This window comes from Bradyrhizobium nivariense (assembly GCF_029846695.2).
In the GTDB taxonomy this organism is placed as follows: Bacteria; Pseudomonadota; Alphaproteobacteria; order Rhizobiales; family Xanthobacteraceae; genus Bradyrhizobium.
Genome location: NZ_JARWCR020000073.1, coordinates 1 through 47,322 on the forward strand (window position 1 = coordinate 1; position 47,322 = coordinate 47,322).

54 protein-coding genes and 8 pseudogenes are annotated in these 47,322 nt (G+C 60.7%); 37 read left to right on the forward strand and 25 right to left on the reverse strand.

From position 1 onward, the window contains the following. Window positions 1-151 precede the first annotated feature (151 nt). The 10 genes from QCM77_RS37360 (at window position 152) to QCM77_RS37405 (ending at window position 8,194) form a co-directional block, all read left to right on the forward strand. Complete coding sequence (locus QCM77_RS37360; protein WP_279669192.1) at window positions 152-361, forward strand: response regulator; 210 nt, start codon at window positions 152-154, stop codon at window positions 359-361. 26 nt (window positions 362-387) lie between these two features. After that, window positions 388-591, forward strand: a complete 204-nt coding sequence (locus QCM77_RS37365; RefSeq protein ID WP_279669191.1) for a hypothetical protein — start codon at window positions 388-390, stop codon at window positions 589-591. Between the two features lie 797 nt (window positions 592-1,388). Further along, on the forward strand, window positions 1,389-1,607 hold the full coding sequence (locus QCM77_RS37370; RefSeq protein WP_057855775.1) for a hypothetical protein: 219 nt from the start codon (window positions 1,389-1,391) through the stop codon (window positions 1,605-1,607). Window positions 1,608-1,952: 345 nt separating this feature from the next. Further along, entirely contained in the window at window positions 1,953-2,960 is a 1,008-nt protein-coding gene (locus tag QCM77_RS37375) for a class I SAM-dependent methyltransferase (RefSeq protein WP_280096256.1), read from the forward strand. A gap of 342 nt (window positions 2,961-3,302) precedes the next feature. After that, complete coding sequence (locus QCM77_RS37380) at window positions 3,303-3,989, forward strand: glycosyltransferase family 2 protein (RefSeq protein ID WP_279669189.1); 687 nt, start codon at window positions 3,303-3,305, stop codon at window positions 3,987-3,989. Then, on the forward strand, window positions 3,986-4,318 hold the full coding sequence (locus QCM77_RS37385; RefSeq protein WP_279669188.1) for a DUF2304 family protein: 333 nt from the start codon (window positions 3,986-3,988) through the stop codon (window positions 4,316-4,318). The genes QCM77_RS37380 and QCM77_RS37385 overlap by 4 nt, the downstream gene beginning before the upstream one ends. 147 nt (window positions 4,319-4,465) lie before the next feature. Continuing rightward, the gene (locus QCM77_RS37390; protein WP_279669187.1) at window positions 4,466-5,920 is read left to right on the forward strand and encodes a DUF2142 domain-containing protein; all 1,455 of its coding nucleotides are present in this window, start codon (window positions 4,466-4,468) and stop codon (window positions 5,918-5,920) included. A 796-nt stretch (window positions 5,921-6,716) separates the two neighbouring features. Beyond that, entirely contained in the window at window positions 6,717-6,923 is a 207-nt protein-coding gene (locus tag QCM77_RS37395) for a hypothetical protein (RefSeq protein ID WP_279669186.1), read from the forward strand. A 142-nt stretch (window positions 6,924-7,065) separates the two neighbouring features. Next, a complete protein-coding gene (locus tag QCM77_RS37400) occupies window positions 7,066-7,308 on the forward strand; it encodes a hypothetical protein (protein ID WP_280096257.1) in 243 nt (80 codons plus the stop codon). A gap of 637 nt (window positions 7,309-7,945) precedes the next feature. Continuing rightward, complete coding sequence (locus QCM77_RS37405; protein WP_279669428.1) at window positions 7,946-8,194, forward strand: WGR domain-containing protein; 249 nt, start codon at window positions 7,946-7,948, stop codon at window positions 8,192-8,194. Window positions 8,195-8,415: 221 nt separating this feature from the next. On the opposite strand, the gene QCM77_RS37410 is transcribed toward QCM77_RS37405, so the two are convergent. Next, window positions 8,416-9,588: a Fic family protein gene (locus tag QCM77_RS37410; protein WP_279669429.1), complete on the reverse strand. Its 1,173-nt coding sequence runs from the start codon at window positions 9,586-9,588 to the stop codon at window positions 8,416-8,418. A gap of 322 nt (window positions 9,589-9,910) precedes the next feature. Between QCM77_RS37410 and QCM77_RS37415 the strand changes: the two genes are divergently transcribed. Then, window positions 9,911-11,215 carry a DUF2130 domain-containing protein gene (locus QCM77_RS37415; RefSeq protein WP_279669430.1) on the forward strand — a complete coding sequence of 435 codons (1,305 nt, stop codon included), beginning with the start codon at window positions 9,911-9,913 and terminating at the stop codon, window positions 11,213-11,215. A 252-nt stretch (window positions 11,216-11,467) separates the two neighbouring features. On the opposite strand, the pseudogene QCM77_RS37420 reads toward QCM77_RS37415, so the two are convergent. Both QCM77_RS37420 and QCM77_RS37425 read right to left on the reverse strand, forming a co-directional pair. Next, window positions 11,468-11,808: pseudogene (locus QCM77_RS37420) on the reverse strand (transposase); the annotation flags it as partial. Window positions 11,809-11,947: 139 nt separating this feature from the next. Further along, window positions 11,948-12,124, reverse strand: a complete 177-nt coding sequence (locus tag QCM77_RS37425) for a DUF2934 domain-containing protein (protein ID WP_279667956.1) — start codon at window positions 12,122-12,124, stop codon at window positions 11,948-11,950. Between the two features lie 356 nt (window positions 12,125-12,480). Here QCM77_RS37425 and QCM77_RS37430 point away from each other — a divergent pair, with 356 nt between their 5' ends. Beyond that, complete coding sequence (locus QCM77_RS37430) at window positions 12,481-12,705, forward strand: hypothetical protein (protein ID WP_462676067.1); 225 nt, start codon at window positions 12,481-12,483, stop codon at window positions 12,703-12,705. Between the two features lie 553 nt (window positions 12,706-13,258). Next, window positions 13,259-13,462, forward strand: coding sequence for a hypothetical protein (locus QCM77_RS37435; protein WP_279667957.1), 204 nt, complete (start codon window positions 13,259-13,261; stop codon window positions 13,460-13,462). Between the two features lie 278 nt (window positions 13,463-13,740). Here QCM77_RS37435 and QCM77_RS37440 read toward each other — a convergent pair whose 3' ends face one another. After that, entirely contained in the window at window positions 13,741-14,217 is a 477-nt protein-coding gene (locus tag QCM77_RS37440; RefSeq protein WP_279667958.1) for a DUF3833 family protein, read from the reverse strand. Window positions 14,218-14,246: 29 nt separating this feature from the next. Next, entirely contained in the window at window positions 14,247-14,456 is a 210-nt protein-coding gene (locus tag QCM77_RS37445; RefSeq protein WP_279667959.1) for a hypothetical protein, read from the reverse strand. Window positions 14,457-14,844: 388 nt separating this feature from the next. On the opposite strand from QCM77_RS37445, the gene QCM77_RS37450 reads away from it, so the two are divergent. The 3 genes from QCM77_RS37450 (at window position 14,845) to QCM77_RS37460 (ending at window position 15,961) form a co-directional block, all read left to right on the forward strand. Further along, window positions 14,845-15,084: a hypothetical protein gene (locus QCM77_RS37450; RefSeq protein ID WP_279691424.1), complete on the forward strand. Its 240-nt coding sequence runs from the start codon at window positions 14,845-14,847 to the stop codon at window positions 15,082-15,084. Between the two features lie 4 nt (window positions 15,085-15,088). Then, the gene (locus QCM77_RS37455) at window positions 15,089-15,475 is read left to right on the forward strand and encodes a VOC family protein (RefSeq protein WP_279667961.1); all 387 of its coding nucleotides are present in this window, start codon (window positions 15,089-15,091) and stop codon (window positions 15,473-15,475) included. Window positions 15,476-15,721: 246 nt separating this feature from the next. Continuing rightward, window positions 15,722-15,961 carry a DUF2171 domain-containing protein gene (locus QCM77_RS37460; RefSeq protein ID WP_279667991.1) on the forward strand — a complete coding sequence of 80 codons (240 nt, stop codon included), beginning with the start codon at window positions 15,722-15,724 and terminating at the stop codon, window positions 15,959-15,961. A gap of 518 nt (window positions 15,962-16,479) precedes the next feature. On the opposite strand, the gene QCM77_RS37465 is transcribed toward QCM77_RS37460, so the two are convergent. From QCM77_RS37465 to QCM77_RS37485, 5 genes and pseudogenes are all read right to left on the reverse strand, one after another. Further along, the gene (locus QCM77_RS37465; RefSeq protein ID WP_279667962.1) at window positions 16,480-17,364 is read right to left on the reverse strand and encodes a hypothetical protein; all 885 of its coding nucleotides are present in this window, start codon (window positions 17,362-17,364) and stop codon (window positions 16,480-16,482) included. Window positions 17,365-17,765: 401 nt separating this feature from the next. Beyond that, a pseudogene (locus tag QCM77_RS37470) lies at window positions 17,766-18,717 on the reverse strand (cation diffusion facilitator family transporter). A 68-nt stretch (window positions 18,718-18,785) separates the two neighbouring features. Further along, window positions 18,786-19,862, reverse strand: coding sequence for a flavodoxin family protein (locus tag QCM77_RS37475; RefSeq protein ID WP_279667963.1), 1,077 nt, complete (start codon window positions 19,860-19,862; stop codon window positions 18,786-18,788). 160 nt (window positions 19,863-20,022) lie between these two features. Beyond that, entirely contained in the window at window positions 20,023-20,226 is a 204-nt protein-coding gene (locus QCM77_RS37480; RefSeq protein ID WP_279667964.1) for a hypothetical protein, read from the reverse strand. A 25-nt stretch (window positions 20,227-20,251) separates the two neighbouring features. Further along, window positions 20,252-20,455 carry a PCC domain-containing protein gene (locus QCM77_RS37485; protein ID WP_279667992.1) on the reverse strand — a complete coding sequence of 68 codons (204 nt, stop codon included), beginning with the start codon at window positions 20,453-20,455 and terminating at the stop codon, window positions 20,252-20,254. On the opposite strand from QCM77_RS37485, the gene QCM77_RS37490 reads away from it, so the two are divergent. Further along, entirely contained in the window at window positions 20,372-20,566 is a 195-nt protein-coding gene (locus QCM77_RS37490; RefSeq protein ID WP_280096264.1) for a hypothetical protein, read from the forward strand. The two genes, QCM77_RS37485 and QCM77_RS37490, sit on opposite strands and share 84 nt — an antisense overlap. A 227-nt stretch (window positions 20,567-20,793) precedes the next feature. On the opposite strand, the pseudogene budC reads toward QCM77_RS37490, so the two are convergent. Next, a pseudogene (gene budC / locus QCM77_RS37495) lies at window positions 20,794-21,560 on the reverse strand (meso-2,3-butanediol dehydrogenase). Between the two features lie 142 nt (window positions 21,561-21,702). Between budC and QCM77_RS37500 the strand changes: the two are divergent. Together QCM77_RS37500 and QCM77_RS37505 are read left to right on the forward strand one after the other, a co-directional pair. Continuing rightward, on the forward strand, window positions 21,703-22,263 hold the full coding sequence (locus tag QCM77_RS37500) for a type 1 glutamine amidotransferase domain-containing protein (protein ID WP_038944944.1): 561 nt from the start codon (window positions 21,703-21,705) through the stop codon (window positions 22,261-22,263). A gap of 5 nt (window positions 22,264-22,268) precedes the next feature. Continuing rightward, window positions 22,269-22,721 carry a PPC domain-containing DNA-binding protein gene (locus QCM77_RS37505; protein WP_279667967.1) on the forward strand — a complete coding sequence of 151 codons (453 nt, stop codon included), beginning with the start codon at window positions 22,269-22,271 and terminating at the stop codon, window positions 22,719-22,721. A 42-nt stretch (window positions 22,722-22,763) separates the two neighbouring features. Here QCM77_RS37505 and QCM77_RS37510 read toward each other — a convergent pair whose 3' ends face one another. The 3 genes from QCM77_RS37510 to QCM77_RS37520 form a co-directional block, all read right to left on the reverse strand. Next, on the reverse strand, window positions 22,764-22,913 hold the full coding sequence (locus QCM77_RS37510) for a hypothetical protein (protein ID WP_279667968.1): 150 nt from the start codon (window positions 22,911-22,913) through the stop codon (window positions 22,764-22,766). A 20-nt stretch (window positions 22,914-22,933) separates the two neighbouring features. Next, window positions 22,934-23,236: a hypothetical protein gene (locus tag QCM77_RS37515; RefSeq protein ID WP_028154436.1), complete on the reverse strand. Its 303-nt coding sequence runs from the start codon at window positions 23,234-23,236 to the stop codon at window positions 22,934-22,936. A gap of 189 nt (window positions 23,237-23,425) precedes the next feature. After that, complete coding sequence (locus tag QCM77_RS37520; RefSeq protein ID WP_279667969.1) at window positions 23,426-23,662, reverse strand: hypothetical protein; 237 nt, start codon at window positions 23,660-23,662, stop codon at window positions 23,426-23,428. A gap of 363 nt (window positions 23,663-24,025) precedes the next feature. Here QCM77_RS37520 and QCM77_RS37525 point away from each other — a divergent pair, with 363 nt between their 5' ends. From QCM77_RS37525 to QCM77_RS37545, 5 genes and pseudogenes are all read left to right on the forward strand, one after another. Next, window positions 24,026-24,487 carry an Hsp20 family protein gene (locus tag QCM77_RS37525; RefSeq protein WP_279667970.1) on the forward strand — a complete coding sequence of 154 codons (462 nt, stop codon included), beginning with the start codon at window positions 24,026-24,028 and terminating at the stop codon, window positions 24,485-24,487. Window positions 24,488-24,570: 83 nt separating this feature from the next. Continuing rightward, window positions 24,571-25,060, forward strand: a pseudogene (locus QCM77_RS37530) (Hsp20/alpha crystallin family protein). A gap of 72 nt (window positions 25,061-25,132) precedes the next feature. Continuing rightward, complete coding sequence (locus QCM77_RS37535; protein ID WP_279667971.1) at window positions 25,133-25,459, forward strand: hypothetical protein; 327 nt, start codon at window positions 25,133-25,135, stop codon at window positions 25,457-25,459. Between the two features lie 370 nt (window positions 25,460-25,829). Beyond that, the gene (locus QCM77_RS37540) at window positions 25,830-26,186 is read left to right on the forward strand and encodes a PRC-barrel domain-containing protein (protein ID WP_279667993.1); all 357 of its coding nucleotides are present in this window, start codon (window positions 25,830-25,832) and stop codon (window positions 26,184-26,186) included. Window positions 26,187-26,219: 33 nt separating this feature from the next. After that, the gene (locus QCM77_RS37545) at window positions 26,220-26,639 is read left to right on the forward strand and encodes a response regulator (protein ID WP_279667972.1); all 420 of its coding nucleotides are present in this window, start codon (window positions 26,220-26,222) and stop codon (window positions 26,637-26,639) included. A 110-nt stretch (window positions 26,640-26,749) separates the two neighbouring features. On the opposite strand, the gene QCM77_RS37550 is transcribed toward QCM77_RS37545, so the two are convergent. The 4 genes from QCM77_RS37550 to QCM77_RS37565 form a co-directional block, all read right to left on the reverse strand. After that, window positions 26,750-27,928 carry an extracellular catalytic domain type 1 short-chain-length polyhydroxyalkanoate depolymerase gene (locus QCM77_RS37550; protein WP_279667973.1) on the reverse strand — a complete coding sequence of 393 codons (1,179 nt, stop codon included), beginning with the start codon at window positions 27,926-27,928 and terminating at the stop codon, window positions 26,750-26,752. 5 nt (window positions 27,929-27,933) lie between these two features. Beyond that, on the reverse strand, window positions 27,934-28,353 hold the full coding sequence (locus QCM77_RS37555) for a ribbon-helix-helix domain-containing protein (protein WP_279667994.1): 420 nt from the start codon (window positions 28,351-28,353) through the stop codon (window positions 27,934-27,936). A 90-nt stretch (window positions 28,354-28,443) separates the two neighbouring features. Further along, entirely contained in the window at window positions 28,444-29,559 is a 1,116-nt protein-coding gene (locus tag QCM77_RS37560) for a glycosyltransferase family 4 protein (RefSeq protein WP_280096258.1), read from the reverse strand. A 141-nt stretch (window positions 29,560-29,700) separates the two neighbouring features. Then, entirely contained in the window at window positions 29,701-29,910 is a 210-nt protein-coding gene (locus QCM77_RS37565; RefSeq protein WP_279667975.1) for a hypothetical protein, read from the reverse strand. Between the two features lie 127 nt (window positions 29,911-30,037). On the opposite strand from QCM77_RS37565, the pseudogene QCM77_RS37570 reads away from it, so the two are divergent. Next, a pseudogene (locus QCM77_RS37570) lies at window positions 30,038-30,449 on the forward strand (ATP dependent DNA ligase); the annotation flags it as partial. A 628-nt stretch (window positions 30,450-31,077) separates the two neighbouring features. Here the strand turns inward: QCM77_RS37570 and QCM77_RS37575 are convergent. Beyond that, window positions 31,078-31,395, reverse strand: coding sequence for a hypothetical protein (locus tag QCM77_RS37575; RefSeq protein ID WP_279667976.1), 318 nt, complete (start codon window positions 31,393-31,395; stop codon window positions 31,078-31,080). A gap of 24 nt (window positions 31,396-31,419) precedes the next feature. Then, window positions 31,420-32,526 (reverse strand): DUF1236 domain-containing protein, encoded by a 1,107-nt coding sequence (locus tag QCM77_RS37580; protein ID WP_279691419.1) that lies wholly within the window; start codon window positions 32,524-32,526, stop codon window positions 31,420-31,422. 234 nt (window positions 32,527-32,760) lie between these two features. Between QCM77_RS37580 and QCM77_RS37585 the strand changes: the two genes are divergently transcribed. Together QCM77_RS37585 and QCM77_RS37590 are read left to right on the forward strand one after the other, a co-directional pair. Continuing rightward, the gene (locus QCM77_RS37585; RefSeq protein WP_071910996.1) at window positions 32,761-32,988 is read left to right on the forward strand and encodes a hypothetical protein; all 228 of its coding nucleotides are present in this window, start codon (window positions 32,761-32,763) and stop codon (window positions 32,986-32,988) included. Window positions 32,989-33,476: 488 nt separating this feature from the next. Beyond that, window positions 33,477-33,677 (forward strand): hypothetical protein, encoded by a 201-nt coding sequence (locus tag QCM77_RS37590; protein ID WP_279667978.1) that lies wholly within the window; start codon window positions 33,477-33,479, stop codon window positions 33,675-33,677. On the opposite strand, the gene QCM77_RS37595 is transcribed toward QCM77_RS37590, so the two are convergent. Continuing rightward, a complete protein-coding gene (locus tag QCM77_RS37595; RefSeq protein WP_462804381.1) occupies window positions 33,674-34,759 on the reverse strand; it encodes an NAD(P)/FAD-dependent oxidoreductase in 1,086 nt (361 codons plus the stop codon). The two genes, QCM77_RS37590 and QCM77_RS37595, sit on opposite strands and share 4 nt — an antisense overlap. A 188-nt stretch (window positions 34,760-34,947) precedes the next feature. Further along, window positions 34,948-36,453, reverse strand: coding sequence for an FAD-dependent oxidoreductase (locus tag QCM77_RS37600; protein ID WP_279667980.1), 1,506 nt, complete (start codon window positions 36,451-36,453; stop codon window positions 34,948-34,950). Between the two features lie 207 nt (window positions 36,454-36,660). Between QCM77_RS37600 and QCM77_RS37605 the strand changes: the two genes are divergently transcribed. Then, window positions 36,661-37,176 carry a YciE/YciF ferroxidase family protein gene (locus tag QCM77_RS37605; protein WP_279667981.1) on the forward strand — a complete coding sequence of 172 codons (516 nt, stop codon included), beginning with the start codon at window positions 36,661-36,663 and terminating at the stop codon, window positions 37,174-37,176. Between the two features lie 74 nt (window positions 37,177-37,250). After that, entirely contained in the window at window positions 37,251-37,766 is a 516-nt protein-coding gene (locus tag QCM77_RS37610) for an inorganic diphosphatase (protein WP_279667982.1), read from the forward strand. Between the two features lie 235 nt (window positions 37,767-38,001). On the opposite strand, the gene QCM77_RS37615 is transcribed toward QCM77_RS37610, so the two are convergent. Both QCM77_RS37615 and QCM77_RS37620 read right to left on the reverse strand, forming a co-directional pair. Beyond that, entirely contained in the window at window positions 38,002-38,610 is a 609-nt protein-coding gene (locus tag QCM77_RS37615) for a cysteine hydrolase family protein (protein ID WP_279667983.1), read from the reverse strand. Window positions 38,611-38,612: 2 nt separating this feature from the next. Continuing rightward, window positions 38,613-39,161: a phosphatase PAP2 family protein gene (locus tag QCM77_RS37620; protein ID WP_279667984.1), complete on the reverse strand. Its 549-nt coding sequence runs from the start codon at window positions 39,159-39,161 to the stop codon at window positions 38,613-38,615. Window positions 39,162-39,632: 471 nt separating this feature from the next. Between QCM77_RS37620 and QCM77_RS37625 the strand changes: the two genes are divergently transcribed. The 3 genes from QCM77_RS37625 to QCM77_RS37635 are packed head-to-tail and all read left to right on the forward strand — an operon-like array spanning window position 39,633 to window position 41,725. Continuing rightward, window positions 39,633-40,922 carry an Nramp family divalent metal transporter gene (locus QCM77_RS37625; protein WP_280096260.1) on the forward strand — a complete coding sequence of 430 codons (1,290 nt, stop codon included), beginning with the start codon at window positions 39,633-39,635 and terminating at the stop codon, window positions 40,920-40,922. Between the two features lie 19 nt (window positions 40,923-40,941). After that, on the forward strand, window positions 40,942-41,274 hold the full coding sequence (locus QCM77_RS37630) for a DUF3147 family protein (protein ID WP_280096261.1): 333 nt from the start codon (window positions 40,942-40,944) through the stop codon (window positions 41,272-41,274). 13 nt (window positions 41,275-41,287) lie between these two features. After that, a complete protein-coding gene (locus tag QCM77_RS37635) occupies window positions 41,288-41,725 on the forward strand; it encodes a DUF3147 family protein (protein ID WP_280096262.1) in 438 nt (145 codons plus the stop codon). Here the strand turns inward: QCM77_RS37635 and QCM77_RS37640 are convergent. Next, window positions 41,722-43,173 carry a carbohydrate porin gene (locus QCM77_RS37640; RefSeq protein ID WP_279667987.1) on the reverse strand — a complete coding sequence of 484 codons (1,452 nt, stop codon included), beginning with the start codon at window positions 43,171-43,173 and terminating at the stop codon, window positions 41,722-41,724. The genes QCM77_RS37635 and QCM77_RS37640 overlap by 4 nt on opposite strands. 185 nt (window positions 43,174-43,358) lie before the next feature. Here QCM77_RS37640 and QCM77_RS37645 point away from each other — a divergent pair. From QCM77_RS37645 to QCM77_RS37665, 5 genes and pseudogenes are all read left to right on the forward strand, one after another. Further along, window positions 43,359-44,246, forward strand: a pseudogene (locus tag QCM77_RS37645) (PAS domain S-box protein); the annotation flags it as partial. A 48-nt stretch (window positions 44,247-44,294) separates the two neighbouring features. Continuing rightward, window positions 44,295-45,105 (forward strand): annotated as a pseudogene (locus tag QCM77_RS37650) (PAS domain-containing protein); the annotation flags it as partial. 35 nt (window positions 45,106-45,140) lie between these two features. Continuing rightward, window positions 45,141-45,650: pseudogene (locus QCM77_RS37655) on the forward strand (sensor histidine kinase); the annotation flags it as partial. Continuing rightward, window positions 45,647-46,129, forward strand: coding sequence for a response regulator (locus QCM77_RS37660; protein WP_279667989.1), 483 nt, complete (start codon window positions 45,647-45,649; stop codon window positions 46,127-46,129). The pseudogene QCM77_RS37655 and the gene QCM77_RS37660, both read left to right, overlap by 4 nt. 452 nt (window positions 46,130-46,581) lie before the next feature. Continuing rightward, window positions 46,582-47,169: a DUF2934 domain-containing protein gene (locus tag QCM77_RS37665; RefSeq protein ID WP_279667990.1), complete on the forward strand. Its 588-nt coding sequence runs from the start codon at window positions 46,582-46,584 to the stop codon at window positions 47,167-47,169. Window positions 47,170-47,322: the final 153 nt, after the last annotated feature.

Genomic DNA, 47,322 nt, shown 5'->3' on the forward strand with positions numbered 1-47,322 from the left:
TTTGGGGGCTTGGGGGCGGGGCCGCGAACCTGCCGGACCAACCCGGGCCGACCGGGCTCTTCCCCTGGCGCATCACGGAAGGTTTCTTCGTGCGCGAATATTGAAGACTCCGGCTGTGGACGGCGTATGATCGGCTACGGGGATTTCAGGGATGGCTGCCTCGACCAACGAGCGTCCGATGTGTCCGGCGTGCAAGCACCGGATGGCGATGGCGCGCATCTCTCCCGGCCCCAGCGGATTCGATGAGCGCACCTTCGAGTGCCCGACTTGCGAGCGTACCGAAGTGGTCCGCTTCGCCGTGGATCCAATGCAGACTAACGCGGTCGGCTGGCTCGCCGGTGAACTGAAGCCGCCAAACTGAAATTCGGTGTGAGTGGGGGTGGCGTGATGGACGAGGACTTCTGCAAAGAACAGACGCAACGCATTCGCGCTTTGGCCGAGCGGGCCGATCCCTTCACCAGGCGCCGCCTGTTGGCGTTGGTCGGCCGATACGCCCCCAGGGTGGCCGGTCTCTTGAAGGCCGCGGAGCGGCCGCTGCCGGTGCGCGCCACGCCGCCGGCGTCGATCCTCTCGGGGTCGGGCGAGGCGTGACCAAGGGGCGCCATCGAAGTCCGGTGCGACGCTTGCGGCGGCGCGGGATCCCTGCCCGTGCGGGAGTCCGAGCCCGGCCGCAGGACCTATCCGGGCCGCTGCGTGAAGTGCGGAGGCAAGGGCCGTATGCCGGCGAAGTCCGAGTGAGGTGCGGCTGTCCGGATGGACCTTCGCGTCAACGTACGCTTTCGTGCCTTCGACAAACCCTTGGATGAGGGTGCCCGGAACGAATTACACCTCCCGGCGCTTGAATCCTGACTCGTTGTACGTGGCTACTATGAATTGAGGAGGCGAGAATGGTCCTGATAGGACTTGGCGCTCTGCTCGTTCTTGGCGGAATCTTGTACATGGCACGCGCTACTATTTGGCGGGGATCGCTTAGTCGGCCCACTGGCGATACATTGGAGCCGACGCGGCGCGGCGTGGGATTCTTGGGGGTCGGAGCGAACTGGCCGGGCATTCTCATGGCAATCGGTGCCATTCTGTTGATGTTGGGGCCGGCCTCTAGCCTCAGCCACCCGCCGAGCTGCCGGCATGGGCCATTTCAATTTGCCACTTTGCTGGTTTCGTGACGGCGGTAAAGCCGTTGTAGTCCAGCCAATCGACCAAAGGCCGGAATTTCGCAAGAGCAGCCCTTGGTCCGCTCAGGGTTAAAGCGTCGTTCTAGTCGCCGCTAGTCACTTCCGGTGCGCCCGGATTGACGGACGATTGGGGACCCGCCCATGGGCATCGCGTGGGGCGTGATCCTTGGGGCGGTCCAATCGCGTACCGCCCTATTTTCACAGGAGAAGCCGATCATGACTGACGATCAGGTCAATCTCGTCGTTCAGCACCTTTGCGAGCAATTGCACTTGGCCCTCCGATTGAAGGGCAGCGAGGCACATCCACCAAACGCCAAGGATATTGGATTTGATCCTGCCTCTGTAAGAACTGTATTGCTGACCGGGTTGCGTTCGGCGGGTGTCACGATCCACCACGAGGCAGCCGGGGCGAGCGAAGAGCCGCCGTGGTCCTAAACGCAAAACGCGGGACAGAAACCCAGCGCCAATGTCTCAGTTGGGTCATTCTCGTCGTTTTTTGCAGTGTGACCAGCGCTTCCGGTCTCCCCCGAGAAGCGGACAATCACCGGACCGATGGGTAGGTCTCAAACGGGCCAGGAGCGGACAAGGGACACTGCCTTCCAGACGTCACGTCTGCACGTCCAAAGCCCGATCGGCCACAGCGCGGACACGGGTTCTGCGGATTCATCAGGTCAATCGCAACACGGAAAGCTTGATTGATCGGTATCCAACTCAGTAGTAAGTTTTGGATGGAGGCGTGGGATCCGCTTCGAGCAAGTCCTCCAACGGGACGGCGCATAGGTGCCTGAAGAGCGCACGCAGCATTCCGAAGACTCGAAAGGGCGATCAGGCCCCGAGGACCTGCGCGGCTCGGCCGCAACCTTTGATCGCGTCGAAAAGGGCGCCGCTGCCATTGCCACCCTGAGCACCAAAGACCACGAGGTCTTGGAATCAAGGGTCCGAGGTCATTCGCACGTGTGTCTGGCTTGCGGCCAGGCGAGCGTCCATCGATTTCTTTATAGGAAGAACGGCTGCGACATCCTGCGTTGTGAGCAATGCGGTCTCGGGCGAGCTGAGACGATGGGCTTCGACCCGGAGAGCTATTATACCAGCGACTATTTTTCCGGGAAGCGTCCCGACGGCTACGCGGATTATATCGGCACGGAAAACATCCTTCGCCGTGAGTTTGCAGGAACCGTGGAATTCATCCGAAAGTTCCGCGCCTCCGGGCGATTGCTTGACGTCGGATGCGCCTACGGTTTTTTTCTGCAGGAAGCAAAGCGCTTCTTCGAAGTGTCAGGGATCGAGCTTGCCGAGGACGCCGCCGAACACTGTCGACTATCAGGTTTGAACGTGTTCACCGGTCAAGCCGACGAGACCCGTCTTGGGCGGCTCGGCACAACCGACGTTATCGTGTTGCTCGACGTTATCGAGCACTTGCCATCCCCCCGCGACACAATCGCACTCCTCATGAATCACCTCGACCATGGTGGGATCATCGTGATTACCACGGGAGATTTTGGCTCGCTGTATTCAAGAGTTGCCGGGGCGCACTGGCGGCTGATGACACCGCCGCAGCACCTATGGTTCTTTACGCAGGCGAGCATGCAGGCCATGGCGACCTCCCTCGGTCTCGAAGTCGAACATCTCGATCATCCATGGAAAGTTGTGCCATTGTCGCTAATCAGTTTTCAGCTCGCACGCATGTCTGGCCTTGGACCCAAACGCCTAGCGATATCAAACTGGCTGGGGCTGCCGGTCAACTTATTCGATGCCATGCGCGTCGTGTTGCGGAGGCCGAGCCGATGAGCGTTCGTGTTTCACTGCGCCAAGTTGTCGCGCTCACGGCCTATGCAGCGACGACGGCTGGCTGCCAGCTGCTGTTCAAACTCGGCGCTGTGGGGGCTATGGTCCGCTCGCCGAGCGGATCGCCCGCTTTCTGCTCAACGAGTAGTTTTTTTCGTTGCGATCATTCTTTACGCCGCGCTGACCGTTCTGTGAGTCTGGATCCTGAGCTTTAACCAGATCTCGCGCGCCTATTCGTTCCTCACGCTTGCATTTGCGCTTGCCAGCGCTTGGCTGCCGAACCGTTGTCGATGCGACTGCATCGTGTTGATTTTTGTGTGGTCTGTTTTCATTGCGGGATAAGCGATGACGTCGCAGGAGCCGCAAGTATGGATTGTCATCGCTGCCTACAATGAGGCACCGGTGATCGCGAGCGTCGTCGCCGACGTCAAGCGCGCTGGATATCGCGCCCTCGTCGTCGATGATGGCTCGACCGATGCGACAGGCGCCGTTGCCGCTGAAGCAGGTTGTATCGTGGTGCGACATTCCCTCAATTTAGGCCAGGGCGCCGCACTTCAAACCGGCATCGAATTCGCGCTTAGCGAGGGGGCTGACGTTATCGTGACATTTGATGCCGATGGGCAGCACCGCGCCGCCGACATCGCCGTACTGATCGATGCGTTGGCCAGGCAAAATGCCGATTTCGCGCTCGGCAGCCGTTTCCTTGGGACTTCGCTCAACCAGCCGCTGTCGCGGCGCATGTTGCTCAAGGCGGCGACCTTGTTCACATGCCTTACAACCGGATTGCGCGTCACCGATACCCACAACGGCCTGCGCGCGATGACGCGCCGGGGTGCGAGCAGCATCAACCTTCGTCAAAATCGGATGGCCCACGCCTCTGAGATTCTTCACCAGATCGCTGCCAGCGAACTCAATTACGTCGAAGCGCCTGTTAGGATCGAGTACAGCCCTTATTCGCTCGCCAAAGGTCAAACGCTAGGGGACACACTCATGATCCTGGTAGACCTGTTCGCGCGGAGGCTCCACCGATGATTGCGCAGCTCATCCTCACTGCATTGTTGCTTGGCATTTTGCTCTATGCATTGACCGAGTACCGGCGTTCGCCGGCAGTCGGGCTCATCGCCGTGCTCGCTGCAGTCGGGGGGCTCTATTTCGTTTGGGTTCCTTCGCACGCGACCCACCTTGCAGAATTCGTCGGCATCGGCCGCGGTGTCGACCTCATTATCTATATCTGGATCGTGATCAGTCTGCTCCTTCTACTCAATCTCCACCTCAAGCTGCGCGCGCACATGGAGCTGATCACCGTACTGGCGAGGGAACTTGCTATCGCGAGCGCCCGCTCGCATCGATCGACATCATGAGGCCACGAGTCGCCAGGCTCCCTTGGCGGTCGGTTGATTCAAGTGGGCTTTCCATGAGCAGACGTCGATACTCTCGGACGACAGATCATCGGCCCTGGTCTGAGGGCGGCCGGGATTTCAAGCGCTATTTCATGATTGGGTGATGAGATGCTGCAAGGCGCCTCCGTGCACAAGCCTGATGCCACACCGAGCGTGCTGTCACGCATCCGGAGCCGATTTGGGGGTTGGCCGGCAATCGTCTTTGCTTTGCTCTCGCTTTCCTTCGGATCGGCCATCATCGTTGTCAATCCACCACTACGCGGCCCGGACGAGATATCGCATTTTCTGCGTATTTATTCGTACACACGAGGCGAGCTTCTGCCCGTCACCGAGATCAATGGCCGCAAGGGAATCTTTGTAGAGCCCGCGCTCTACGATCGGCTACATTTCTTCAAGGACTCAGGGGAGCGGTTCGCCAGGTACAGAGACGCGGGATTCCGCTACGGCCAGGTCATGGCCGAGTATCATAACATCATCGGCGCGAATGATGAGGCCGCACAAACGCCTGTGTTCGCGCCGTTTGCCGGCACAGAGGGCTACAGTCCCCTCGCCTATGCTCCTTATATACTCGCGGCAGCTATCGGACGTCTGCTTAGACTCGATTTACCCGAACTGCTGTTCCTGATGCGCTTCCTCGGCCTGGTCGTTTTCACGGCGGTAACGGCCTACGCCATCGCGGTCACTCCAGCCCTCCCATGGGCGTTCGTATTGATCGCGATGCTGCCAGGATCGCTCTATAACCGCGTTGTTCTTAGCGCGGACGGTGCGGCCCTCAGCTATGCGCTGGTAATCACCGCGCTCTGCTTCAGAGCCGCATTGAATCCCTCTGGCGGGCGCGTCTGGGAGCGCTCGCTATGGATGACGCTATGCGTACTCGCCAAACAGCCGCAGATTGTTTTCGTACTGTTGGAGTTGATGTCCGGCCGGCTCAGGGAGCTCCTTGGCCGGTGGAAGAGCATTGCGATCGTGGTCCTGCCGGGCGTTATCCTGTCGCCGCTGTGGGTGATCGGAGTCTCAGCGGATGTAGCGGCGTGGCGTGTCCGCGAGGGACACGACTATCCAGTAGAGCAGTTTGATCCGTTGTGGAAACTCGCTTACATGTGGGAGCATCCATTTCATTTCCCGCTGGCGACATGGACGGCTCTGCGCGAATGGGCCGCCCCGCTGTGGCCGGAACTCATTGGCATCCTGGGCTGGCAGGACATTGTGCTTCGGCCCTGGACTTATATCGTGCTCACGGCCCTCCTCCTGCTTGTCCCGCTGCAAAAACTGCCGCTGGGTGGAACGCGTGCGCGCGTGGCGATCGTGACAGGCTTTGCCGTCCTCAGCTACTTAGTGTTGGTTTATCTGATTTTTTTCCTCACCTACACGCCTGTCGCTTCGCCCCATGTCTTGGGCGTTCAAGGACGTTACTTCGTCATCGCCCTGCCCATGGCTGCGATCTTCATGGCCTCGCTGATCAACCTCGAATTACCGCGCGGCGTGCCCGCGCTGGTCGCGATTACCGGCTCAATGATTGCGGGAGTGACGTCCGTGGACGCAGTGCTGAAAGCGCACTGGTGATGTGGTCACGGGGCGGACATGTGCAGCACTCGTCCCTTAGGTTCCGGCCGGGTCAGACTCGGACATCGCGCCATAGCTGCCAGACGTCTGCTCTACCCCTATGAACGGACATGAAGCGACTACTGTTGCATGTCCGTTCGGGGCCAGGAGCGGTCATACGAGGTCATTGCATGCGGATTGGATGGTCGCGTCTAGAACTCGCGCTTTCGGCATTCGTCATCCTTGCGCAGAGCGAATTCAATCTCGTCGGCAGCCCTCTGTACGGCGTCGCCCTCAAACGCCATCGCCGTCCCTAACCCGAGCGCGCCTGCTTGGACCGTTCATTCGTCATCACGAGCTGCATTTTGTTATCGGCATTGTTCCTCTTCATGTCTCGGAGGCTCATTACCGCGATGTCATGCGGACCGACCGCGCTAAACGCGCGAGAGCCGCCGGGATGTCCCCAGCGGCTCGCGCGTTGCGTAGCGATGTGGTGCGACGCGCAGCGTCGCGTGGTGGAACGTTGCGATGCGCCGAGGCGCGCCGCGTTGCCTACCGTGATGTCAATAAGTCCTACGCGTCTCATCGACCAACCTAACATGGCTGGTCGCGAGACAACTTCAAGACAGTGCTGCTGCCGTAGTCGCCATCTCTTTTCGATCGCGCCGAAAAAGCCGTGACTGCTGGAACGAGATGTAACAAAACCTGTAACGGTCGGTTTTGGCGCTGGCGACTACGATGCTCGCGCATGGTGCCGTTGAGCCATCATACCTGCCAAAAGCGAGATATGCTTAGCGGAAAGCAGCGGTAGACCTAGATGTCAGAAGACGCCCTTATCGTCATAACAAATGCCATCAAAACCGCTTTCATTGATCATCCTGGTTCTGGGCACGGCACGACGTGGGACCAAGTCACGAAAAGTGACGAAGAAAGTATTCATCTCGCCAAGGCTGTGCTGGTTGCTCTTCGCAAAGCCGGATATTCCGTTACCAAGGTCGAGGACCAGAATGCCCCGAAGCCCTAAAGGCAGACGTAGCAGCGGTCGTTCGAAATTGAGTTACTTTGGTTCTTAAGACGGCTCAATTCGCCTTGCGGCGTACAAGGCCGGGATATCGAGAACGTCTTCCTCGAGCTATGATGGCCAGATAGCGCGAGCCGTAGAATCCGTGGCGGTTGACAGGGTTCCGGTTGCCGAAGGTTCGAACGCCTGCAGTGTCTATCCTGCGCCGGTGGAAAGCTTGCGCAAATCGCTCTTCGATCAGCTTAGCGGCTCGTCGATGAATGTCCCCATCGCGAAAAAATGCCTGGAAGCCATCGACAGGCTTCGGGATGAACATGGCATCGCGGCCAACGACACCCGGCACCCCGATGTCACGTCTGAGCGTCCGTGGCCGCCTGAGGCAGTGTAAGCTCCCAGAGGACGCGACCGCACGGGTCACTATGCGGACCCGCTTGCAGGATGCTGATCGCCAACGATCCTCGGTATTGAACGACAATAGCGTGGCCCTCGAAGCCCTAGCTTTTTTCGTTGGCCAAGCTCAGCGCGAGAGCACGATCTCGGCGCGGCCATGGAGCGGTTCACAGCCTCAGATCCGCGACGGTTTTTGTGCCGTTTTGTGCCAGTTTTGTGCCGTGGAGTTTTTGGGACGGGTTCGGAATTGTCGGCGGAATTCGACTAACCCATTGTCACTCAATGGTTTCTCTCCGTACAATTTTGGGATGGTTCGTAGGGCATGAAAAAGCCCGCCAGAGGCGGGCTAATTCGTTGATTTCATTTTGAAATCTTGGTAGCGGGGATAGGATTTGAACCTATGACCTTCATGTTATGAGCCTGACGAGCACCGGACTGATCCACCCTGTAAATCGGCGCCGAAGCATGCCCCTCCAAGGCCAAGCGAGTGCCGATCGGCATCGAGACCTCACGCCGATCAATATGTTGAGCCCGCCGCAATCATTTGATCGCTGGTATTAAAGTTCTGAATCCTTGGCCCTGATCGATTCAATAATTTAATTGGACGACCGTTTCGGCGGCTGCGACTCTGACGCATGTCTGAACTCACGGTGCAATACCTCGTGCTCGAACGCTGCGATCCGGCCCGTAACATGGCACGGTTCTATGTGCTCACGATCGAGCCGACACTCTTTGGCGATACTGCATTGGTGCGCGAATGGGGGCGTCTCGGCCAGCGCGGCCGGCGGCGCCTCGATCTCTTTGGTGGGCGGGTGCAGGCCGTCGAGGCGCTCGAGGCGTGGCTCGTGCGTAAAGCCCGTCGCGGCTACGTCCGGCGACCTTAAACAGATTCAGTGCACCGCCCCGTGCATCACGAAATGGTCCGACTGAAAAATCACTCGAAGAATACCGCACCTTAGAGCCCCTTCCCGCGGTTCTATTCATGTCCAGGCGGCTTCCGCCAAAGACGAAGAGGCGGATCCTAGCACCGTTGGCTCCACGGGAATTGAGCTTTGGTGTGACGAGCCTCTGTGCGTTTCACAATGCAAGGTATGACGCGTCGCGGTCACTGCCCTCCCCCATAAAGTCGTGGAAACCAACGATCAACCACGCTGGCCGGAAATCCCAGCCGCACCGGGCTACGGGTGGTCTCGGAAATGAGATAACCCTGATTGATGAGGTCGTTGAGCACGGTGCGTGCCTGCCGGGTCGCGTAGCCGGTAATATCGGCCGCGTCGCCGCGGGCAAACTCGCCATCGAGGACCGCCATACGCAAGATGGGCCATGAGCCCTTTCGCAGCCGCTTTGCCGCCGTCTCTTCCTTTGCCCAGATCTCCATGCGTCGCAGCAACTCGGAAGGCTCCAGGAGGCCTTCCATGAAGTCGATTTGGTCGATGCAGGTCGAGAGGAAATAGCGGCAAAATCCCGTAAGGCCTGCCAGAGTGAGATTGCCACGGCCGTCGAGGTCGCCGCGTCGCGGCTCGTCCGCGGCCTGCAGCATGGTCTTGTAGTTTTCGACACTACGCGCAAGGCCACGCGAAACCGACCAGAGCTCTGATCCCACATCCAGTTCGCGCAGCAGCGCGTGCGAGAACAGGCGCGCAACGCGGCCGTTGCCGTCCAGGAAGGGGTGGATCCACGCCAGGCGATGGTGGGACGCGGCGACGCCGATGATTTTACGCAGCCTGGAAAGGTTGGGCGACGTATAGCCTTCGGCGAACCGCTTGATGAGCGCCGGCAGGTCGACCGGGTCAGGCGCGACATGTCGGCCAACGCGGACATGCTCGGATCTCAGCACGCCCGGAGCCATGGTGATTTTGCGGCCGGACTCTGGATTTTCGACCACCAGCATGTCTGCCGGCAGGCGTTCGCAGAAGTTGCGATGCGTCCAGGTGATGAACGCTTCGGACATGACTGGGCTGGGCCCGTCCCCGCGGTCGATCATCCGTTGCACTTCAATGTGCGCGCGCGCCTCGAGCTGGAGGTTGCGCCGCTCCGGCTCTGTTGCGAGCTCGTTGTTCATGGCGCGGTCGATATCGACCGGCAGCGTGTTGTGCCCCTCAATGAGGTTGGAGTAGTAACAGTTCATTGAGCGCACTAGGTCGCCGACGGACGCGCGCAGCACTGGATGCAAGCGGGTGGCAAGGCCGCTGGCCTTCGCCACCAGGTCCGTCGCCAGGTCCTCAAGTTCCTTGTTATCGTCGGGAAGGAGCGGCTCCATCGCTGCAATCGTGGTCATTTTTGCCGCTTCCATTGCCGGTTATTTATTCAGTAAAGATAGGGCATTAAGCCCTAATGCGTCACCCTACTTTGCCGCTTTTTTTGCCGCTTCCCAGGCATCTCCGCAAATACCTTGATCCTGTTTTGTTCTCATCTAGAATACATTCCTAGCTGAACAGCTTCTGCAGCGGGGCTCTGTCGACAGATTAACCATGCGGGTTTCGGTGGAAAACCTGTGGCCAAGTCGATGCTCGGCTAGCCGTATGTGGACATCCAGCGCCGCGACGTCGCAATCGCCCGCAGATGATGCTGAATCCGGCCGTACCAATGAGGGGAAGTTCATGAGTCTCAGAGCAACCGGCGCCGGCGCTTCGCACGAGCCCACCCTGCATTGCCCGAACTGCAACCACGAAATCAAGCTCACGGAATCGCTGGCCGCTCCCCTCCTCGAGGAAACACGACAGCGCTTTAATGAGCAACTGGCCGCCAAGGACGCAGAGGTCGCCAGGAAGACCGAGGCCCTGCGCAAGGAGCAGGACGCGGTCGCGCAGGCGCGCGAGCAGATTGAAGACCAGGTGGCGCAGCGGCTGACGGCCGAGCGCAGCCAACTGGTGGCAGCCGAGGCCAAAAAGGCCCGTGAAGCGGTTGCGGGGGATATGCAGGCCAAGGCGGCAGAGACCGCCGAACTGCGCAAGAACCTTGAAGCCAGCGATGCGAAGCTGGCTGAGGCGCAGCAGGCTCAGGCCGAGGTAATACGCAAGGAACGCGCGCTGGCTGACGAAAAGCGCGAAATGGATCTGACGATTGAAAAACGTGTTCAGGCCTCGGTTGACGACATCCGGGCGAAGGCCAAGCAAGAATCAGATGAAGCTGCGCGCCTGAAGGTCGCCGAGAAGGACCAGACCATCGAATCAATGACGCGCACGATCGAGGAATTGAGGCGCAAAGCGGAGCAAGGCTCGCAACAATCCCAAGGTGAGGTTTTCGAGGTTGAGCTTGAGGAGCTTTTGCGCGGCAAGTTTCCGATGGATGCCATTGAGCCGGTCGCCAAGGGCGAGTTGGGGGCCGATGTTATTCAGCAAGTCAACGGCTCTGTCGGGCAACCCGCCGGCATGATCCTCTGGGAATCCAAGCGGACCAAGGCCTGGAGCGATGGCTGGCTGGCCAAGCTCCGTGAGGACCAGCGGCGCTGTGGCGCCCACGTTGCCCTCATCATCTCGCACGCCCTTCCCAAGCACATCGAGCATTTTGACCTGGTCGACGGCGTTTGGGTGGCGCACCCGCGTTGCGCACTGGCCGTGGCGGTTGCGCTGCGTCAGTCCCTCATCGAGATATCGAGTTCGCGGCTGGTCCAACAGGGACAGCAAACCAAAATGGAGCAGGTCTACGAGTACCTGACAGGCACGAGATTTCGCCAGCGGGTCGATGCTGTCGTCGAGAAGTTCAACGACATGCGTGAGGATCTAGACAAGGAGCGCAAATTCATGGGTCGCCAATGGGCCAAGCGAGAAACCCAAATCGTTGCGGTCATTGAATCCACTGTTGGCATGGTGGGCGACCTGCAGGCGATCGCCGGCAAGGCGATGCCGGAAATAGCCAGCCTCGACACGCCGATGCTTGAAGGGCCAGGAGAAGTCGCGGCCTAATACAACCCGCTCAGATGGGACGAGCGTTTGTCTGCGCGGCATAGAAGCATCGAAAATCGCTTCTTTAAGTCTTCACCGCCCGCCCGAGCACAGTTTCCGGTGGCAAATTCCGCCATCCGTCGGCCATCCACCTAACGCGTGTAAATCGGCGAGCCATTACCCCCCAATCGGCGTCCACCGCCGACCCCGCCCGTGGCACTCAAAGTTATTGGCACTGCGAAGGAAATCCGCAGTTGGCTGGGGTCGTGGTTGGCGCTCCGAGAGACCATACTTCCCTCGAATGCCCTCTACTGCCTGCCGGCGCCGTTCGGGGCTTACAAGTTTCCCGAGGCAACGTCCTTGAGCACCTGTTTCTCAAGCGACAGATCCGCGACCAGGCGTTTGAGGCGGACGTTCTCCCGCTCCAGGTCCTTCATCCGCTTCGCCTGATCGAGCTCGAGGCCGCCGTACTCCTTACGCCAGCGATAGTAACTCTGCTGCGAAATGCCCGCCTCGCGACAGGCAATCGGCGTCGCCTTGCCTTGCGACATCAACACTTCGATCTGGCGCAGCAGCACCACGATCTGCTCCGCCTTGAACCTCTTCTTCGGCATCACCAAAGCTCCTTTCCAAGCTCAGTTTCTCACAAAGCTTGGTCCAAAAAAGCCCGGGCAGGTCAGTCCGCAAACTGTCTCTATTTGTGACCAAACCATAAGTCCGCGACGTCTTTTAGGTGCAAGGCGGGGTCGTGGCTTAGACCGGCAGGTTGTCGGTCATGCCGGGCGGTAGCTCGCCTTGCGTTGATCGCTCGGCAAGGAGCTGCTTCTCGGCTTCATACCAGAACGTATCCATCTTCCCGCACGGTTCGCCCGGACCTTTCCAAAGCTCATAGGCGCGTTTGCGGATCTCTTCTTCGCTTAAGTCTGACATCTCAAACTCCCCTGTTGCATGAGGCCCAAGCCGCCAATGGAACGGGAGTTCCTTGTGGCAGCATCTGTCGTCCTTCGGGCCACAACGCGAACTCGCTTAGAAATCCTTCATAAAATTGGAAACGTCGTTTCCTCCGCACGTTGGTGACAACAACAAGCTACGGAGGAACTTTCATCATGCGGCTATTAGCATTCGCAGCACTCGTGGCGATCTCCAGTGTGACGGGACCAGCCATTGCCCAACAGACGACGCCATCGCAGAGCCTCCAGAACGAGGCGGACAAGGGCATCAAGACACAAAACTCAGGCGCATCGGGATACGTCGGTGAACAGGACAAGCCCGGCTCGGCCTCTCGTATGCCAGGCGACGCCAATCGGGCGGATACATCCGGCGCGGTTTCGACAGCTCCAAGCGCCCAGAATTCAGGGGCGGGGATTAGCGGAGCGCCTGGAGGCAAGAACGGTCCCTCGCAACAGGGCACGATTGGCTCGGCGTCGCAGAACCTCTCCGTGCAGGAACAGGATCCGGCGAACGTAAAGGGACTGCCAGGAAACAAGAGCGGTCCACCCGCAAAGCGATGACTTGCAACGTGCAATGCTATACGCCCCACATCGGCAACGGTGTGGGGGCTCTTTCATCGCTCAGGAACGAAACGCAGGAGCGTGGCTTGGTCGCGACAGGAGTCGCGCCATGAGGATTTCGAGCATTGCACTTGTCTTGGCTATCCTCGCCCCCTGCCCAGCCTTTGCCCAGAGCGGAGGTGGCGGGGGGCGGTAGCGGTGGTGGCGCCGGCAGTTCCGCTGGTGGCGGCGCTGGTGGGGCGGCTTCCTCCGCGGGCGCGGGAGGCTCAGCCGCAACTTCTCCATCCGGCACCGGCGCAGGGGGCGCGGCGAACGGCGGCCACGGTCCAACGTTCAAACCTACGGAAACATCAGACCAGGATATGATGATGACTGAACAATTCGATCCGGCGCCGACAGACAAACATGCATCGGACCCAAACGGGAAATTCGCCGTGACAAGGCGAAAGATGACGAGTTGCAAAAGGGATTGAAGGACAGTTTTCCAGCTTCGGACCCAGTCAGCAGCACACAGGTATTAAAGGCAACGCCGGACGCGTGACAGGAGAAGAAGATGGGATTAGCGGCTTACGACATTGTTGGCGGAGCCGGCGAGTGGCACGTGCGGCACGATGGAAGTAAGAACACCTACGAGACGAAGGAGGCCGCGTTCGAGGCTGCCGTTGTGGCAGCGTCGCTGGCGCTGCGGCAGGGCCACGGCGTGACATTGACGGTACCTGAAAGCGAGAGCACAACCGGCGCGGCAAATGCGGGGTAGGATTGGCCGCATGGGTCGGGCAGCGGCCCTCAGCTCAAAACAGCCAGCGCTCGAGTATCTTGTTTGTCGTCGCGACCTCGATTTGAATATCGAAGCGCTGCTTAGAGAGATTATCGCGTCGTGACTTTGGTCAGCCAAACTGCATAAGGCAATTCGGTCAATACAACTCGGTAGCCTATATCAACGGCACCGAGGACCATTGCGAGAACGCGCACACGCCGGTTTCGCCACCAGAGATCACCAGCGTCTCGACTTGACGCTCGTCCAGAACGTCTCCGTTAGAGCTTCCGATAGGTCACATGGGCGGTCGCAAATGGAATCCCTGCCCGCCCGGCGCTGCCTCGCACAATGCAGGCATGGCCATCGATGGCATAGAACCAGTCGTCGAAGTTCAGCTTGGTGGACTTGCCATCAGCTTGCGGGACATCCCGTGTGTATTTCCAGTGGAAGGCGCAACCGGTCTGTTCGCCCGTTGCTTCGCCTTCCAAATGATTTTCATGCCCCATGTACTGCCCCCTGCCAACCTTACGGATGGTCCAATGCAAGGTGTCGCTGTGGCCGTCATCGAACTGGTAAGTCTCGGTAAAGAGGACCGTGTCGGTGTCTTCTTCCAATTTACCCTGAGCCGTGATGGTCGCCCTGCGCTGCAAGCCGCCGATAAGGCTCTCCATGACGGCCCAGCCCTCCAGGCTGCCAAGGAAGAAAACCTCGGGCAAGAATACCGGAACGGTCCCTTTGAAATCGTCGAGTTTCACTGCTGATGATCCGTGTTGAGGCGCGAAGCCTATCGGCGCGCGGCGATGACCCCGATCATGAACGCGACCGCCAGTGACGGTAGCGGTGCCTCGCGAACCAAATCGCTTAAAATCGCTTTCCATTGACCCGGCGCAGTTCCGTCCTCAAGAGTGTGCCGGACCCCGCGCGCCGCTTCCCGTATAGTGGCGGTTGTCTCGGAGAACGCCGAGGGCGAACTTTCAGACTGATTTTCATTCATGGCGCATTCTCCTCTGGCCGAACAATGGGCGCGTCGAACAATTGTTCCTGGCTTACGTCCGACGGTTCACCCGCGGCGGTGAGGCGGGGCCCGCGAGTTTGGTCCATTCCCTGCTAAGGCGAAGCCATGCTTCCTTGTCGAGCGGGCTGATGGTTCTCTCCGCCTCGCGTTCACAATCCCTGGCTTCCTTGCGGCAATGGTCTACAAATCGCTCGTCGGTCATCACTGCTAACGCGCGGGCGAGCGCTTGGTTGTCAACGCGCAATTGCGATTGAGACAATTGGGTCTTGGTTTGCACGCTATGGAGCTTAGGAACATCTCCGTCCGACGCTTGTTGGGCCGATGATCGTCGCAGAGTGTCGCTTGTTGCAGCGAAAGGAGTACTGCGGTGGCCAGAACAGCGATCTTGAGGAAAGATCTTGAGCTTGTCGCGCTTCAGGAGATCCGCAGCTTTCCAGGTGGGGAGCATGTTGTGTCCGTCGAGATCGAATGCGGCGCAGAAGAGGACCGCGACATGGGCTGGCGACTTCATGTGATCGCCAAGGATGAAGCCGAGCTCGGCCGCATCAACTATGCCGCGAAGAGCACAACTGAGAGATTGAAACGCCGGTATTGCCTCAAGTGGTGACCAGATGATCCATCACGTTTCTCTCGGCAGCAATGACGTCAAGCGCGCAAGAACCTTTTACGATCCGCTCATGTCCCTCATTGGACTGCGGCTCCTTAAGCACTCGGAGCGTTCGCTCCACTACGGCGCCTCCGACATCATCTTCAGCATTGAAACTCCCAAAGACGGGCAGCCGGCAACCGTCGGAAATGGCGTTCACGTAGCTTTTCAGGCGCCCGATCGCGAGACGGTCAGACGCTTTCACTCGTCCGCCCTGGCGAACGGAGGCGTCGACGAAGGGGCTCCCGGTATTCGGGAGAATTACAATGCCAACTACTATGGCGCATTTGTCCGCGACCTTGATGGCAACAAGATCGAGGCGGTGACTTACACCGCACGAGAGAGCTTCTAAAGCCGGACCGACAAACGGCGCGTCGTCAGCGCCCAGCTCACTCTGACCTTCCCGGAGCAAGTGCGAACTGCGATCGATCTGCTGAACAGTTCCTCAATGCGCCCAGCCTTGCGAGTATCCTGGAAAGCCCGGCGCGCTCGTGACATCCGAGAAGCCTCCGTGTCCATCGGCGGTTTGGAGCCCGTCGATATTGCAACCTTCGGGCCGGCACCGCGTTCGTTTCTGGAACATTTTCGGAGGTTTCGTATGCCCGATACATCTCAGGTCAAAGAGCGCATGGACGTTATTTCGTCCGACCGGAAGACCGTGGGAAAGGTTGACCACCTCGATGGGCCCGACAAGATCAAACTCACCAAGCAGAGCTCACCGGACGGGGAGTACCATCATTTCATCCCGGTGTCTTGGATCGACCATGTCGATGAGCATGTGCATCTGAACAAAACGAGTGCCGACGTCACGGCGCATTGGCAGCACGGGCGCGGTTAGGCGGACCAAACCTGAGACAACGAAAAGAAAGAAGCTGCCGAGAAAAACTCGACAGCCACTTTTACTAGATCCGCTGCCGGCCCCGGAGCCTGTTCCTGCACTTGCGCCGGCGCCGCCTGTGCCGGCGCCGGCACCCGCACCAGCGCCTGCCCCGCCGCCCGCCTGCGCGTGGGCCAAACCGATCGACGCACCGGCAAGCAACGTACATATAGCCATCGAGAAAATTGCCTTTCGCATTCTTCAACTCCGTTTGATGTTGATGCTAATCAGCCGAAGTTGCATGCGGTCGTTCCTAGAACTGGCGTGCCGCGTCGATGATGCTGAACGTCACGGCGCCTACCGCAGGAGCCACCTTTTACTGAGATGCTTGCGATCGATTTACTCGGGTAGCATTTCTCGGTCGCTTACCCCATGGCAAATCCGAAATTTTGCTGTGTGGGGTGGCGTTCTGACGAGTGCGACTGAGTTGATCGTTGGTAGCAGGCCCCATTGCCTGCTATCAATACGTAGCAACGGCATTACGGCAGAGGTCGGGGATCCGCGACACGGCTCTTATGCCACCGATTAGAATGGGCCATCCATTCGGCAATCGGCTCGCCATCGCGATGCCGGCCTCCGGCCTCCGCACCGGCCCAAGCCGCGACAGCCCCGAACATCAATGCGGCAGCCGTCGAGAAGGCAATGATAATGCTCGCCGCACGAGCCCTTGAGATCGCGCTCTTGGCATTGGCCAACGTTGTATCTACCCGCCTTTCGGCGTCCGGCGCTGCCAGCCCGGTCAACACCGTGACCTGCTGAACAAGATAGGCGCGATCCTCGGGAAGGACCCCGCTGTGGCTCGAAGCGGTTGCCAGAATTCGCGCGGCTTCGGCGCGCTCACCGGTCAGATCAACGTTCGGCGGCCGCCGAGGGGCACGGAAAAGATGGTCGAGCTCGTAACTTAGGACAGATGGTTCGGTAGCCGACGGCGGCTGCGAAGTTGCGGACGGACGGTTTGCGGCACCCGCTATCAACGCGGCCAGAACGGCTCCGATCAAGACCGCCAGCGCCCAGGCAGCAACGCCGTGCAGTCCGTCGCGCGTCTCGATGTCGTCGGTCGCTGAAGTGTAGGGTGGCCGGACGCGCCCGGCAAAATAGCCGCCGCAGCCAAAACTGATAAGGGATTGGAAGATCAGGTAGACACCCGACAACAGCCATAGCGCAACGGAGGCATCCCTCCAGGTCGGCGCAGCGGAGGCGATGCCTAGGCCGAGCGCTGTTCCAAAGGAGATCAGTATCAGTGACAACGCCGTCGCGACGAAGGCTCCGACAATGACGGACGTCCATTGCAACCCCCACGGCCTGGTCAGGCCGGTGGCTGGGAGAGTCTCGGTTTCGATCCCGGAGAGCGGTTCAATGGTCATGGCGTCTTACCGAAGACCGAGCAGCGACAGGATGAACATGACGATTACGATCAGGCCCACGAGATAGATGATCCCATTCATCTGAAGTCCTCCTCTTCGGGACTTCAATGCTAGGCACGCGATCAGGTTCCTTGCTGGCCCACAATCTGCCGCCTGTAATCAAGGAAAGCCGCGTTTCCCGATAACCGAGTAAGCGCCGGAGGACTGCTGGGTTGCTTCAGCTGTCGCTCCCGTCCAGACGGGGCGCCCCGGATCAGGCTTCATCGGCCCTGGAAAGACACCACGAGCCCGTGCCGTTAATGCTACGCCGAGGCGCTTTTTCGCAGGACGATCGCTGGGAAAGGCAACAGCCAAACCTCAGTCGACTCAGCGCGGCGCGCTTGGTTCCTGGCCAAGGTGTTTCAGGCGCCCGTACCCCAGCGCCTGGCGCGAACGGCGTGATACCGCGCATTCGTTTGCGGCTTGATGAACAGAGCCGCGACGCTCGGATGCTGTCTGCGTATCTCGGTCTCGATCGAGATGACGCACTGCTCGATATCATCGGCGCGCTTGTCGTCCGCGAACTCGACGCTCAGCGCCGCGACGACCTCGGCCGGCGACAGTTGCACCGTCAGCAGCCCGTTGGCCCGGAGCACGCCGGGTGACCGTCGCGCGATGTCGAGGATGGATCGTGACAGATCGGAATGAGCGGGTTCGCCGATGAGCAGGCTCTTGCTTTCCCTGGCGAGCCCGATGGAGGTGATGCCCAACAGAATGCCGATCAGGATCGAGCCGATGCCATCCCAGACCGGCTGAGCAAACAACGCTGCCGCCGCGGTCGCGGCAACCGCAATGACGATGCCGATCAGTGCCGCGCTGTCCTCTGGCAGCACCATGAAGGCGGGCGGATCCTTGCTGCGGACGAAGGCCTCGTACCACCCGAGACGCAAGGTCTCCGACCGGAAGCGCCGCCAGGCGAAGAGCCACGAGATACCCTCGAATACAAAGGACATGCCGAGCACGATGAAGCTGACGATGGGATCTTTGATCGGCGGTGACGTGGAGGACGCCCTGAAAGAGCGAGACGCCCGCCCCGAGCGCGAAGATCAACAGAGCGACAATGAAGCTCCAGAAGTATAGCTCGCGCCCGTAGCCAAGCGGATGGGATTCATCAGGCCGACGGCTCGCGCGATGGTAACCGTAAAGCAGTAGCACCTCATTGGTGGTATCGACCACCGAGTGCACGGCTTCGCTCATCATCGCCGAGCTTCCGGTCCAGACCGCAGCTCCGATCTTGGTGACGGCAACGAGGAGGTTGCCGACGAGCGCAGCATAGACGATGGTCTTCGACGATCCTTCCGCCGTCTTGCTCACCCGACGACATCCTCAATTGACGACCGCGATCAACCCGCGGCGATCGGCAGCGACAGGCATGTCGCTCCTCATTTCGGATCCGGATCCGAGAGTTCGGCCCCTGGGTCCTCAAACCGACCGCTGCGGGCGAGCTTGACAGCACGGCCCAGCGCCTTGGCTGTATTCAACACTTCCTGCTGAAACGCGCGGTCTTCGTCCAGCTCTCGGTGAGAGGTCGCATATTGTTCCATATATCCGATATAGCCGTCCGTCTCACCGAAGCGGCCGGCGGAAATCAGGTGCATGTCCGTTAGCCAGTCGGACAGGGTTCGCCGCACACCCTCGGCGCCGACACTGTCGCCGTGAACGATCAGCCCGAAATGGCGGCCGGCGAGATGACGCGGATACGGCCAGCCCTTCAGCTCGAGCGCCTTTGCTTCGGCGGCCTTCTTGCCGTGCGTCGATGTCGGATCCGGGTTGCCGCCGTCGGCGCAGACCAGGCGATCCATCATCGCCTTGAGGCCGCCCGGCACGTGATACCAGTTCACCGGCGTCACGATCAGGATGCCGTGGGCTGCCACCCAGAGCGGATAGATCTCGTTCATCCAGTCGTGGGTCTGGCCGAGCGAATAGTTGGGATAGCAGCTGCACGGCCAGTGGCAGAGCGGCATGGCGGTAGAGACGCACGACTTGCAGGGATGAATATTCTTGCCGAATTCGGAGGTCAGGCGGGAAAGATCCAGGATGTCGACGGCGAAGCCCATCTCGACGAAGACGGGCTCGGCGAGCTTGACCATGCGCCAGGTCTTGGACATCTCGCCCGGACAGGTGTGCTCGCTGCGCGCCGAACCGTTGATGACGAGAATACGCGGCGTCGCGCCAGCGTCGTCGTGCCGGCGCTGTGCCTCGAAGATGGCGGTACGCGTCGCCAGCCAGTCGACGGCGAGATCGTAGTCCGGATCGGCGAACCCCACACCCGCCCTCCGCGTCACTGGCGATTTGCGCGAATGGCTGTAGGCATCCCAGGCGGCCCCGACGATCGAATCGAGTTCCCGCATAAGCGGAGCGAAGGCAGGATCGACGAACTGGCTCCTGTAACGGTTCTCGAATTCCTCACGCGACAGTTTGACGGGCGGCATTCCCTTTCGAACGTCCGGTTCCGTCATGCTGGCTCCTCGATGGATTGGTCCAAGCCGACCAACCCGAGGCTCGCTAGGCAGTGTGGGGAGGCAGTCTCGCTGTCGACTGTTCCCTCAGGCGCTGGCTATGAAGAATGATAGAGCGGCATATTTGCAGGTTCCTGAACTCCTTATCGCTTGTGCCCAGTCAGCAGCACCCTTTCACCGCATGCGGGTGCGCCCCTTCATCGAGCTGTCTGACGTGATAGCCGGCCGGCAGGAGCTGGCCGCCTTCCTCGTCCGCGACTGGAACATCTGTGACAAGCCCCTCGATCAAGGCGGCCTCCCAGACCTCCTTCTCCGTCGCGAACGGGTTGCCGATTTGTCTTTCGCCTTCAAAGAGCGCGTACATGTTGCCTCCGGCGGCTAGATGCTGATCAGCGCGATACCGAGATCCCGGCCGCTTCTTTCGGTGCAGATGAACCACGGTCTCCGTGATCGTCATCGATCGTTGGCTGCGCTGATCCCGACAGAAGGTGGCCTCCGCGCAGCGTGCCATGCTGCAGGCCGAGCACGGCGTGAAGATGCAGGCTGGCCTTGCCGTCATCACCTTGCGCAACGTCGCCGAGCAGGCTCAACACCTCGCATTGATGGTTGATTTCGATCGGCTTGTGCGTCTTGGCCGCGAAATCGAACCAGCCGACCTTGAAAAGGCGCCGATCGCCGAGACCGAGGCGCCGGTAATATTCTAGCGATCGGCGAACTCGGTGATGGATTTGAAGGCCTCCTCGCCCTGATCCAGAATCAAGACAAAGACCTGCTCGACGCCGTCGTTGATCGTCTTCAATTTCATCCAAAAATCTCGCTGTTGTGATATCCGCTGTGCAATCCTCGGTCCGGTTAAGTGGCCGAGATCGGGATCTCTCACGCTTCGACGACGCGGCGCTCGCAATGTAGGACGACGACCGGCGCTGCGCGGCTATTCTTGCGGCGGTTGTCCATTGGAGGCGGATACACCCCCGTCCACCGCTACGTTGGCGCCAGTCATGAAGCTCGCATCGTCGCTTGCCAGGAAAGCGATCACGGCGGCGACTTCCTCGGGTTCGCAGACGCGGCCCAACGGGATTCGCTCGGCGAACTTTGCGAGCAGCTTCTTGTCGTCCATCATGTCTTCCGTCATGCCCGTACGTGTCAAGCTGGGACAGACCGCGTTCACGCGGATGCCCTTCTTTCCGAGGTCCAGGGCGAGGGCACGCGTCAGATTGACCACGGCGCCCTTCGCCGCGTTGTAGGGGCTCATGCCCCAATCGCCGCTGGTCCCGGAGACCGACGCCGTGTTCACGATCGAACCCTTGGTCTTTTCGAGGTGGGGGAGTGCCGCGCGGCAGCCATAGAACACGCCGTCGATGCCGGTCGACATTACCTTCCGCCATTTCTCGTCAGTGATTGAAGCCGGGTCTCCGCCTTCATGGACGCCGGCGTTGTTCACGATGACGTCAACCGTCCGAAGCGGCCGACGACAGCCGCAACCATTCCATCGACGGCACTCGACTCCGACACGTCGGCAGTTTCAATCATTACCTGGTTGGCAGGCAGGCTCTTGGCCACCTTTTCCAGTAAGGCTTCTTCGCGATCGACCAGCGCCACTTTCGCGCCCTCCGCAACGAACCGGCGTGCTGTCGCCTCTCCGATGCCGGAAGCCGCCCCTGTCACGATGACGACCTTGCCGTGGAACCTGTCGACCATGCGAAACTCTCCTGCTGCTTTCAATCCTCATAACCGTCGTCGCGGCGGTCGGGTCCTAATCGCCGACCGATCTGGCCTTTTCAGGAACGATGTTCGAGAAGATCGATTGTTGGACAAAACCCCAAAACGAAGGATTGGACCCATGGATCTGACCGGCAAAAAGATCGCCATTCTCGCCACAAACGGCTTCGAGCAGGCCGAGCTGGAAGTGCCGCAGGAGCGCTTGAAGAAGGCTGGCGCAACGGTCGATGTCGTTTCGCTCGCCGCAGGCGAGATCAAGGGCTGGGACAAGAAGGATTGGGGACGACCGGTGAAGGTCGACAAGACGCTCGACGAGGCATCGGCCGCCGACTACGACGCGATCGTATTGCCGGGCGGGCAGATCAATCCGGATCTTCTGCGGGTTGAGCCCAAGGCGCTGAAGTTCATCAAGGATATTTTCGATGCCAAGAAGATCGTCGCGGCCGTGTGCCACGCCCCTTGGCTTCTCATCGAGACCGGGATCGCGAAAGGTCGCAAGATGACCTCCTTCAAGTCGATCAAGACGGATGTAGCGAACGCAGGAGCGAAGTGGGAGGACGCTGAGGTCGTCGTCGATCAGGGCGTCATCACTTCCCGCAACCCGGGCGATCTCGAGGCCTTCTGCGCCAAGATCGTGGAAGAGGTCAAGGAAGGTCGACACACCCAGCGCAGCGCGGCCTGACGACGATGGAGAGTGTCAAGATATCGGGCAAGGCGGGTCCTGAAACCCGCGTCGTCATCCTCGACTCCGGCGAGGAAGCGTTCACGACGCTCACCAAGTTCGCGAACGACGCCGCAATCACGGCGGCGTCGCTCACAGCCATCGGCGCCTTCGAAAGGGCAACCGTTGGCTGGTTCAATCTCGAGAAGAAGACCTACAAGAAAATCGAGGTCGCGGAGCAGTGTGAGGTGTTGAGTGCGATTGGCGATATTGCGGTTGGCGACGACGGAAAGGCGAGCCTCCACGTGCATGTGGTCCTGGGTCTGGCCGACGGTACAACCCGGGGCGGGCATCTTCTCGAAGGAAAGGTTAGACCGACGCTCGAGGTTGTCATCGCGGACACGGCAGCTCACCTCAGACGGAAGAAGGAGCCAGATCTGGGCATAGCGCTGATCGATATCGCAAAGGGAAAGACGTGACGGGTCGGTATGGTCGACGTCGCCTAGACAGACTGCGTCGCACTAAGTTTCGTTCTTCCGATATCTCTCGCGCGTGACGTCTTCGGCTACGCGATCCAACGCCCGGTTTCGATAGCGATAGCTAAGGACGCCGTAGATCAGCACCGTGAGTAGTACAAGCGCTCCAAGGAAAAAGACGGCTTCGAGACCCATCTTGCTCTCCTTTCGATGACTTACGCCGCGCGTCGTTTTCTGGTCTTGGCAGCCTTCTTGGCGGACCTCGAACGCTCCGATGCCGGCCGCTTGGCCGAGGCCGCACCGCCCAATCGGCCACCTTTTCGAGATGGCGAATGATCTTCCTCAGTGCCGCGGCCCGATCCGCTCTTCTTCCCGCCGTGGGTCTCCTTGTTCACGGTCGCCCACGCGCGTCGTTCGGCTTCTTTCTCCGGGACGCCACGGTGTTCATAGCCTTCTTCGATATGCTCGGCCTGTCGCTTCTGCTTGTCCGTGTAACTTGACTTATCGCCACGAGGCATGTCGTTGCTCCCGTCGGTTGGAAATATTCGTTTTAAGACTGGGAAGAGCCGCCAGTTCCAATCTTAGGACGTCTCACAACGCGGAAGCGATGCGAGGCCTAAGCATGCAAACCGATGAAGCGGCCCCCGCTGCTCGCTCGCGGATCAGGAGGCGGAGCATCGATTCACTGGGTATGTTTGCGGTGGCACTCAAGGGCAAAATTGGGCCAAGGACGACCGCCTCGAGGAAGCCGGCTGACCTTTTGGAGGGGTAAATGCGACCGGGAACGTTTTGACGGCCAGCGCCTTTAGCGCTGTCTCCTCCTCGGCGAGCCGTCTCTCGATAAATTGGCGTTCGATGTCCGACAGCCTCGTCCCCAGCAGGCGTCGATAGCGGTGGATGTTGTTGCGGTGCGCACGAATGCGGGCAAAGTCTTCGTCGAGCATCGTCGTCACTCCTGACGGTCGTCACGGTCCTTCGGTGCTTAGAAAACTGGGAAAGAGAATTTCCCGACGCAAAAATATTCGGGGCGATACCTGAGTCAAGATTCCGGCGGCGGTCGAATGCCCAAATTCTTGGCCTGCGTTTGCGATGCCGCAATGGCCGACAGCTCTGCACCGCGACCGAGGGCGCACGAATTTTTTTCGATCCGCCCCTTGAAACGACTTCTCGTTTTTCTATTTGATTTTTCGCCGCGAGAGCGGTGTGCCGGGCGCCTTCACGGGTCCGGCGCGGGCGCCGGGCCGGGCACCAGTCTGACTCCAGCCTTGCGCTCCTTGTATCCATCTTGCTCTTTGGAGGACTTGGTTATGAGGACCACCTTTGACTTTGCGCCTCTGTGGCGCTCCACCATCGGCTTCGACCACCTGGCCGACCTCGTCGACAGCACGCTCCGTCAGGCGAGCGAAGACCACTATCCCCCGTACAACATCGAACGCACCAGCGAGGATCACTACCGGATCTCGGTCGCCGTCGCCGGCTTCGGAGCCGACGACATCGCCGTGACGGCTGAGCAGAATGCGCTCACGATCGAGGGCAGGAAGCCCGAGGAAGCGGCTGGCGAATACCTGTACCGGGGCATCGCCGCGCGTCCTTTCCGGCGCGTGTTCAACCTCGCCGACTACGTTCAGGTGAAGGAGGCCTCCTTCCGCGACGGACTGCTGATCATCGATCTCGTCCGCGAGGTGCCGGAAGCCATGAAGCCGCGCCGGATCCAGATCGGAAGCGGCTCCTCTCCCGCCTCGCAGATCGAGCAGAAGAAGGCGGCCTGACGCCTGATCGAGGTTCGACAGCGGAACGCAGCGCGCGCAAGCGTGGCCGCGCTCCCTGGCCCATGCAACGAAGGAGAAAAACCATGGCAGTTCGTGATCTCATTCCCTGGTCCAGAAACCAGGAGCTCGCGCCGGCGCGGCAGCCATGATCCGTTCATGACGCTGCATCGCGAAATGAACCGGCTGTTCGACGACGTCTTCCGCGGCTTCGGCGGCACAAGCCTGTCGCCGCTCATGGAAGGGCAATTTGGCTGGCCCAAGATCGAGCTCAGCGAGACCGACAAGGCGCTGACGATCTCGGCCGAGCTTCCCGGCATGGCGGAGAACGACGTCCAGATCGAAATCGCCAACGGGGTGCTGACCATCAGCGGCGAGAAGAAGAACGAGCGCAAGGACCAAGGCAAATACTTCACCGAACGCTACTACGGCTCGTTCCAGCGGCAGATCGCGCTCGAGAACGTCGAGTAGGACACGGCCGAGGCGTCGTTCAAGAACGGCGTCCTGACGATCTCGCTTCCGAAATCGGAAAACCCGCGCGCGGGCGTCAAGCGCATCGCGATCAACTCGCAGTAAAGACCATCACGGGCGGCGGTCGTCGCCGCCCGAAACCGGTCCCGACGAAAGGAGCGTAAAGAGAGGCAATCGATGACCAACGCCAACACGAACACCGGCAATCTCAATCCATTCTTCCATCCGGCAGCGCACTATGCTTCTCCGGAGGACGTCCTGAACGACGACGAACTCTCCGTACCGGAGAAGCGGATCATCCTGTCGTCATGGGCGTCCGACATGTTCGCGGTCGAATCCTGTCCCGCGCTACGGGAAATTCCCGGCATGGGCCACACGATCCGGCTCGCGGACATCCTCGCCGCGCTGAGGCGGCTCGACGGCGACGACGATCCGCCGCCCCCCGGGGGCGTGCCGATGCGGCTGCGGCGGCCCTGGGCCGCCGCCTTGCGGAGGTCAGCATGATGCTCACGCAGGCTGTCGTGACGATGGTCTGTTGCGGCCTGCTTGGCGACGTGGCCCGTCCGTTCATTGCTTTCATGAGCGAATGGGGACCGGCCCGTGCAGCGAACGTAGGCGACAATCTGACGCTAATCTCGCGCCCGGCGCAGGACGACCGATTCGGATGCTGCAGCGAGCCGGCGTTCCGACGGCGGCCGCGGAGCTTCTGCTTTCGCCGATGGGAGCGAAGGTCGAAGACCTCTGCGAGGAGCGCGAGGCGCTCCGCAAATCCGGCGCCTCACTTACCGGTCGGTCTTAGCGATCGAGAAAGCGGAGGAACGAGCACCTGCTGATCGCAGTTGTCATGCATCAACGTTTCAAGGAGGAGGATGCGATGGAAACGGAAAGGCGTGAAACAGGAACGCTGATCGGTAGCGACAAGGTCGAAGGCACTGCCGTCTATGGCACCGACGCCCAGAAGATCGGCTCGATCGAGCGCGTGATGATCGACAAGGTCAGCGGCCAAGTATCGTACGCGGTTCTCGGCTTCGGCGGCTTCCTGGGCATCGGAGACGATCACTACCCGCTGCCATGGCAGTCCTTGAAGTACGACACGGGCCTTGGCGGGTACCGAACCAATCTCACCGCAGACAGGCTCCAGGGTGCGCCGAAGTATGGCAACGACAACGCCTGGGATTGGGATGACCCCGGACGAGCGAGAGCAGTCAATGATTACTATTCCGGGTTCTAACGCTTGCCGGCAAGCCCGCCGGTGAGAGCGGGCTTGCCGGCCGCGATCAGGCGTCAGCCGTCGGCAGAAACCCTCTGTCCTGAATTTGAGGTGTCGGCGGTGCGAATACTCCTCGTCGAGGACGACCCTCTCATCCGCGAGTTCATGGTGGAGGCTCTGCTAGAGGAAGGATACCACGTCGTCCATGCAGCCAATGGCGAGGACGCGCTGGCGTGGTGCGGGCGGCGGGTCGTCGACCTTCTCATCACGGACGTCAAACTGCCCGGAAGCGTCGACGGATGGCAGATCGCCGAACGCTGCCGCGAGCATGATCCCGGACTCCCGGTGATCTATGCGACCGGTTTCTCGCCCGTCGCGCCCCGTCCTGTTCCCGGAAGTCTGATATTGCAGAAGCCCTATCGTCCAGAGGACATCGTCAGGGCCGTCAGGCGGGTAGCTCCGGATCAGGCGTAGGCACCGCCAACGCCGCAGTGGGAATTCCGCGAACGGCGGGTTTCGGCGCCCCCAAGCCGATCCGGAAATTCGGCGACGCGCCGGGCGACGGCTCGCGTTGCGAAGCCCGACTAACCCGGGAGGGAATGCTCGAGGAAGAAGCGCAGCATCTCCCTCGTCGCGTCCGGCCCGCGCGGATCGGTGTAAGAGCCGGCGGGACTGCCGCCAGACCAGGCGTGGCCGGCACCGTGAACATTCCAGTGCTCGGAGACGGCGCGACCGTCGGCGTCGGCAAGGTTCGTGCGGGTATAGGCGTGCCCATTGGGCACTCGTCCGTCGATCATCTTCGCTTTCAAACCTGCCGCCTTGGCGGACTGCTCGACAATCCGGTCTCCATTGCTTGGATGCACCGTGCTGTCGCGGTCGCCATGGAAAACGATGGTCGGCACTGGCGGTCCACCATCGGCAATTTTAGACCCGCCGCCCTGCCGCATGGCGACGAACGCGGAGGGAAGATCGCTTGCCGCCCCGCAGGCGAGGCCGGAATGGATCCCGACGGCCGCGTACAGATCGGCGTGGGTCGCTGCCATGATGGCGGCGGCCGCCCCGCCGGCCGACAGACCTGCGACGTAGACCCGCTTCGGATCGATCGGATAATCCCGCATGACCTGGCGAGTGATGCCTGCGATCAGCGAAGGCTCCCCGCAGTCCCGCTGCTGGTCGCCCGTGCGAAACCAATTCCAGCATTTCGCCTGGTTGGCTCCGCTGGGCTGCTCCGGATAGACCACGAAGCAATTTCGCTCTTCCGCCAGGAAATTCATCCGGGTACCGGCTGCGAAGTCGTCCGGCGACTGGGTGCAGCCGTGAAGCATGACGACCAAAGGAAGCGGCCTTTCTTGGGAGCGGCTTGGGACGAACACCTTGTAATTCCGGCTTCCATCCGCGCTGCGGAAGGTGCCTGCGATGAATCTCGTCCCTTCGGGCGCGATATCCGTCGTGGCGGGGGGAGCGCGGGTCATCGGACCACGCAGGTTGAGTCCGGGGAAGTCTTTCAAGCGATCGAACCGGGCGATGCTTTTGCGTTGCAAAGGAGCGGGAGAAACCCGGGCGGTTGGTTGGCTTTCCTTCTCCTCGACGACGTTGGCCTTCACGTCGATGGTTGGCGGCTCGAACCGAGCTGGCGAGACTCGAGCGTGGGGCGGTTCTGGCGACTCGCCGCGGAGCATGCGCTGCAGGAGCGTGGTGGCCTCAACCAGTTGGCCCGCACGCGTGAGGCGCGTGGCCTCGGAAATCATGTTCTGATTCAGCATCGCATTCACCTTGTTCTGTCGGAGAGAGCGGCCTTGACCGCGGGGGTGGCGTGAAGGGCACCGAGCACCGAGACCGAAGCAATGGTGGCGCGGGCCAGCTCGGGGGTGACATCCTGGGCGATGGTCGCGAGACCCAGCACGTTGATGTGCAACATCTCGCCGGCGCGCCGCGCCGCTTCGAGGTCCTCGCGGCTGTAGGTCCGCAAACCCAGGTCCAAGCTCTTTCGGACCGTCGACTGCTTCACGACGTCCGCGTGGCGTTCGAGCTGGTTGCGGATGGCCGTCCGGATGAAATCCGTGCGGTTCGAATAGAACCCTTCCTCCACCATCAGATCGACCTGACCCAGATCGACATAGCCAAGGTTGATCGTGATCTTCTCGGTATCGGGGATCCGGGGTCGCAGCTCGCGCACATTGTCGGCCATGAAAGCATCCATTTCAACCATCCAATGGGATGGTGCATGGATGTCATATGGATGTCCGGGAACCATTTTCAAGGGGCATCGAAAAATCGGTTAGCTGGGCGCCGGTAGTTCGTCGGCCGGCCTCGTTTCGCGCCGACATTCAGCGTTTGGCGCTGGGAATGCCGCAGCCGAGTGCCCCGCTGCGGCAGCGATCAATCCGCGGTACGCGCTTTCATACTCTCGCGCCATTCGGTCCGCGGAGAAGCGTTCCTCGAAGCGGGCGCGTACTTTTCGTCTGTCGAGCCGGCCCAGATCGCCCATGGCTCTGGCAGCCTGCTCCTCGTTCTCGACGATGAAGCCGGTCACGCCGTCCTCGACGACCTCGGGCACGGAGCCGGAGCGATAGGCGATCACTGGCGTCCCACAGGCCATCGCCTCGATCATGACGAGGCCGAAAGGCTCCGGCCAATCGATCGGAAACAGCAGGGCCGCGGCCTCCGTGAGGAACGGCTGCTTCTTCACCTCGTCCACCTCGCCGACGAGCTGGACCGCCCGACCGTCGATGTGGGGCTCAAGTTGCTTCTTGAAGTAGACTGTCTCGCCGCGCGGAATCTTGGCGGCAATGCGCAAGGGCATTCCGGCGGCGCGCGCGATGCGGATGGCGTCCTGGGGGCCCTTTTCCGCGGTCAGGCGGCCGAGGAACGCCAGATAGGATCCTTGATCGAAAGACGGGCGAAAGTTGTTCGATGGCAGTCCGTGCTGGATCGTGGCGATCCAATTCGCCTCCGGCAACGGCAGACGCTGATGGTCCGATATCGACACGAAGCCCGCGCCGGGAAACTGCCGCAGCACCTCGGAAAGGCCCGGCAGGTCAAGCCGGCCATGCATGGTGGTCACGAAGGGCACGCCGAGCCGACTGAGCAGCGGAAGGGGTAGCCAGTCGATGTGCGCGTGGATCACGTCGAAGTCTTTCGCACGCTTTGCGATCGCCTCCAGCAGCACGGCGCAGGCTGCATTTGGATCGGCTCCCTTCCGTCCGAGACGCAGCGCGCGCGGCCACACGGGATGAACCTCGCCTTTCGTCCGGGAGTCGCCGCTCGCGAACAGCGTGACGTCGTGGCCTAGCTCGACCAGTTCATCCACCAGCCACGCCACCACCCGCTCCGTGCCGCCGTAGAGCTTGGGAGGGACGCTTTCGGCCAGGGGAGCAAGTTGAGCGATGCGCATCGATGCCGATCCTCTAAACCGAAAACATCGAGCGGAAGAACAGGACGACGGCCGCGGATGCGAGTTCTGAGAGGGCCAGCAACGTCCAATTCGGCCTGGCGCTGTCGATCGCAACTCGGCTGACGAGCCCCTCCATCAGCCTCAACATTCGTGTTCGGGAAGGCGATCAAGGTAAGCCAGGCCGAATCCCGTGAGTTCTTCGGCATCGCTCACACGCGCTTCCCATCTCCCTTGCAGATGACGCTCCAGCAGGCAGCGGCGGGTATCGGAAGCATCGACATCGCGATGCTTCGCCAGGTAGAGAGACCAGACCGTATGTACCGCCGTGCGCAGCGGGACGTCATCGACCATGTTCGGCTCCGACGAGAGCAGACCTCGCCGGATGCCAACTCGTCTCCGAAGATGAAGTTTCTACTTTTTCCCGAAAAATCGTGTCCCGTCGAGTCGAGTCAATCGACGGGCGCTAGATGTTCGCGCAGCCTGTAAGCTCGGACTCGAGAGCGTGGTATCGAAGGTCCGTGACTGCGCCTACGTGAGCGGCAGCGGCAACAATTGGATGAAGAAGACCTGCGCGGAGCGGTAGACCCTGACCATCGGCGGCTTCGCGCTCGACGAGGGTAAACGAGACGGTATCTACCTCGGCCGACGCAAGGACGGCGAGCTGATCTACGCCGGCAAGGTCGACCATGGCTTCGACAAGGCCTCCGCCGCCGACCTGCAGAAGCGGCTGAAGCCGCTGATCCGGGAGACGCAGCCCTACGCGAAGCGCGTCGGCCACAAGGGCATCTGGGTCGAGCCGAAGTTGTTAGCGGAGATCGAGTACCGGGCCATATCTGCGGAAGGCAAGGTCCGGCACCCCCTTCTTCAACGGCTTGCGGGAGGATTCGTGATCGGTAGGCGCCTCGCCGCTCGACCTGGATCACCACTGCATTGTCCCCGCCCGCAAATGCCTCGACTCGCAACGGCGACCCTGAACCTAAACGCCACATCGCGTTCAACGTGGCCGCAATCTTCATTTGCTCGCAAGCGCCCTTACCCGGACGGCAGCCCATGAGGCCGCCGGACTTGGATTGACCGGCTCGGTACGGCTAGGCGGGTACCGCCCGCCCTCCAAAACTTCTTGACGACCCAGAGGAACGATAGCTCGGCTGCCAGGTTTTCCCAAAGCCCCTGCCCCAAGGGGCAACCCCGAACTGGCCCCAGCTCACCGCCCCCCAAGCCCCCGAGCTGGGGCTTTCGGTCGTCTGCGAGCCCGCCAGGGGGCTGGTGAGTTAAGGCCCCTCAGTTCTTAGTCCGTCGGCTCTGCTCCGAGAGACTTTTCAGCCCCGAGAAGCTTCAGCGCGGTATCGATCTTGGCGAGAAGCGCCTGGATTTCGGCACGCTCGTTTGGGCCGGGTCCGGCTTCAAGCCGCGCCAGCAGTCGCTCTTTCTGTCCTAGCAATCTGGTAAGAGCGGACATCCGATCACCGCAACGTCTATCTGTATGAAAGGGCCGCTCGGGAGCGGCCCTTTCTTTGGTCACCAACGGCCGGTGCCGAAGCTGAAGCCGATGCTCGGGCCACCGCCGTAGTAGCCGTAGCCGCGATCGTAGTATCCTGGTCCGCCGTAGTAGCCGTAGCTCCGGTGCACGACGTAGCCGTCATCGTCGCCGTAATAGCGTTGGACATAGCGGGGACCGCCGGTCCGGAAGCAGCGGCCGTACTCGTTGCAAACGAGCCGGACCTGATCGATGCCCGACAACTCGGGTGAACCGAGCGCGGTCGGATTGAGCGGAGCGGCAGGGGCAGCCGACGCCAACAAGGCCGTCGCGAAAGCTCCAAGTGCAATTGTCTTCACGAGCGTTCTCCTTCCTTGGCGAGATCAGTCGATCTCTTCGATGACCCGACGTTCCTGCGGTTCCACGATGTAGGTGCGGCTATCCCGGTGAATGTATCGGTACTCCCGCAGACTCGGCGCCTCGCGATAGACCTCGTCCGGGAAAGCATCGATCTCCACGCCGTCCGGCACTCGCTCGCCTCGGCGGATCTCGGTTCGCACCGTACTGCCGGTCGTTTGCCGTTCGCGCTCGACGGGACGCGCCTTGGCGTGCTTGCGGATCACCTCGCGGTCGCGATCGCTGAAGGTGACGTTGCGCTGCTCGGAGCGCGCCGGCGCTGCCGCCGTCGAGCGGCCCGAGTACGGCATCACGGCGACGATCTTGTAGCTGGAGGGCTCCACGACGACGATCTCGTCTTTCACCAGAACGAAGTCGTAGCCTCGGTACTGGGGCACGATCTCGACCACCTCCGCCGGCAGCGGCTGCACGCGGACGTCGCGCGGCACGACCGTGCCGACCGACAGCGAGAAGTTCACGTTGTTGAGGGGCTGCACGTTCAGGCGCGAAATCGACGTGCTGATCCGCGTCCGCTGCTGATCGTTGATGTTCACCGACGCTTTCATGTTGGTGTTCGACGAGCGATCGGCCGTGTTCTGCTGGTTGTTCGGCTGCTGGGCCGTGTTGGTCGAGTTGCTGCCGGTCGGAGACTGCGCCTGATTGCTGGTCGAGGCCGGCGGATTCGCGCTCTGGGTCTGGCCGGTCGAGGGCGAATTGGTCTGCGCCTGGTTCGAGGGCGTAGTGGTCTGGTTGGAAGGCTGGCTGGTCTGAGCCTGATTGGTCGAGTTGCCGGAGGGCGGCGCCTGCGTGGTGTTGGACCCGGTTCCGGAATTGGACGACTGGTTCGCAGCGTTCTGACCGGTCGAGGAAGGCTGCTGCGTCTGGGCCGAGTTCGTCGAAGGATTGCTGGTCTGCCCGGACGAGTTGGACGACGGTGCAGTGGACGAGGAGGACGGCGTCGTCGTTGAAGTGGAATCCTGCGGTCGTTGCGCGGTCGGCGAATTCGAGCTCGAAGTGTTGGGAGACGACTGCGCAAATGCCGAAGTCACAATCGCGACTGCAGCGGTCGTAGCCAAAAATAAACGCTTGTTCATTTGAGACCTCCTGTTCATTTGAAACCTCCTGAATGCGGTCGCCCCTTAACACGCGATGGCGGGCCGAGTTCCAGATCGGGAAAACTCGGCAATCAAAATTGCATTTGTTCCAGCGAGAGGAAGATTGCTGCGACACCACGGCAGCGCGCTACGGCCGCTTTCGGGAACAAGTGGAACTTGCAACTGGACCCGTCGTTGGCAGTGACTACTTTGAAGCCACTGGAGGAGACAGAAATGAAGAAGCTGATCGTCTGCGGCGCGCTCGCCGCGTTCGCTCTGGGTACCCAGGCGGCCAGTGCCGCCGAGTTCTACATCATCCGCGATGCCACCACGAAGAAGTGCACCGTGGTCGACACCAAGCCGACGACGACCACCACGACAGTCGTGGGCGACGGTGTCTACAAGACCAAGACGGAAGCGGAGTCCGCAGTCAAGACCACCAAGGTCTGCACCGAGCAGTAAGAACTTCGGAAGGATCGGCATCTGCCCAGGCAAATACAGTTGCCAGTATTCCTGTTGTAGGTCGTCGCCGCGGCGATCGTCATCGGCGGCGCCGGCTGTTGGTAAATTCACATGCATTGAGTAAATGGAAGTTCGCTTCGAAAAGTGGCCCGTCCAATCTCCTCGGATGGGCCACTTCTCCGTCAAGCGATGCTGTCCAAAGGACGCGCGTCCCTGCTCCCAAGGCATTCGAGTATTTTCGGAGACGCCGTACAAGGCGACCGCCGCGTTGACGCCTCCGGCGATCGGAAAAGCAAAGTGATGGCCGACATATTGCGCGTTGCAAGTCGCACCGCTTCAGATGCTGCTTTCACCCGTCTGGCTGCGACCTCCCATGTCGCTCCTCAAGTCATGGAAGGCAACGATCCGCATCCGCGTCGTCGTGGGTTGCAGGAACGGATAGCTGCCGAGACATTTGTTGTGCGGGAGGCCTGTAGGCGGAGGATCAAATGGACAGCGAAGACGCCATGGCGAAAGTGAAAGAAGTGTCGGAAGGCGTGCGGGAGACTGCCCCCACTGTGCGGCAGAGTCTCGAAGAGGGTCAGGCCCCTAGCCAAGCGCTCGGCTTTCTCCGCGACGTGGTTCGTGAGGCTCCGCTTCCCTCATTGCTCGTCGCTTTCATGCTTGGCTGCCTTGTCGCCCGCCGCTAGCCGGAAATGTCACGGTCGATCGCAAAGTCATCGAGCAGGGGCGACGATCCTCCCGAAAGAAGCGAGCCGATGAGCTCCGCGGCGAGGAGGCTGAAGGTGATCCCGTTACCGCCATAGCCAAAGGCCGCAAAGATATTCTTGGAGCCGGGCACTGCGCCGATGAGCGGCAGCCCGTCGCGGGTGGTGTCGAAGGCTCCTGACCACGCGAATGCAACGTGGCTGGAGGTGCGCGGCCAGAGAGCTCTCAGGCGTTGCTCGAGCACCCTCACCTTTGTCGGGGTCGCCGCGTCACGAGCGTCAGGCTGAATGAGCCCATGATCATCCTCACCGCCGAAGATGATGCGTCCATCGGATGTCGTACGGGCATAATGGTAGTTCTGAGTCGCTTCCCAGATGAGCGCCTGCCCCGGCCATAGATTAGCCGCCTGCGGCGCAGTTGCGATCGCCCAACTGGAGGCCGGTTGTTGAGCCGTGGGCCGCACGATGTCCGGCATGACATAGCCTGTCGCAAGCACCACACGGCGCGCTTCGATCGAAAACCCGTCTTCAAGGCCGACGGTCACGGTCGAGGCGGCGCCGTCATAAGCAACCGCGTTGGCCTTCAGAAGGCGGGCGCCGCGCTTGAGTGACAGATCGAGCAGGCCGCGCGTGAGCAGAACGGGATCCGCGTCGGCTGCGTCCCTCGAGAGGATGGCGCCCGCGCGGGCGATCGCGAAGCGTTGGAGAAGTTCGGCATGTCCCAGTAAGAGGGACGGCAGCTCAGCGCGGCTTCTGAGGCTATATTCGTCCTGGATGAGTTTCGGACTGTCATCGGCGGCAAGATAGAGCGAGAGACGCGGCCGCATGTGACACGCGATTCCATACTGTGCAATCAACGCCCGTAATCCCCGAGCGGCCTGATGACTGGCCCGATAGCAGCGGACTGCCTTCTCCAAACCGTAAAGCTGTGTGAGTTGGAAAAGCGGACGGTCGATTTCCCAAAGTAGCATTGCGGTGCTGGCGACCGTGCTGCCGAGGCTTGGAACCTCGCGATCGATGATGATGACCTGCCGACCCTGCCGGGTCAGACGCTCAGCCACCAGGGCACCCGTGATACCGGCGCCTACGACCAGGACCTCGCAGCGAAAGCTGTCGGTGATCGGCTCTATGGACGGCAGCGGCAGAACCGCCCATGGTGTTCGGGCGCTGCGCAGGTCGTCCTGTTCGATATCTTCGTCTTTGAAGATGGAACAGCTCCCAAAAACAGGTGAAGTGATTTCGTCACGCAACCTTATCTTTGAACGGGTCGCAAGGCCGAAACGGCCGGCGCATTGATCGGCTGGCCATTGGGCGCGAAGATCGAGCCGTGGCATGGACAGTCCCAGCAGGTCTCGAAGCTGTTCCAGTGCAGATGGCAGCCGATATGGGTGCAGCTTGCCGAATGCAAATGCAGCTCGCCTGCTTTGTCCCTGTAGGCAGCGATCTTCTCGAGACCGCGACGCAGGATGGCGCCCTCGCCCGGCTTAAGCTCCTCGAGCGAGGCGATTTCACCCGGCGTCACATACTCGGCGAGGTTTTGCAAAATCGTCATGTTCTCGCGCAGGAAATTCCTCGCCGCTGCGAGAGGTTTGCGATCCGGCGCATAAACAGACTTCCAGGCGTGATCTTCGCCGAGAATGAGAGACGAGTTCAGCATTGCTCCCATCACACCATGGGTCAGACCCTGACCGGAGTCGCCCATCGCGAGGTATATGCGCTCGCTGCCGGGCTCGCGGCCAATGAAGCCGGCATAATCGATGGTGTCGAGTACCTGTCCCGACCAGCGGTGCGTGACGCCGCCAACAGCCGGAATCAATTCACGCGCCCAGCTCTCCAGCCGGGCAAAGCGCTGGTCGGCGTCATTCGCCTCGCCGCTTTTGTGGTCTTCGCCGCCGACAAGAACGAAATCATGATCGTCTGGACCCGTTTGCAGCCGCACATAGTGGTAGGGATCCTCGGTGTCCCAGTAGAGTGCGTCGGGAAGTTCGCCACGCGCGATCGCAAAAGCGAGCACATAAGTGCGGTAGGGAGCGACCTTGGCATGCAGCTGGAAGCGGTCGGCAATCGAGGCGTTGGTCGCGATCACGGCGTGAGCCGCCGTGATCTGCCCCTGTGCTGTTCGCAGCGTGACGGCGCCGTCCCGTTCCGCAACTTCTTCGACAGGACTATTGGCAAAGAAGCGGACGCCGTTCGCCTCACAAGCCGCGGCAACTCCAGCAAGGTACTTCAGCGGATGGAAAGTCGCCTGCCGGGGATAACGAAGCACGTGGCGGCTTTCACATCCCTTGAGCGGAATGCCGACCAGTCGATGGACCGGCGCGCCGACTTCCTGCACCGCTTCCAATTCCTGGTCGATGATGTCGGCCGGCATGCCGTTGCCCTGAAAGAGGTACCCATCCAGCCGCCGGAAGTCGCAGGCGATCTTTTCGGTCGCCTGGATCTCCTCGATCCGATCGACGGCGGCGGCCTGGCTTTCGTAGAATAGCCTGGCGATTTCGGCGCCGCGGAGTTTCTTGAATTCGCTCATCAGATCGTCGCAGAGCGGCGCAAGGTGCGCTGAGGTGCGCGCTGTCATGCCGCTCGCGATGCCCTTGCGGTCGATGACGATCACCGACTGGTCCCGCTTGGAGAGTTCGTAGGCGGTCGACAGGCCAGCGATTCCGGAGCCGACCACTGCCACATCGCAATGCGCATCAGCTTTGAGCGCACCCGTCTCCGGCAATATCTCCGTCTCCATCCAGAGCGAGGTGCTGACCATGCAAGTCTCCATAGAAAGGCAAAACGCTGGGCCTGCTGCCGAGGTTCCTCGCGCCGCTCAGCAGGCTATGCGACCTGCTTCTCGCGGACGGGAATTCGCCAATTCGGAAGGCGAACGCGGGACCTGCGCAACCGACTGCGGGCAAGGCGATGAGGAACAAAGCCCAGTTCACGCCGTTCCATCGCTTTAAGATTGAGGAGCGAAGCCATGGGACTATTCTCAAAAGACATCAAGACGATGGATGACCTGCTGCTGCACGGCTTGCAGGACATCTATTATGCCGAGCAGCAGATCCTCAAGGCATTGCCGAAAATGATCGACAAGGCCACCAACCGGGATCTGGTCACGGGCCTCAAGGGCCATCTCGAAGAGACGAACAAGCAAGTCGAGCGCCTCGAAAAGGCCTTCGAGAAACTCGGCAAGTCGCCGAGCGGCACGCAATGTCCTGCCATCGACGGCATCATCAAGGAAGCGGATGAGACGGCCGGCGAGGTCGAAGACAAGACGGTACTCGATGCGGCGATCGTCGCTAACGCGCAGGCGGTCGAACATTACGAGATATGCCGCTACGGCACGCTGATCGCCTGGGCGGAAGAGCTCGGCCACGACGATATCGTGCGTTTCCTGACCACGAACCTGAACGAGGAAAAGGCAGCGAATACCAAGCTCAACACAGTTGCGCTGCGCAAGGGCGTCAACAAGAAGGCCTCTACCGCCGCCTGATCCCCCGGGTCTGGCGGATGATCTCGCCAGGACCGCTCCCCTTTGTCGATGCCAACGCGTGATCAATTGTCGCCATGACCAATCTGACAAAACTGCCGAGCTGGGCCGACGACGACAACATCTTCGCCGTTGTCGAGACGCCGCGCGGAAGCTCATGCAAGCTGGATTTCGATCCCAAGCTTGGTGTTTTTGCCTTGGCGAAGCCCCTAATGGCGGGTCTGACCTATCCTTACGATTGGGGCTTTATTCCCTCGACCAAGGCCGAGGACGGCGATCCGCTGGATGTGCTGATCCTGCATGATGCGCAGACCTATCCGGGCGTCGTGCTGCGCTGTCGCCCCGTCGGCATTCTCGAAGTCGAACAAAGAAGCAAAGGCAAGAAGGAGCGAAACGATCGTGTGTTTGCGGTGCCTGACCGGTCACCGCTCGAAACGGATCTCAAGGATATCCGTAATCTCCCCGCCCACGCGCGCGACGATCTCGAACAGTTCTTTCGGGCGACGAATGCGCTGGAAAACAAGGAACTGAAATTTCTCGGGTGGCATGGCCCGAACCGTGCGGCCAAGACCATCAAGCGTCTGGCCCGTTAGTCGGCCCGGTCTTACTGCGCACGGCGTGATATTTGAGATCGTCCGTACCCTTTACCGGCTTCGCTTCCTTGGAAGCGGCGAGCGCCGCGCATAGTCGGCAGCCAACGCCTCGATTTTCGAAGCGGCTTCTCGTTCATTGATGGAAGCAGCCAAACGTCGACATCGCGACGCCTCCCCAATCAAGCGGGTAATCAGTTTCCCCGCCAGGCTACGCAGGAAGGCAATTGACCGGCCGTCAATCGTCGACGCTCCAGCTCGCAAGGATGCTGGCAACGGGAGTCACCTCGATCTGCAAGCTGAACCGCTTGCTGTAAAGATTGATGAGCGCATCGTGGCTTTCATCAGACGAGCTGCAGAGCGCATCTTCGGCCAGGATGACACGGTATCCGATATCGACGGCAGCCAGCACCGTTGCGAGCACACAGACATCGGTCTCACCGCCGGACACGATCAGCGTGTCCACCTGATGCTCATCCAGAAAGGCCTGCAGCCGGCTATTAGTGAATGCGCAGTAAGTTTGGCGGTCGATGACGGTGGCAGGCGGCACAAAGCGTGTCAGGTCCGGCATCAGCTCAAGCAACACCGGATCGACTTTGTCGCGTGTCACGCATTCCCATTTCTCATAATAGATTTTCCAGACGCCGCGCGCCTCGGCCTTGTTGCGGACCGGAATGAAGCGCGTGAAGACGGTGCGTCGCGGCGTATGCGCAATCAGTCTGACCGCCTCGGGTAACGCACTTTCCAGCCAGGGCGTTGCCCAGGGGGCACCCGGCGCGAATAACCTTTGCATGTCGATGCAGAGGTGGACGGCATGCGGACCGGGGGGTGCAAGAAGCTGGCCCATGACTAGGTCGAGCCCTGACGACCAAATCCCGTCAGTCGCCTTATGACGCGCTCGAGCACTGAACCGATCGCCAGACCCGCAAGCACATCGCTTGCCCAGTGGGCCAGCAGGAGAATGCGTGTCGACACCAGAACGGCGCCGAGGCTCCACGCAAGATTGCGTTTGGCGGGCGGCAGGACCGCGGCGGCAGATGCGAGGGCACCGACATGCACGGCGTGCCCCGAGGGGAACGCATCCAGCGCGCGGCCGGAGAGCGGGATGCCATGCAGATGGCCGCGCACGGTGCGCCGGTCCGGCCGCACCTGGTCAAAATGCGTTTTTAGAAGGTGTGGCAACAGGACAGAGGCGAGCGTCGTCAGCAGCACATGATCGCTCGCGTGCCGCTGCGGCAGTGGTTTGGCGCGACACCAGAGCCACCATCCGATGGCAACCGCGGTCAGAATATGCTCATCCGCTCCCCAGGTCAGCGCGCCCGAAATCCGCTCCGGCAGCGGACGGGTGTGTCGGGCAATCGCACGCGCAAGTTCGATATCGGCGGACAAAGGATGCACTCGTATCGTCATCGACTGCCTTCTCTCGCAGATGTCCTTACGCCCTGCAGCAATCTCCGTAAAAGAGCGATTGGAAAGCAGAGCAAGTCGTCCTGGTCTTTCAATCAACCGCCTCGAAAACCGTTCCCGGCGAGGAACTGTGCGCCGGACGGACGCGTTGGATGCGAGGGACAGATCAATCTAGGAGAGAGCCATGGGCTTTGGACGAGGCGCATTGTTGTGGTTGCTGGGCATACCGCTGCCGATCATTCTGCTGCTCGCGATCTTCTGGCACCATTAAACCAGCGGCACAGGTCAGGCGAGCCTGTCGGCCAAAGGACTGTCGAAGTGCCCTGAGCAGCCCTGATGTAATATTCACGCGGTACCTCGCGCGCGCGTTCGGCATGCGTTGCCCGCTGGCCAATGAAGCCCGCATTGCTTCCTGACGTTGCAGACGGGTCGCTCGGCGACAGTCCCACCCCCGAGGAGCACATGGCAAGGGCCGACGCTAAAAAGCCGGATGGAAGTCTTTTGAAGCGGCTTGGACCCGGGCTGATCACTGGCGCGTCGGATGACGATCCGTCTGGGATTGGCACTTACAGCCAAGCGGGCGCGCAGCTCGGTTTTGGCATCGGCTGGACGATGCTACTCAGCTATCCCCTGATGGTGGCGATCCAGGAGATTTCGGGACGGATCGGTCGGGTGACCGGGCACGGCATCGCCGGAAATGTCTGCCGCAACTATCCGGGCTGGGTGATCTGGTCGCTGGTCAGTCTTCTTTTTGTCGCTAACACCATCAATGTTGCGGCCGATCTCGGGGCCATGGCGGATGCCGCAAAGCTGGTGATTGGCGGGTCGGCGATCCTGTACGTCGTTGGCTTTGCGGTCATCTCCGTGTTGGCGCAGATCTTTATCGCTTACAAGCGCTATGTGGCAATCCTGAAATGGCTGACGCTGGTGTTGTTTGCCTATGTGATCGCGCTGGCGGTCGTCAAAGTGCCCTGGGCTGACGCCCTTACGGGACTATTCATCCCGAAGATCGAATGGAGCGGCGCCTTTCTGACGACGCTGGTTGCCATTCTCGGCACAACGATTTCGCCTTACCTTTTCATCTGGCAATCCTCGCAGGAAGCTGAGGAGCAGCGCATCAATCCCAACAAGAAGCCACTTAAGGAGGACACACGTCCTCAAGAGCGCGAGCTCTGGCGCATTCGCCTCGATACGTTGATCGGCATGGCTTTCTCAAACCTCATTGCAATCGCGATCATCATCACGACAGCCGCTACCTTGCATCAGCAGGGGGTGACCGACGTGCAGTCATCGGCGCAGGCCGCGGCGGCCTTGAAGCCGATTGCGGGGGGCCTTGCCGAACTCGTTTTTGCACTCGGCATCATTGGTACGGGTTTGCTCGCCGTTCCGGTGCTGGCCGGCTCGACAGCCTATGCCATTGGCGAAGGCCGCAGATGGCCGGTTGGCCTCGCCCGCAAACCGCGGCAGGCCGTGGCGTTTTATTCGGTGCTTGCCCTCTCGGTCGGCCTCGGTGTGGCGCTCAATTTCACGCCAATTGATCCGATCAAGGCGCTTTACTGGAGTGCGGTCATTAACGGGGTGCTGGCAGCACCGGTAATGACCGTTTTAATGCTGCTTGTCAGACGGCGTGACGTGATGGGCAAGCTCGTGGTCGAAGGCTGGCTCTATTGGCTCGGCTGGGCGTCGACGGCGGCGATGGCTCTTTGCATCGTCGGCATGGCGGTCAGCATGCTGATGCCAGGATCGTCCTAGAAACGGCGAGCAAGGAGGAATGGTGGACTACGCGCTGCGCTTTCTGATTGGCGGTTTGGTCGTTTCCCTGTTTGCGGTCATAGGCGACGTGCTGCGGCCCAAGAGCTTCGCGGGATTGTTTGGCGCCGCGCCCTCCGTAGCTCTAGCAACGCTCGGCCTCGCCTTCTCAAAACATGGCGGCGACTATGTTGCGATTGAAGGCCGCTCGATGATCCTCGGTTCGATCGCGCTGGCGGCTTACAGCGTTGTTGTATGTCAGTTGCTGATACGGGCCGAATGGTCGGCGCTCAAGGCCACCCTCGCCGCTCTCGCGATCTGGCTTGTGGCCGCGATAGCCTCAAGCAATTTTTGATAGGCTGACCACTATGGTTGTCCACTTCAAGTTCTCCGCACTCAAGCAGGGACGACTTTACGAAGATGTCGTGCGTTTTGCATTGGGCGGGTTGGCAACCGTGGTGAATGGCCTTGTCGCGGACGGGGCAGGGCCGGAGGCCGGCGGGCTGATGCTGGCCTTTCCCGCGATCTTCTGTGCCAGTGCGACCTTGATCGAGAAGCATGAGCGTGAGCGCAAGGAGAAAAACGGCCTGCGCGGGCAGCGACGCGGAAAGGCTGCCGTCGCACTTGATGCCGCCGGGGCCGGATGGGGAAGTCTGGGCCTTGCCTGCTTCGCGCTCTTCATCTGGTGGCAGGGACGCGCTTTACAGCCCGCGCTCTGCCTCGCAGCGGGTTCGCTCGTCTGGTTCGCGGTCGCCGTCCTCATGTGGCGCCTACGGCGCGAACTACGTTTCGGAAGTCCCTCCTAAAATTTAAGAGTCGTCCGCAAGCCGAACACGGAAGCATTCTTGAGTGGCGTTCCGGCTAGAGGTCCTGAAGGGTTCGTTGCTCCTCCACCGGGGTGAATGATGTACTGAAAATTGGGCTGCAGCGTCCAGCCGTCCCTGATCTGGTACTGATAGACGGCGGTTAGAAGGCCTTCGAAGTTTCGCATGGGCCAGTTGGGATTGACGAGAGCACGATAATCAGCGTCGAGCGCTTGCGCGCGCTTTGAGACATGTGCATAGCCGGCCGCAATGCCGAACTTGTCGTCCGGCCGTGCATCGCTGAGGCCGATAAACTCGATACCGGTGTCCGCATAGAGATCGATCAGGTTGCGATCAGCTGGTGCGCCGGCGACACGGGTAAAAAAGCCGATGCCACGATCGTCGCTCTTCGGTATGCGATAGAGCTTCTGCTCGAAGACCATCCAGCCGCCGATGTCACCGGACAGCAGCAGGGGCTCGCCGCTGCTGGCGGGCGATGCCCGTGAAACGCCGTTGGATGCGAAACGCTGGTCGGCAAAGCTACCCAAATGACGCCAGGCGCCAAATTTGATTTGGCCGGCAGGGTTTTCATCGCCCTTTTTGTTATTCCAGGCGTACTGGATCTGTCCGAGCAGCAGGGGCGGATCGTTGATGCGGAAGTTCACGCCATAGCGGTTACGCTCCTGAGGATCGCCCGGCCCGGGCCCCGCCTGGTCGCCGTCGAATATGCCGCCGAGGACCGACAGTTGGTCGGTGACATTTACGAGCAACCTCATACCCATGGCCGCCAACGGAGGCGACGGGCCGCCGCTGGGCAAATCAAGCGAAGTAATTGCCGGCCAACCCATCGAGGCATTGGTGAAGACATCAGTGTATTTGGTGTTGAAGAACTCGCTGTCGGCTGCCAGCTGGCCGAACTTCAGCGAGACTTTCTTGTTGCCCCACTGCTTCTCGAAGTAAGCCTCGTACAACCGGGTCGAGGGCAGAGCTTCGATGCCGCTAACCACGAAGAAGTTCTGCAGATTGCTGCGCGATAGCCCATCGCCGTGAATCTGGAACATGTTGGCGTGGAAGGTGAGCTTGTCGATGCCGGCGAGCTTCTCAAGATCGACATCGACGGCAAGGTTCAACCGGCCTTCGTAGATCGCTCCTTGCTTCAGCCCGCCGGACGAATTGCCGAGGCCTTCCCCGATGTAGGTCGCGGCAAACTTGACGCCGTATTTCTGAAGAGGGTTCGGCAATAAGCCGAGTGTTTTTTCCTCGACGGTGCTCTCGCCCGTGTCTGGGTCCGCCGGCTTGTCGTCATCCGTCTTTTTGTCCTCTTGTGCGAAGACATTCCCGGCTGCAAGAAGGCACGCGGCAACCAGCGTCAGACTGCAGAGGTGACGGATTTGAAGTAATGCCGACACTTGGTAAGCCCAGCCAAGGAGTTCCTTTTTGCAGATGGGCATGTTCGAAGGCTGGTTTCAAGTCGCCCAAGGCTAATCGCCAATGGATGTTGTGCGTTGCGGTGTGCCCAGGACCTCCAAAGGGAACCTTTGTTCCAAAAAAGCGTTTCGTAACGTTTTGCGCAGCCTCCAGACCGAGTCTGCAAGGAAGCCAGGCGCGATGCCGTGGCGCGGGAGGGACGAGGCCAATGAACATTCAAAATCGGGCGACGCCCGGCCTCGGTGATCAGAGGCAATTGGCTCCGATCGATGCACGTCTTGCCGCGACCTACGAGCATGTCGGCGCCGGCATCGTAGAAGTGGACGAGAATGGCCGCATGTTGCGGGTCAATCAGCAGCTCTGCGAACTCACAGGTTATTCGGCGGCCCAACTGCTGGGCCGAACAATTTTCGAGGAGACGCATCCGGAAGATGTGTCGGAGGATCGCGGTCAATTCCAGCGCCAGCTCGCGGGCGAGTTCGAGCGCTACAGCATCGAAAAGCGCATTGCCCGCAAGGATGGCGGCCATATCTGGGCCCAAGTGACGTCGTCGAGCGTCCGCGATGCTAACGGGCGCTTTCTTTATGCGGTTCGCGTTCAGCACGACATCACCGATCGCAAGCGAGCTGAAGAGGCACTAGCCCGTCGCATGGAAGAACAGGCAGCGCTGTTTGCCTTTTCGGAGCGATTGCAGCATTGCACCTCGTCCACCGATTGTTACGAGGCCGCCCTTAATGCCATCACACGGGCCCTGGCTTGCGAGCGGGCATCAATCCTCCTGTTTGACGAGGCGCAGATAATGCGGTTTGCGGCCTGGCGCGGTCTTTCGCAAGGCTACCGACAGGCGGTCGAGGGGCATTCGCCTTGGACGCCGGACGCGCATGATCCGCAACCCATAGGTATCGAGGATGTCGCGAAAGCAGATCTGCCGGACGCGTTGAAGCGGACCATCCTTGAAGAAGGCATTCAGGCAGCCGCCTTTATTCCCATTCTGCAGGATGGCCGCCTCACCGGCAAATTCATGGCTTATCACAGGCTTCCTCATTCCTTCAGCGAGGCCGAGATCGATGTCGCACTGGTCCTTGCGCGACTGCTGGGCTTCAGCCTTGCTCGCCTCGCCGGCGAGGAAGCGCGACGGGTGGCTGAACGCGATGCGCGGCAACTCGCGGCGATTGTCGAGTCTTCCGACGATGCGATCGTCAGCAAAAATCTCGACGGAATTATACTGACCTGGAACGAAGGCGCTGAACGGTTGTTCGGTTATCGCAAGGAAGAGGTGATCGGCCAGTCGATCATGCTGCTGATTCCCCAAGATCGCGAGAGCGAGGAGGCCGACATCCTCACCCGGATCAGGCGTGGCGAACCCATTCACCACTATGAAACTGTGCGCCGCCGCAAAGATGGACGCATGGTCGATATCTCGCTGACGATATCGCCGATACGAGATCGCAACGGTCTTATTGTCGGAGCCTCGAAAATCGCACGCGACATCACCGGACGGAAACTCGCGGAAGAGCGCCTCCGGGACAACGAACGGCGATTGCAGGAGCTGCTTGCGGCGATACCGGCGGCAATCTACACAACAGACGCGGCCGGCAGGGTCACCTATTTCAATCAGGCGGCGGTCGAACTCGCAGGCCGTACACCGCAGCTGGGCACCGATGAATGGTGTGTCACCTGGAAACTTTACTGGCCGGACGGAACACCGTTGCCTCACGATCAGTGCCCGATGGCCGTTGCCTTGAAGGAAGGTCGATCTGTGCGGGGCGTCGAAGCGGTTGCCGAGAAGCCGGACGGGACGCGCGTTCCCTTCGTCCCCTTCCCGACCCCCTTGCGCGACGCCTTCGGAAACGTCACCGGCGCGATCAACATGCTGGTCGATTTGAGCGAGCGCAAGCAGGCCGAGACGCAGCAGCGGCTGCTGCTGAATGAGCTCAATCACCGTACCAAGAACAACATGCAGGTGCTGCAAGGTCTCTTGCAGGGTGCTGCGCGGAGCGCTCGCAATGAGGAAGCGCGCCAAGTTCTCGAGGAGGCCTCCCGCCGCATCGCCGCGATGGCGGCGGCTCAACGCGTACTCTATGGCACGACAGATGCGACCCGCTTCTCCGCCGAACAGTTTCTCGGAGCGGTGGTGGAAACGGTACAGCAGACATTGCCAAACAACGTGAGGATTGAGCGGTCTCCGGCGACGGGCGTGCTGTCCAACGATATCGCCATGCCGCTCGCTCTCATCCTCAACGAACTGCTGACGAACGCTGCTAAGCACGGCATCAACGATCCGGACCGGAATGGCATCCGCGTGACGCTGAACGAACGGGATGGAGAATACGAGCTGGAGGTGGAGGATGACGGCCCTGGTTTTGAGTTGAGCGCCGTTCAACAGAACTCCTCAGGCTTACGTCTTGTGCAGGGTTTAGCCCGCCAGCTGCGCGGGGAATTCGAGGTGACACGCGCGCCTTCGCGCGCTCGCCTGCGCTTCGCGACGACCAGCTCATGACGCTTTCGGAATCCGAGAAACAGGGCAACGCGTCCACGTCTGGCGAGGCCGGTGATCAGCCGGCTGCTTCGGAGACCGGGAACGTAGCGAAAGCGGCGCAGGAAAGGCCCGCGATCCTTATTGTCGAGGATGATTTCCTGATTGCGATGGAGGCAGAGAGCGCGTTGATCGCGGCCGGATTTCAGATCAGCGGCATAGCCGCCACGGCCGAGGAAGCCATTTCGCTTGCACGGGCGCATAAACCCGCGATCGCCATTATGGATATCCGCTTGGCTGGCCGTCGCGACGGCATTGACGCCGCCGGCGATCTCTACCGCGAAATCGGCGTGCGCTGCGTGTTTGCAACGGCCCATGACGATCAGCAGACGCGAGCGAGAGCCACGCCATTTTTGCCTCTCGGCTGGCTGTCCAAGCCCTACACCATGATGTCGCTAATCAATCAGGTTCGGGAAGCCATCGCGAAATCGAGTTCAAGATGATATCTCTGCGGCGTCTGCCTCCGCGGGAGCGCAACCGGCGATCTCATCACCGATGGAAGTCGCGGGCCGGGCGTTGATGGTTAACTAAACGCATTCTGGCTCGAGTTCCGTCCACTTGTGCACTGCAACTCAGAACAGGCCATAACCAAATTCATTGGAATAGTTGTGAGCTTGATCCTGCGAGGGACAATAGCCGCTTCTTGCACCTTAATGTGGCATGATCGCTATAGGCCAGTCGTCATAGCGAGGGCATTCGCACCGAAGCTGTACCTCGCATCCCGCGTCCCGATCTGAACGATATAAGTTGCGCTGTGTTTTGCGCGCTCGACGCTCCGTCACCCGAGAGCCGTGCTGTCCCCTCGACATGTTTTCTGAATCTTGCTTTCGGTCCGGATGAGGACCTAAAGCGAACATTCCTCCGCGTCCGGCGTCTTACATTGTGGAGCGGCGTGATGGACCAATTGGTCGAGCTTGAAAGACTGCAACATCAGCTTGAGTTGGCCAATCGTGCGATCGCGTTGATTGGCGACCGGGAAACCGTGGAGCGACTGGAAACGTTCGCGAGCGAGATCAGGGAGAGGCTCGCGGATTTGCGGGCGATCCTGGGGCGCGGGAAAACCAGCAGACGCGCTTATGCGCTATGGCAGGAAGCCGGCCGGCCGGAAGGACGTGACCTGGAATTCTGGCTGCGGGCTGAAAGCGAGTGGTCGGGCGAGAGCCGCACATCGACGGACGCGGCAGCGCCCGTTTGGAACCGCTCGCGGGCCGCTGACTTGAATCCGCGGGCCGGTTTTCCCGCCGATTGCCGGCCTGCACGGCCCTTACCTCTATCCCCAAATGCCCCCCAAGGCGAGGCCGTGCTTGGTCGGGAGGTCCGCATGCCTGAAGTCTACGAGGACGATATCCGCGCACACGCCTACAAGCTCTGGGAAGATGCGGGCCGCCCTGAAGGGCGGATCGACGAGTTCTGGCATGAGGCCGAGCGCCAGATCAAGGAAGAGCAGGTCCGGCACGAATTGAAGACGCCCGATACTCTCTGATTCCATCGTCCGGGGCGCGATTGTTGTGAGCTGCTGCCGGTTTGATGGACACCAAGTTTAGGTGTTTCATGGAGCCGGAGGTAGTGATGCGAAGACGAAAGTTCAGTCGAGAGTTCAAGATCGAGGCTGTCAAGCTTGTCAGGGAGCGCAGGG

Bases quoted from the DNA above. Each gene is read 5' to 3' on its own strand.
- QCM77_RS37580 (WP_279691419.1), bottom strand. From the start codon at position 32,526: ATGAACAAGCGTTTATTTTTGGCTACGACCGCTGCAGTCGCGATTGTG.
- QCM77_RS37635 (WP_280096262.1), top strand. From the start codon at position 41,288: ATGGTTGTCCACTTCAAGTTCTCCGCACTCAAGCAGGGACGACTTTAC.
- QCM77_RS37480 (WP_279667964.1), bottom strand. From the start codon at position 20,226: ATGTACGCGCTCTTTGAAGGCGAAAGACAAATCGGCAACCCGTTCGCG.
- QCM77_RS37550 (WP_279667973.1), bottom strand. From the start codon at position 27,928: ATGCTGAATCAGAACATGATTTCCGAGGCCACGCGCCTCACGCGTGCG.
- QCM77_RS37445 (WP_279667959.1), bottom strand. From the start codon at position 14,456: ATGAATGAAAATCAGTCTGAAAGTTCGCCCTCGGCGTTCTCCGAGACA.
- QCM77_RS37505 (WP_279667967.1), top strand. From the start codon at position 22,269: ATGGAGAGTGTCAAGATATCGGGCAAGGCGGGTCCTGAAACCCGCGTC.
- QCM77_RS37365 (WP_279669191.1), top strand. From the start codon at position 388: ATGGACGAGGACTTCTGCAAAGAACAGACGCAACGCATTCGCGCTTTG.
- QCM77_RS37490 (WP_280096264.1), top strand. From the start codon at position 20,372: ATGCTGCAGGCCGAGCACGGCGTGAAGATGCAGGCTGGCCTTGCCGTC.
- QCM77_RS37600 (WP_279667980.1), bottom strand. From the start codon at position 36,453: ATGGTCAGCACCTCGCTCTGGATGGAGACGGAGATATTGCCGGAGACG.
- QCM77_RS37590 (WP_279667978.1), top strand. From the start codon at position 33,477: ATGGACAGCGAAGACGCCATGGCGAAAGTGAAAGAAGTGTCGGAAGGC.
- QCM77_RS37540 (WP_279667993.1), top strand. From the start codon at position 25,830: ATGGAAACGGAAAGGCGTGAAACAGGAACGCTGATCGGTAGCGACAAG.
- QCM77_RS37475 (WP_279667963.1), bottom strand. From the start codon at position 19,862: ATGACGGAACCGGACGTTCGAAAGGGAATGCCGCCCGTCAAACTGTCG.
- QCM77_RS37555 (WP_279667994.1), bottom strand. From the start codon at position 28,353: ATGGCCGACAATGTGCGCGAGCTGCGACCCCGGATCCCCGATACCGAG.
- QCM77_RS37525 (WP_279667970.1), top strand. From the start codon at position 24,026: ATGAGGACCACCTTTGACTTTGCGCCTCTGTGGCGCTCCACCATCGGC.
- QCM77_RS37510 (WP_279667968.1), bottom strand. From the start codon at position 22,913: ATGGGTCTCGAAGCCGTCTTTTTCCTTGGAGCGCTTGTACTACTCACG.
- QCM77_RS37615 (WP_279667983.1), bottom strand. From the start codon at position 38,610: ATGGGCCAGCTTCTTGCACCCCCCGGTCCGCATGCCGTCCACCTCTGC.
- QCM77_RS37410 (WP_279669429.1), bottom strand. From the start codon at position 9,588: ATGACCACGATTGCAGCGATGGAGCCGCTCCTTCCCGACGATAACAAG.
- QCM77_RS37415 (WP_279669430.1), top strand. From the start codon at position 9,911: ATGAGTCTCAGAGCAACCGGCGCCGGCGCTTCGCACGAGCCCACCCTG.
- QCM77_RS37610 (WP_279667982.1), top strand. From the start codon at position 37,251: ATGACCAATCTGACAAAACTGCCGAGCTGGGCCGACGACGACAACATC.
- QCM77_RS37665 (WP_279667990.1), top strand. From the start codon at position 46,582: ATGGACCAATTGGTCGAGCTTGAAAGACTGCAACATCAGCTTGAGTTG.
- QCM77_RS37395 (WP_279669186.1), top strand. From the start codon at position 6,717: ATGTCAGAAGACGCCCTTATCGTCATAACAAATGCCATCAAAACCGCT.
- QCM77_RS37465 (WP_279667962.1), bottom strand. From the start codon at position 17,364: ATGACCATTGAACCGCTCTCCGGGATCGAAACCGAGACTCTCCCAGCC.
- QCM77_RS37630 (WP_280096261.1), top strand. From the start codon at position 40,942: ATGGTGGACTACGCGCTGCGCTTTCTGATTGGCGGTTTGGTCGTTTCC.
- QCM77_RS37425 (WP_279667956.1), bottom strand. From the start codon at position 12,124: ATGTCAGACTTAAGCGAAGAAGAGATCCGCAAACGCGCCTATGAGCTT.
- QCM77_RS37370 (WP_057855775.1), top strand. From the start codon at position 1,389: ATGACTGACGATCAGGTCAATCTCGTCGTTCAGCACCTTTGCGAGCAA.
- QCM77_RS37565 (WP_279667975.1), bottom strand. From the start codon at position 29,910: ATGGTCGATGACGTCCCGCTGCGCACGGCGGTACATACGGTCTGGTCT.
- QCM77_RS37435 (WP_279667957.1), top strand. From the start codon at position 13,259: ATGGGATTAGCGGCTTACGACATTGTTGGCGGAGCCGGCGAGTGGCAC.
- QCM77_RS37660 (WP_279667989.1), top strand. From the start codon at position 45,647: ATGACGCTTTCGGAATCCGAGAAACAGGGCAACGCGTCCACGTCTGGC.
- QCM77_RS37390 (WP_279669187.1), top strand. From the start codon at position 4,466: ATGCTGCAAGGCGCCTCCGTGCACAAGCCTGATGCCACACCGAGCGTG.
- QCM77_RS37520 (WP_279667969.1), bottom strand. From the start codon at position 23,662: ATGCTCGACGAAGACTTTGCCCGCATTCGTGCGCACCGCAACAACATC.
- QCM77_RS37380 (WP_279669189.1), top strand. From the start codon at position 3,303: ATGACGTCGCAGGAGCCGCAAGTATGGATTGTCATCGCTGCCTACAAT.
- QCM77_RS37515 (WP_028154436.1), bottom strand. From the start codon at position 23,236: ATGCCTCGTGGCGATAAGTCAAGTTACACGGACAAGCAGAAGCGACAG.
- QCM77_RS37455 (WP_279667961.1), top strand. From the start codon at position 15,089: ATGATCCATCACGTTTCTCTCGGCAGCAATGACGTCAAGCGCGCAAGA.
- QCM77_RS37460 (WP_279667991.1), top strand. From the start codon at position 15,722: ATGCCCGATACATCTCAGGTCAAAGAGCGCATGGACGTTATTTCGTCC.
- QCM77_RS37605 (WP_279667981.1), top strand. From the start codon at position 36,661: ATGGGACTATTCTCAAAAGACATCAAGACGATGGATGACCTGCTGCTG.
- QCM77_RS37500 (WP_038944944.1), top strand. From the start codon at position 21,703: ATGGATCTGACCGGCAAAAAGATCGCCATTCTCGCCACAAACGGCTTC.
- QCM77_RS37405 (WP_279669428.1), top strand. From the start codon at position 7,946: ATGTCTGAACTCACGGTGCAATACCTCGTGCTCGAACGCTGCGATCCG.
- QCM77_RS37640 (WP_279667987.1), bottom strand. From the start codon at position 43,173: ATGCCCATCTGCAAAAAGGAACTCCTTGGCTGGGCTTACCAAGTGTCG.
- QCM77_RS37625 (WP_280096260.1), top strand. From the start codon at position 39,633: ATGGCAAGGGCCGACGCTAAAAAGCCGGATGGAAGTCTTTTGAAGCGG.
- QCM77_RS37360 (WP_279669192.1), top strand. From the start codon at position 152: ATGGCTGCCTCGACCAACGAGCGTCCGATGTGTCCGGCGTGCAAGCAC.
- QCM77_RS37560 (WP_280096258.1), bottom strand. From the start codon at position 29,559: ATGCGCATCGCTCAACTTGCTCCCCTGGCCGAAAGCGTCCCTCCCAAG.
- QCM77_RS37585 (WP_071910996.1), top strand. From the start codon at position 32,761: ATGAAGAAGCTGATCGTCTGCGGCGCGCTCGCCGCGTTCGCTCTGGGT.
- QCM77_RS37385 (WP_279669188.1), top strand. From the start codon at position 3,986: ATGATTGCGCAGCTCATCCTCACTGCATTGTTGCTTGGCATTTTGCTC.
- QCM77_RS37430 (WP_462676067.1), top strand. From the start codon at position 12,481: ATGCCAGGCGACGCCAATCGGGCGGATACATCCGGCGCGGTTTCGACA.
- QCM77_RS37535 (WP_279667971.1), top strand. From the start codon at position 25,133: ATGACCAACGCCAACACGAACACCGGCAATCTCAATCCATTCTTCCAT.